This window comes from Streptomyces sp. NPDC017202 (assembly GCF_044331705.1).
In the GTDB taxonomy this organism is placed as follows: domain Bacteria; phylum Actinomycetota; class Actinomycetes; order Streptomycetales; family Streptomycetaceae; genus Streptomyces.
This window is the reverse complement of record NZ_JBIRNP010000015.1, coordinates 1-56,602: the sequence shown is the minus strand read 5'-3', so window position 1 is coordinate 56,602 and position 56,602 is coordinate 1. Positions and strand designations below refer to the sequence as shown.

The 56,602-nt window shown below is 71.9% G+C and carries 51 protein-coding genes and 1 riboswitch (1 of these 52 cut by a window edge); of the genes, 10 read left to right on the top strand and 41 right to left on the bottom strand.

The features are described from left to right. On the bottom strand, nucleotides 1-1,094 hold the 5' portion of the coding sequence (locus tag ACH4N1_RS25385) for a gamma-aminobutyraldehyde dehydrogenase (RefSeq protein WP_398100351.1). Its footprint begins 355 nt before the window's first position; the window shows 1,094 of its 1,449 coding nt (coding positions 1-1,094); it begins with the start codon at nucleotides 1,092-1,094; its stop codon lies off the left edge, out of view. Between the two features lie 172 nt (nucleotides 1,095-1,266). Here ACH4N1_RS25385 and ACH4N1_RS25380 point away from each other — a divergent pair, with 172 nt between their 5' ends. The 6 genes from ACH4N1_RS25380 to ACH4N1_RS25355 all read left to right on the top strand — a co-directional run bounded on the left by ACH4N1_RS25380 (nucleotide 1,267) and on the right by ACH4N1_RS25355 (nucleotide 7,308). Continuing rightward, entirely contained in the window at nucleotides 1,267-1,782 is a 516-nt protein-coding gene (locus ACH4N1_RS25380) for an Lrp/AsnC family transcriptional regulator (protein WP_398100349.1), read from the top strand. Between the two features lie 19 nt (nucleotides 1,783-1,801). Continuing rightward, a complete protein-coding gene (locus tag ACH4N1_RS25375; RefSeq protein ID WP_382787242.1) occupies nucleotides 1,802-3,166 on the top strand; it encodes an aspartate aminotransferase family protein in 1,365 nt (454 codons plus the stop codon). A gap of 225 nt (nucleotides 3,167-3,391) precedes the next feature. Beyond that, complete coding sequence (locus ACH4N1_RS25370) at nucleotides 3,392-4,132, top strand: ABC transporter ATP-binding protein (RefSeq protein ID WP_398100346.1); 741 nt, start codon at nucleotides 3,392-3,394, stop codon at nucleotides 4,130-4,132. Then, nucleotides 4,114-5,526, top strand: a complete 1,413-nt coding sequence (locus ACH4N1_RS25365) for a hypothetical protein (protein ID WP_398100344.1) — start codon at nucleotides 4,114-4,116, stop codon at nucleotides 5,524-5,526. Before ACH4N1_RS25370 ends, ACH4N1_RS25365 begins: the two co-directional genes overlap by 19 nt. Nucleotides 5,527-5,678: 152 nt before the next feature. Further along, nucleotides 5,679-6,098, top strand: coding sequence for a VOC family protein (locus ACH4N1_RS25360; protein WP_398100342.1), 420 nt, complete (start codon nucleotides 5,679-5,681; stop codon nucleotides 6,096-6,098). A 472-nt stretch (nucleotides 6,099-6,570) separates the two neighbouring features. Continuing rightward, a complete protein-coding gene (locus ACH4N1_RS25355; RefSeq protein ID WP_398100340.1) occupies nucleotides 6,571-7,308 on the top strand; it encodes an LAETG motif-containing sortase-dependent surface protein in 738 nt (245 codons plus the stop codon). A gap of 67 nt (nucleotides 7,309-7,375) precedes the next feature. Here ACH4N1_RS25355 and ACH4N1_RS25350 read toward each other — a convergent pair whose 3' ends face one another. The 10 genes from ACH4N1_RS25350 to rpsB all read right to left on the bottom strand — a co-directional run bounded on the left by ACH4N1_RS25350 (nucleotide 7,376) and on the right by rpsB (nucleotide 18,311). Continuing rightward, the gene (locus tag ACH4N1_RS25350; protein ID WP_398100338.1) at nucleotides 7,376-8,182 is read right to left on the bottom strand and encodes a maleylpyruvate isomerase N-terminal domain-containing protein; all 807 of its coding nucleotides are present in this window, start codon (nucleotides 8,180-8,182) and stop codon (nucleotides 7,376-7,378) included. A 25-nt stretch (nucleotides 8,183-8,207) separates the two neighbouring features. Beyond that, entirely contained in the window at nucleotides 8,208-9,224 is a 1,017-nt protein-coding gene (locus ACH4N1_RS25345) for an ABC transporter ATP-binding protein (protein ID WP_398100336.1), read from the bottom strand. Further along, a complete protein-coding gene (locus ACH4N1_RS25340; RefSeq protein ID WP_398100333.1) occupies nucleotides 9,224-10,861 on the bottom strand; it encodes an ABC transporter permease in 1,638 nt (545 codons plus the stop codon). Before ACH4N1_RS25340 ends, ACH4N1_RS25345 begins: the two co-directional genes overlap by 1 nt. 56 nt (nucleotides 10,862-10,917) lie before the next feature. Further along, the gene (locus ACH4N1_RS25335) at nucleotides 10,918-11,979 is read right to left on the bottom strand and encodes a thiamine ABC transporter substrate binding subunit (RefSeq protein ID WP_398100492.1); all 1,062 of its coding nucleotides are present in this window, start codon (nucleotides 11,977-11,979) and stop codon (nucleotides 10,918-10,920) included. A 100-nt stretch (nucleotides 11,980-12,079) separates the two neighbouring features. Then, a riboswitch (TPP riboswitch) is annotated at nucleotides 12,080-12,187 on the bottom strand. Nucleotides 12,188-12,244: 57 nt separating this feature from the next. After that, nucleotides 12,245-13,351: a 23S rRNA (adenine(2503)-C(2))-methyltransferase RlmN gene (gene rlmN / locus ACH4N1_RS25330; protein ID WP_366059829.1), complete on the bottom strand. Its 1,107-nt coding sequence runs from the start codon at nucleotides 13,349-13,351 to the stop codon at nucleotides 12,245-12,247. Nucleotides 13,352-13,458: 107 nt separating this feature from the next. After that, nucleotides 13,459-14,685: a phosphatidate cytidylyltransferase gene (locus ACH4N1_RS25325; RefSeq protein WP_398100331.1), complete on the bottom strand. Its 1,227-nt coding sequence runs from the start codon at nucleotides 14,683-14,685 to the stop codon at nucleotides 13,459-13,461. Further along, nucleotides 14,685-15,242 carry a ribosome recycling factor gene (frr, locus tag ACH4N1_RS25320; protein ID WP_327318142.1) on the bottom strand — a complete coding sequence of 186 codons (558 nt, stop codon included), beginning with the start codon at nucleotides 15,240-15,242 and terminating at the stop codon, nucleotides 14,685-14,687. Before frr ends, ACH4N1_RS25325 begins: the two co-directional genes overlap by 1 nt. A 196-nt stretch (nucleotides 15,243-15,438) precedes the next feature. Beyond that, on the bottom strand, nucleotides 15,439-16,197 hold the full coding sequence (gene pyrH, locus ACH4N1_RS25315) for a UMP kinase (RefSeq protein WP_366059831.1): 759 nt from the start codon (nucleotides 16,195-16,197) through the stop codon (nucleotides 15,439-15,441). A 186-nt stretch (nucleotides 16,198-16,383) separates the two neighbouring features. Next, entirely contained in the window at nucleotides 16,384-17,220 is an 837-nt protein-coding gene (gene tsf / locus ACH4N1_RS25310; protein ID WP_398100328.1) for a translation elongation factor Ts, read from the bottom strand. Nucleotides 17,221-17,375: 155 nt separating this feature from the next. Further along, on the bottom strand, nucleotides 17,376-18,311 hold the full coding sequence (rpsB, locus tag ACH4N1_RS25305) for a 30S ribosomal protein S2 (RefSeq protein ID WP_398100326.1): 936 nt from the start codon (nucleotides 18,309-18,311) through the stop codon (nucleotides 17,376-17,378). A 281-nt stretch (nucleotides 18,312-18,592) separates the two neighbouring features. Between rpsB and ACH4N1_RS25300 the strand changes: the two genes are divergently transcribed. Beyond that, a complete protein-coding gene (locus ACH4N1_RS25300) occupies nucleotides 18,593-19,309 on the top strand; it encodes a murein hydrolase activator EnvC family protein (protein WP_398100324.1) in 717 nt (238 codons plus the stop codon). A 209-nt stretch (nucleotides 19,310-19,518) separates the two neighbouring features. On the opposite strand, the gene ACH4N1_RS25295 is transcribed toward ACH4N1_RS25300, so the two are convergent. From ACH4N1_RS25295 to ACH4N1_RS25210, 18 genes are all read right to left on the bottom strand, one after another. Beyond that, the gene (locus ACH4N1_RS25295; protein ID WP_382788379.1) at nucleotides 19,519-20,073 is read right to left on the bottom strand and encodes a TetR/AcrR family transcriptional regulator; all 555 of its coding nucleotides are present in this window, start codon (nucleotides 20,071-20,073) and stop codon (nucleotides 19,519-19,521) included. 143 nt (nucleotides 20,074-20,216) lie between these two features. Next, complete coding sequence (whiG, locus tag ACH4N1_RS25290; protein ID WP_398100322.1) at nucleotides 20,217-21,059, bottom strand: RNA polymerase sigma factor WhiG; 843 nt, start codon at nucleotides 21,057-21,059, stop codon at nucleotides 20,217-20,219. A gap of 287 nt (nucleotides 21,060-21,346) precedes the next feature. Then, nucleotides 21,347-22,507, bottom strand: a complete 1,161-nt coding sequence (gene dprA, locus ACH4N1_RS25285; protein WP_398100320.1) for a DNA-processing protein DprA — start codon at nucleotides 22,505-22,507, stop codon at nucleotides 21,347-21,349. Continuing rightward, complete coding sequence (locus ACH4N1_RS25280) at nucleotides 22,504-24,129, bottom strand: YifB family Mg chelatase-like AAA ATPase (protein ID WP_398100318.1); 1,626 nt, start codon at nucleotides 24,127-24,129, stop codon at nucleotides 22,504-22,506. The genes dprA and ACH4N1_RS25280 overlap by 4 nt, the downstream gene beginning before the upstream one ends. A gap of 1 nt (nucleotide 24,130) precedes the next feature. Continuing rightward, the gene (locus tag ACH4N1_RS25275; protein WP_398100316.1) at nucleotides 24,131-24,532 is read right to left on the bottom strand and encodes a YraN family protein; all 402 of its coding nucleotides are present in this window, start codon (nucleotides 24,530-24,532) and stop codon (nucleotides 24,131-24,133) included. 110 nt (nucleotides 24,533-24,642) lie between these two features. Then, nucleotides 24,643-24,951 carry a DUF2469 domain-containing protein gene (locus ACH4N1_RS25270; protein WP_003965949.1) on the bottom strand — a complete coding sequence of 103 codons (309 nt, stop codon included), beginning with the start codon at nucleotides 24,949-24,951 and terminating at the stop codon, nucleotides 24,643-24,645. A 56-nt stretch (nucleotides 24,952-25,007) separates the two neighbouring features. Then, nucleotides 25,008-25,541, bottom strand: coding sequence for an NUDIX hydrolase (locus tag ACH4N1_RS25265; RefSeq protein WP_398100314.1), 534 nt, complete (start codon nucleotides 25,539-25,541; stop codon nucleotides 25,008-25,010). Beyond that, nucleotides 25,531-26,313, bottom strand: coding sequence for a signal peptidase I (gene lepB, locus ACH4N1_RS25260; protein WP_398100312.1), 783 nt, complete (start codon nucleotides 26,311-26,313; stop codon nucleotides 25,531-25,533). The genes ACH4N1_RS25265 and lepB (ACH4N1_RS25260) overlap by 11 nt, the downstream gene beginning before the upstream one ends. Before the next feature lie 246 nt (nucleotides 26,314-26,559). After that, entirely contained in the window at nucleotides 26,560-27,540 is a 981-nt protein-coding gene (lepB, locus tag ACH4N1_RS25255) for a signal peptidase I (RefSeq protein ID WP_398100310.1), read from the bottom strand. Then, entirely contained in the window at nucleotides 27,428-28,522 is a 1,095-nt protein-coding gene (gene lepB / locus ACH4N1_RS25250) for a signal peptidase I (RefSeq protein WP_398100308.1), read from the bottom strand. The genes lepB (ACH4N1_RS25255) and lepB (ACH4N1_RS25250) overlap by 113 nt, the downstream gene beginning before the upstream one ends. After that, complete coding sequence (gene lepB, locus ACH4N1_RS25245) at nucleotides 28,515-29,249, bottom strand: signal peptidase I (protein ID WP_398100306.1); 735 nt, start codon at nucleotides 29,247-29,249, stop codon at nucleotides 28,515-28,517. Before lepB (ACH4N1_RS25245) ends, lepB (ACH4N1_RS25250) begins: the two co-directional genes overlap by 8 nt. Nucleotides 29,250-29,294: 45 nt before the next feature. Further along, a complete protein-coding gene (gene rplS / locus ACH4N1_RS25240; RefSeq protein ID WP_010353847.1) occupies nucleotides 29,295-29,645 on the bottom strand; it encodes a 50S ribosomal protein L19 in 351 nt (116 codons plus the stop codon). A 134-nt stretch (nucleotides 29,646-29,779) separates the two neighbouring features. Further along, nucleotides 29,780-30,613: a tRNA (guanosine(37)-N1)-methyltransferase TrmD gene (gene trmD / locus ACH4N1_RS25235; RefSeq protein WP_398100303.1), complete on the bottom strand. Its 834-nt coding sequence runs from the start codon at nucleotides 30,611-30,613 to the stop codon at nucleotides 29,780-29,782. Continuing rightward, nucleotides 30,613-31,218 carry a ribosome maturation factor RimM gene (gene rimM, locus ACH4N1_RS25230; protein ID WP_398100301.1) on the bottom strand — a complete coding sequence of 202 codons (606 nt, stop codon included), beginning with the start codon at nucleotides 31,216-31,218 and terminating at the stop codon, nucleotides 30,613-30,615. The genes trmD and rimM overlap by 1 nt, the downstream gene beginning before the upstream one ends. Nucleotides 31,219-31,363: 145 nt before the next feature. Further along, entirely contained in the window at nucleotides 31,364-31,603 is a 240-nt protein-coding gene (locus ACH4N1_RS25225) for an RNA-binding protein (RefSeq protein WP_005479813.1), read from the bottom strand. A 5-nt stretch (nucleotides 31,604-31,608) separates the two neighbouring features. Continuing rightward, entirely contained in the window at nucleotides 31,609-32,028 is a 420-nt protein-coding gene (gene rpsP, locus ACH4N1_RS25220) for a 30S ribosomal protein S16 (protein WP_363092124.1), read from the bottom strand. A gap of 318 nt (nucleotides 32,029-32,346) precedes the next feature. Next, nucleotides 32,347-32,943: a hypothetical protein gene (locus ACH4N1_RS25215; RefSeq protein WP_366059846.1), complete on the bottom strand. Its 597-nt coding sequence runs from the start codon at nucleotides 32,941-32,943 to the stop codon at nucleotides 32,347-32,349. A 259-nt stretch (nucleotides 32,944-33,202) separates the two neighbouring features. Continuing rightward, entirely contained in the window at nucleotides 33,203-34,618 is a 1,416-nt protein-coding gene (locus ACH4N1_RS25210; protein ID WP_398100299.1) for a His/Gly/Thr/Pro-type tRNA ligase C-terminal domain-containing protein, read from the bottom strand. A gap of 200 nt (nucleotides 34,619-34,818) precedes the next feature. Here ACH4N1_RS25210 and ACH4N1_RS25205 point away from each other — a divergent pair, with 200 nt between their 5' ends. Continuing rightward, nucleotides 34,819-35,685: an SAM-dependent methyltransferase gene (locus ACH4N1_RS25205; protein ID WP_398100297.1), complete on the top strand. Its 867-nt coding sequence runs from the start codon at nucleotides 34,819-34,821 to the stop codon at nucleotides 35,683-35,685. Nucleotides 35,686-35,737: 52 nt separating this feature from the next. Here ACH4N1_RS25205 and ftsH read toward each other — a convergent pair whose 3' ends face one another. The 6 genes from ftsH to ACH4N1_RS25175 form a co-directional block, all read right to left on the bottom strand. Continuing rightward, the gene (ftsH, locus tag ACH4N1_RS25200; protein WP_398100295.1) at nucleotides 35,738-37,678 is read right to left on the bottom strand and encodes an ATP-dependent zinc metalloprotease FtsH; all 1,941 of its coding nucleotides are present in this window, start codon (nucleotides 37,676-37,678) and stop codon (nucleotides 35,738-35,740) included. A 134-nt stretch (nucleotides 37,679-37,812) separates the two neighbouring features. Further along, a complete protein-coding gene (gene ffh, locus ACH4N1_RS25195) occupies nucleotides 37,813-39,354 on the bottom strand; it encodes a signal recognition particle protein (protein WP_398100293.1) in 1,542 nt (513 codons plus the stop codon). A gap of 234 nt (nucleotides 39,355-39,588) precedes the next feature. Further along, entirely contained in the window at nucleotides 39,589-42,096 is a 2,508-nt protein-coding gene (locus ACH4N1_RS25190) for a [protein-PII] uridylyltransferase (protein WP_398100291.1), read from the bottom strand. Nucleotides 42,097-42,122: 26 nt separating this feature from the next. Next, complete coding sequence (locus ACH4N1_RS25185) at nucleotides 42,123-42,461, bottom strand: P-II family nitrogen regulator (protein WP_289940149.1); 339 nt, start codon at nucleotides 42,459-42,461, stop codon at nucleotides 42,123-42,125. Continuing rightward, nucleotides 42,458-43,798, bottom strand: coding sequence for an ammonium transporter (locus ACH4N1_RS25180; protein WP_398100288.1), 1,341 nt, complete (start codon nucleotides 43,796-43,798; stop codon nucleotides 42,458-42,460). Before ACH4N1_RS25180 ends, ACH4N1_RS25185 begins: the two co-directional genes overlap by 4 nt. Nucleotides 43,799-44,123: 325 nt before the next feature. Then, entirely contained in the window at nucleotides 44,124-45,617 is a 1,494-nt protein-coding gene (locus ACH4N1_RS25175) for a hypothetical protein (RefSeq protein WP_398100286.1), read from the bottom strand. Nucleotides 45,618-46,065: 448 nt separating this feature from the next. On the opposite strand from ACH4N1_RS25175, the gene ACH4N1_RS25170 reads away from it, so the two are divergent. Continuing rightward, nucleotides 46,066-46,722: a bifunctional DNA primase/polymerase gene (locus ACH4N1_RS25170; RefSeq protein ID WP_398100284.1), complete on the top strand. Its 657-nt coding sequence runs from the start codon at nucleotides 46,066-46,068 to the stop codon at nucleotides 46,720-46,722. A gap of 143 nt (nucleotides 46,723-46,865) precedes the next feature. Here ACH4N1_RS25170 and ftsY read toward each other — a convergent pair whose 3' ends face one another. The 6 genes from ftsY to ACH4N1_RS25140 all read right to left on the bottom strand — a co-directional run bounded on the left by ftsY (nucleotide 46,866) and on the right by ACH4N1_RS25140 (nucleotide 55,032). Next, nucleotides 46,866-48,065 (bottom strand): signal recognition particle-docking protein FtsY, encoded by a 1,200-nt coding sequence (gene ftsY / locus ACH4N1_RS25165; RefSeq protein WP_398100282.1) that lies wholly within the window; start codon nucleotides 48,063-48,065, stop codon nucleotides 46,866-46,868. 65 nt (nucleotides 48,066-48,130) lie between these two features. Then, the gene (locus ACH4N1_RS25160; RefSeq protein WP_398100280.1) at nucleotides 48,131-48,376 is read right to left on the bottom strand and encodes a hypothetical protein; all 246 of its coding nucleotides are present in this window, start codon (nucleotides 48,374-48,376) and stop codon (nucleotides 48,131-48,133) included. Between the two features lie 95 nt (nucleotides 48,377-48,471). Then, a complete protein-coding gene (locus ACH4N1_RS25155) occupies nucleotides 48,472-49,890 on the bottom strand; it encodes a sugar porter family MFS transporter (protein WP_398100278.1) in 1,419 nt (472 codons plus the stop codon). Nucleotides 49,891-50,144: 254 nt separating this feature from the next. Then, nucleotides 50,145-53,945 (bottom strand): AAA family ATPase, encoded by a 3,801-nt coding sequence (locus ACH4N1_RS25150; protein ID WP_398100276.1) that lies wholly within the window; start codon nucleotides 53,943-53,945, stop codon nucleotides 50,145-50,147. Nucleotides 53,946-54,169: 224 nt separating this feature from the next. Further along, complete coding sequence (locus tag ACH4N1_RS25145; RefSeq protein WP_073491170.1) at nucleotides 54,170-54,373, bottom strand: hypothetical protein; 204 nt, start codon at nucleotides 54,371-54,373, stop codon at nucleotides 54,170-54,172. 377 nt (nucleotides 54,374-54,750) lie between these two features. Next, the gene (locus ACH4N1_RS25140; RefSeq protein ID WP_398100274.1) at nucleotides 54,751-55,032 is read right to left on the bottom strand and encodes an acylphosphatase; all 282 of its coding nucleotides are present in this window, start codon (nucleotides 55,030-55,032) and stop codon (nucleotides 54,751-54,753) included. 223 nt (nucleotides 55,033-55,255) lie between these two features. On the opposite strand from ACH4N1_RS25140, the gene ACH4N1_RS25135 reads away from it, so the two are divergent. Then, on the top strand, nucleotides 55,256-56,437 hold the full coding sequence (locus tag ACH4N1_RS25135; protein ID WP_398100272.1) for a CAP domain-containing protein: 1,182 nt from the start codon (nucleotides 55,256-55,258) through the stop codon (nucleotides 56,435-56,437). Nucleotides 56,438-56,602: the final 165 nt, after the last annotated feature.

Below are 56,602 nucleotides of genomic sequence, written 5' to 3'. Positions count from 1 at the left end.
AAGTAGCCCTTGTCGCCGACCCGGTGGCCGCCCGCCTCGACCTTGGCATGGGCGGGGAGGCGCTCGATGAAGCCGGTGACCTGCTGGAGCTGGTGGGGGTTGTTCAGCGGGCCGAAGAGCACGTCCTCGTCGTCCGGCTGCCCGGTCTTCGTCTCGGCGGCGGCCTTGGCCAGCGCCGCCACGAACTCGTCGTGGATGGCCTCCTGGACCAGGACGCGGGTGGCCGCCGTACAGTCCTGGCCGGCGTTGAAGAAGCCCGCCACGGAGATGTCCTCGACGGCCTTGGCGATGTCGGTGTCCTCGAACACGACGACCGGCGCCTTGCCGCCCAGCTCCAGGTGGACGCGCTTGAGGTCCCTGGACGCGGACTCGGCGACGGACATGCCGGCACGCACCGAGCCGGTGATGGACGCCATCGCCGGGACCGGGTGCTCCACCATCAGACGGCCGGTGTCGCGGTCGCCGGTGACGACGTTGAAGACGCCCTCGGGCAGGATCGAGCCGACGATCTCGGCGATCAGGACGGTGGAGGCCGGGGTGGTGTCCGACGGCTTGAGGACGACCGTGTTGCCCGCCGCGATCGCCGGGGCGAACTTCCACACGGCCATCATCATCGGGTAGTTCCACGGCGCGACCTGCGCGCAGACGCCGACCGGCTCGCGGCGGACGATCGAGGTCATGCCGTCCATGTACTCGCCGGCCGAGCGCCCCTCGAGCATCCGGGCCGCGCCCGCGAAGAAGCGGATCTGGTCGACCATCGGCGGGATCTCCTCGGACCGCGTGAGGCCGATCGGCTTGCCGGTGTTCTCCACCTCGGCGGCGATCAGCTCCTCGGCGCGCTCCTCGAACGCGTCCGCGATCTTCAGCAGGGCCTTCTGGCGCTCGGCGGGGGTGGTGTCGCGCCACGCCGGGAAGGCGGCCGCGGCGGCCTCCATGGCCGCGTCCACGTCCGCCGGACCGGACAGCGGTGCCGTCGCGTACGCCTCGCCCGTCACGGGGTTGACCACCTCGGTGGTCCGTCCGTCGGCGGCGTCCCGGAACTCACCGGCGATGTAATTCCGTAGGGTGCGCAGCCCACGCAGCTCCGTGCTCACTGCCGGCCTCCTGATGTCAGGGTCGAACTGTCCAATGACTGAGACACCCACCCTAATCGGCGCGCCGACGTTTTCAACACCCCCGATCGCGCCACCGCTGCGAAATCCGCAAGTCTCAGTCGCGTAAACAACGAATTTCATCGCCCTTGCCTTGCGCAACTGTCGATACGTCGTGCAGAGTGACCTCGTGGCCAGTCGAAGCGCAGAGCACCGGGACTCCCGCGAGTCCAAGAACGGCACCCCGCACCTGGATGCCGTCAGCCTCGGCATCATCGAGCAGCTCCAGGAGGACGGCCGCCGGCCGTACGCCGCGATCGGCAAGGCCGTCGGCCTGTCGGAGGCGGCCGTGCGCCAGCGCGTCCAGAAGCTGCTCGACCAGGGCGTGATGCAGATCGTCGCCGTCACGGACCCGCTCACCGTGGGATTCCGCAGGCAGGCGATGGTCGGGATCAACGTCGAGGGGGACACCGAGGCGATCGCCGACGCGCTGACCGACATGGCGGAGGTCGAGTACGTGGTGATGACCGCGGGCTCGTTCGACGTCCTCGCCGAGATCGTCTGCGAGGACGACGACCACCTGCTCGACGTCATCAACAAACGCATCCGTGCGCTGCCCGGCGTGCGCTCCACCGAGAGCTTCGTCTACCTGAAGCTCAAGAAGCAGACCTACATGTGGGGAACCCGATAACCGTGAGGACCCGATAACCGTGAGCACCAAGGACCTCAGCCGCACCGCGTACGACCACCTGTGGATGCACTTCACCCGCATGTCCTCGTACGAGAACGCTCCCGTCCCGACGATCGTCCGGGGCGAGGGCACCCACATCTACGACGACAAGGGCAAGCGCTACCTCGACGGTCTCGCGGGCCTGTTCGTGGTGCAGGCCGGTCACGGCCGCACGGAACTGGCCGAGACCGCCTTCAAGCAGGCGCAGGAGCTGGCGTTCTTCCCGGTGTGGTCCTACGCCCACCCCAAGGCCGTGGAGCTGGCGGAACGCCTCGCCCACCACGCGCCCGGCGACCTGAACAAGGTCTTCTTCACCACCGGCGGCGGCGAGGCGGTCGAGACCGCCTGGAAGCTCGCCAAGCAGTACTTCAAGCTGACCGGCAAGCCCACCAAGTACAAGGTCATCTCGCGCGCGGTCGCCTACCACGGCACCCCGCAGGGCGCCCTGTCCATCACCGGCCTGCCGGCCCTCAAGGCCCCCTTCGAGCCGCTCGTCCCGGGCGCGCACAAGGTCCCGAACACCAACATCTACCGCGCCCCGATCTTCGGCGACGACCCCGAGGCCTTCGGCCGCTGGGCCGCCGACCAGATCGAGCAGCAGATCCTCTTCGAGGGCCCGGACACCGTCGCCGCGGTCTTCCTGGAGCCGGTCCAGAACGCCGGCGGCTGCTTCCCGCCCCCGCCCGGCTACTTCCAGCGGGTCCGCGAGATCTGCGACCAGTACGACGTGCTGCTCGTGTCGGACGAGGTCATCTGCGCCTTCGGCCGCCTCGGCACGATGTTCGCCTGCGACAAGTTCGGCTACGTACCGGACATGATCACCTGCGCCAAGGGCATGACCTCGGGCTACTCCCCGATCGGCGCCTGCATCGTCTCCGACCGCCTGGCCGAGCCGTTCTACAAGGGCGACAACACCTTCCTGCACGGATACACCTTCGGCGGCCACCCGGTATCCGCGGCCGTGGGCCTCGCCAACCTCGACCTGTTCGAGCGCGAGAACCTCAACCAGCACGTCCTCGACAACGAGGGCGCCTTCCGCGCCACCCTGGAGAAGCTGCACGACCTGCCGATCGTCGGCGACGTCCGCGGCAACGGCTTCTTCTACGGCATCGAGCTGGTCAAGGACAAGGCGACGAAGGAGTCCTTCACCGACGAGGAGACCGAGCGCGTCCTGTACGGCTTCCTGTCCAAGGCGCTCTTCGACAACGGCCTGTACTGCCGTGCCGACGACCGCGGCGACCCGGTCGTCCAGCTCGCCCCGCCGCTGATCTCCGACCAGGAGACCTTCGACGAGATCGAGCAGATCCTGCGCGCCACGCTGACGGAGGCGTGGACGAAGCTCTGACGGCCTTCGCGGATCCCCGGCCGAGCCGGGGGGATCTTCCTCTCAGGTGATCAACACCGGCCCCGGTGCCGTCCGTTCGAGTGAGAAACGGTGGCCCGGGGCCGTGTGCTGTCCGGATGCCCGACCCGGGCTGCCTAGCGTGCCAGTGACCGATCGGCCCTGCCTTCGTTCCCCCGGACGGGGGAACGGCACGGGAACTACGGATCTGAACGAAGGTGTACGCCCATGGAGGCCCCGCCGGACAACGACGTGCTGTGGGCACACGCCCTGCACTACACGCACCCCGACGGCTCCCCCGCGCTGGGCGGCGTGTCGCTCGGCGTGCGGGAGGGCGAGATCCTCGCCGTGACCGGCCCGCGCGGCAGCGGCAAGACCGCCCTGCTGCACTGCCTGTCCGGGCTGGCCCGCGGCCAGCGCGGCGAGGTGTGGTTCAACAGCGTCCCCGTGCACACCATGGGCCCGATGGCCCGCGAACGGCTCCGCCGCGACCGCTTCGGCTGGATCGACCCGGCGCCGGCGCTCGTCCCGGAGCTGAACGTCTGGGAGAACGCGGCCCTCCCCCTGATGCTGCGCGGCACCAGCCGCCGCCGGGCCAAAATCGCCGCCCTGGAGTGGCTGGAACGCCTGGACGTCGGCGACAAGTACCGCCTGCGGCCCCACGAACTGACCCAGGCGGAACGCCAGCGCGTGTGCATCACCCGCGCCCTCGCCCCGGCCCCGTCCGTCCTCTTCGCGGACGAACCGACGGCACCCCTGCACCGGGCGGACCGCGGCCACGTGCTGCGCACGCTGACCACGGCGGCCCGCTCGCACGGCATCACCGTCGTCCTGGCCACGCACGACGCCGAGACCGCGGCCCTCGCCGACCGCACGGTCCCGCTCCTGGACGGACGCCGGGTGCGCACCGTCCACCTGCCGCCGGTCACCGAGTCGGAAGGCCGGGCGACGTGCTCGCTCTCCGCCTGACCCGCAGCGCCCGTCCGGCCGTCCAACTGCGCCGTCTGCTCGTCGCGACGGCCTCGGCCGGCACCGGCTTCCTCCTGCTGTGCACCCTCGGCCACGCCCTGAGCCACCCCGGCGCCCCGGCGGGCGCGGCGCTCCGGCTGGCCTGGTGCGCGGTCCCGCTGGCCGCCACCGTCCACTTCGCCCTCGCGGTCGCCCGCACCGACCCGGGCACCCGGCCCCGCCCCGGCCTGGCGGCGATCGGCCTCGGACCCGCCCGCCTGATGGCGATCGCGGCGGCCACGACGGCCCTGTCCACCGCGCTCGGCTCGATGCTGGCCCTGCTCGTCTTCCTCCACCTCCGCGGCGACCTCACGGGCATGCCCTTCGACGGAGCGGCGGCATCGTTCCTGGCGGCGGACGTCCCGCTCCCCCTGCCCGCCGCCCTCACCCTCGTGGCCCTGACCCCCGCGGCGGCCTCACTGGCGGTGGCCCTGACGCTCCGCCCCCGGGACAACCGGCCGGCCGGAACCGCCCGGGGCGCGAACCTGGCCCTCCGCCGCTTCACCACCCCCGCGGGCGCCCAGGAGACGTTCGGCGCGTACGGCAGGTTCGGCGCGAGGCTGGCCCGCCAAGCCGTGACCGCGCCGGCCCCGGACGGTGACGGCGACCCCCGGCACCCCGGTCGCACCGTGACCGCGCCGACCCCGGACGGCGGCACCCGGCGCACCGTGGCCACGGCCGCCCCGGACGGGGACGGCGAGGCCGGGGAGACCCCACCCCATGCCCCCGGCCACCCCCCGCACGACGCCCCGCGCCCCGACCCCACCGGCCTCCCCTGGGGCGCGGCCCTCCTCGCCGCCGGCCTCGCCGTCGAGGCGTACGCCGGCCGCACCCCCGGCCACCAGCTCACCCTCCCCGGCGGCCCCACCGGCCCCGCCGCGGTCCTGCTCGGCTGGACGCTCACCGCGATCGGCCTCGCCGTGGCCGGCCCCAGCCTCACCCACCTCTGCGGCCGCGTCCTCCAGTCGGCCCGCCCCGGCGCCCTGCGTCTCCTCGCCGGCCGCGGCCTGATGGAGGAGGCGTCCCGCATCGGCGCCCCCCTGGGGGTCCTGTGCGCGGTCGCCTCCGGCGCGTACACCATGGCCGCGCTGCACGACCCCGCCGACCCGTCCTTCGGCCCGCTCACCACCCTCGGCGCGGCCCTGGTCGTCGGCTGCGCCCTCGCCACGCTCCTGACGGCCGCCGTCGAGGCCCGCCAGGCCCGCGCCGGCACGACGGCCGCCCTGCTCCGCCTCGGCGCCCCGTCCACCGTGCTGCGCAGCGCGGCGGCGCTCCGGGCCGGCGCCCTCGCCGCGCTGTTCGTCCCGCTCACGCTGGCCGTCGCGGCCCTCGCCGCCCTCCCGCTGACCTCCTGAGGCCCGGTGCGGAGCGTCCGGGAATCCGCGCGGAAAAAAATCTTCGGCCACCGATGACTTCCGCACGGCCTCCGGGTCCTACCCACCGGAAGGACACGCACGACACCGCACGCGAGCAGCACGAGCGGCACGACCCGATGGGAGACACCCCGATGAGCACCCCCGCCTACCAGCAGATGGTCTTCGTCAACCTGCCCGTGAACGACCTGGACGCCTCCAAGAAGTTCTTCACGGACCTGGGCTATTCGATCAACCCGCAGTTCAGCGACGAGAAAGCGGCCTCCGTGGTGATCAGCGACACCATCGTGGCGATGCTGCTCACCAAGCCGTTCTACTCGACCTTCACCAAGAAGGAGATCGCGGACGCCACCAGGACCAGCCAGGTCATGATCGCGCTGAGCGCCGAGAGCCGCGAGAAGGTGGACGAACTGGTCGACCGCGCCCTGGCGGTGGGCGGCTCGCCGGCCAACGAGACGCAGGACCTCGGCTTCATGTACGGACGTTCCTTCGACGACCTCGACGGCCACACCTGGGAGGTCGTCTGGATGGACCCGTCGGCGGTCCAGGGCTGACCCGCCCCGACGGGGCACGCCCGGCACGGGCGGGTGCACCCGGCACCCGCCCAGCCGTACGACGGCACACACGACCGTACGATCGAGTCCCCCGCCGAGTTCGGCGAGGTGGTCCGCACCCGGGGCGCCCCGGTCTTCCCGCCGGCACCCGGCCTCCCCTCCCCCGACGGCCCGCCGCACCGCCGGCGTCGTGTTCCTGCCGGCCCGGCCGCCGCTGCGGAAGCCGGCCAAGGAGCGGTCGGCGAAGGGCCGTACCGCCCTGGTCGACCGGACCGAGTGGGCTCCCGACGCGCTGAAACATCTCGGCGGTCGATGATCGGGCAAAGCCAAGGGGCCGGAACCATCGACGCATTGACACTTCTTATGGAACGCTTATAGACCTGTGGGACCCCCGGGGAGGCCGTCGCCGCCGCATCGAGGGCGACATCTCCCCCTCCGCTCCCCGCAGTTGCACATCACGTAAAGGACAAACGTGTCCCCATCCCGCCGTACCGCCGCCCGTTCGGTGCGCGTGTCCGCTCTCGTCGGCGCCTCGGCCGCCCTTGTCCTCGGCGCCTCCGGCTCCGCGCTGGCCACCGGCTCCCCCGGCATCGACCAGTTCTCCGCGACCGCGTCCTGCGACGGACCGAAGGGCGTCATCACCGTCACCGACACGGACCCGACGGGCACCACGGCCGTCGTCAAGGTCTTCCTCCAGAACAACAACGCCGACCTGAAGAAGATCGGCGAACAGACGGTCGAGGGTTCGAAGAAGGGCGTCACCGTCACCTTCGCCGAGGCCTGGGAGCCGGGCGCCGAGTACCGGGTCCGCGTCGCGGCCGCCCGGGGCGGGAAGACCCTGCTCGACGCCGACATCGCGCCCAACCTGACCACCCCGGCCAAGGCCTGCCAGGCGGACGCCGCGCCCACCGCCCCGGCCACCCCCACCACGCCGTCGACCCCCTCGGCCCCGTCGACGCCCCCCTCCGACACCGCCTCACCCCCGGCGAAGTCGGCAACTCCCGTCCCGTCGGCCTCCAGGAGCGACAGCAGCACGCCCGCCGACACCGCGAGCAACGCCCCGTCGCCCGCCGCCCAGGAGGCCAACCTCGCCGAGACCGGAGCCAGTTCCCGCACCGGCCTGATCGTCGGCATCGCGGCCGTCCTGGTCCTCGTCGGCGGCGGCGCGGTCTTCCTCGGCATGCGCCGCAAGGGAACCGGCAACCGCTGACCGCCCGAGTGGCCCGCTCCGCCCCGCTCCGCTCCGACGACCGGGACGGAGCGGGCCACTCGCCGGTTCAGCCGAAGGTCGTCTTCTCCAGCCAGAACTCCAGCAGTTCACGGTCGCCGAGGACCTCCAGCCCCGGTGCGTCCAGGGGCAGTCGGCGGTAGAAGGCGAGCAGGACCGAGGTGAGCGGGCCGCGCAGCGTCACGGACGCCTTCCCGTGTCCCCGCCGCCAGACGATCCCGCCTTCGGCCAGCTCCACCCACCACTCGGCGTCCAGCCCCGTCGGCGCGTCGGTGGCGTGCAGATGGATGCTGCGGCCCCGGTGTTCCGCGGCGCACAGCTCGGCGTACGCCCGGTGCGGCAGGTTCCGCTGCACCCACTCCACGAGGTACAGCCGCTCGTCCAGCGCGTCGGCGGCGACCTCCGGCGCCACCTCGTAGGGCAGCCCGGCGGTGAGCGCGGCGTCGGCGCGGTGCACGGTGATCTCGTGGGTCATCCGGCGGGCCCAGAACCGGGTGTCGCCCTCCCCCGCCCAGCCCCACACCCTGGTGTCGGGCCCGGCCTCCCGCAGCGCGGCGACGACGCCCGCACCGCTCTCCGCGAGCCAGGCGTCCAGCGCGGCCGGGTCGACCCGGGCCCGCGGACCGCCGTGTGCGGGGATCTGCTCGTCCCTGATGTTCTCCTGCGCCCGGGTCCGCACCAGCAGCTCCACCCAGCGCAGGGCCCCGCCCGTGTGCCGGACGAGCTGCTCCAAGGACCAGTCGGGGCAGGTCGGCACGGTGGCCGACAGATCGGCACCGGAGGTCACGATGGACCTCAACTTCCCCACCTGGTGGGCGATTTCATCGCAGTACCGGTCATGCGCGAGAAGGCTCATGCACCACACCGTACGGGCGGGACGATCAGTCGAGCACGACGATTTCGGTCGCGTCGAACTCCACCCCGACCGTGTCCCCGGTCTCCGGCGCCAGCCGCAGCGCGCAGGCGGCCTCCAGACGCGGGGCGTCCCACGGCTGGAGGTGGACGGCGACGTGGGTGCCCTTGAAGGTGCGGGCGGTGACCGTGCAGGGCAGGCCCTGCCCGGCGGCGACCAGCCGCACCCCGGCCGGCCGCACCAGCAGCGTGCGGGTGCCCTGCGGGGAGCCGGCCGGCACCGGCACCTTGCCCCACGGCGTGTCCGCGGCCTCCCCGGTGACGCCCGCCTCCACCACGTTGTCGAAGCCGAGGAAGCGGGCCACGAACGCGTCCGCCGGCCGCTGCCACACCTGAAGTGGCGTGCCGGACTGGGCGATCCGCCCGTCCCGCATCACCACGACCCGGTCGGCCAGCGCGAACGCCTCGCCCTGGTCGTGGGTGACCGCGAGCACCGTGGTGCCCAACCGGCCGAAGATTTGCCGCAGTTCGACGACCAACCGCTCCCGCAGCGACCGGTCGAGCTGTCCGAGCGGCTCGTCCAGCATCAGCAGCCGCGGGCTGGGCGCGAGCGCGCGGGCCAGCGCCACCCGCTGCTGCTCACCGCCGGAGAGCGCGGCGACGGCCCGCCCGGCCGCGTCCGGCAGCCCGACCAGATCGAGCAACTCCCCCACCCGTTCACGCTGTCGTCCCCGGTCGGCGCCGCGCATGCGCAGCCCGAAGGCCACGTTGCCGCCGACGTCCCGCTGCGGGAACAGCTGGTGGTCCTGGAACATCAGCCCCAGTCCACGCCGGTGCGCGGGCACACCCGTCTGGTCCCGTCCGTCCAGCACCACCCGTCCGGTGTCCAGTGGTTGCAGCCCGGCCACCGCCCGCAGCAGCGTCGACTTGCCGCTGCCGCTGGGCCCGAGCACACACACCACCTCGTGCTCGACGACGGTGAGATCGACGGCGTCCAGCACCGCCCGGTCCCCGAACCGCACGGTCACGCCTTCGAGCTTCAGCATCAGAACTCCCCGGTACGGTCGATGGAGGTGCCGCCGGTCGATTCTGTTCGAGACGGGGGGAGGATCCGCTCCAGCACCAGCAGGGCGATCGCGCACACCAGCATCAGAATCGTCGAAAGGGCCATGGCCTGGCCGTAGTTCAGCTCGCCGGCCCGCCCCAGCAGCCGTGCCACGGCGACCGGCAGGGTCGGGTTGTCGGGCCGCGCGATGAACACCGTCGCGCCGAACTCCCCCAGCGACACGGCGAAGGCGAACCCGGACGCGACCAGCAGCGCCCGGCGCACCATCGGCAGGTCCACCTCCCGCCACACCCGCCACGGTGACGCCCCGAGGACGGCCGCGGCCTCCCGCAGCCGCTCGTCCACGGCCCGCAGCACCGGCAGCATGGTCCGCACGACGAAGGGCACGCCGACCAGCGCCTGCGCGAGCGGTACCAGGATCCAGGTGGCCCGCAGGTCCAGCGGGGGTTCGTCGAGCGCGATCAGGAACCCGAAGCCGACGGTCACCGCGGAGACCCCCAGCGGCAGCATCAGCAGCGCGTCGAACCCGCGGACCAGGCGCCCGGCGTCCCGCCGGGTCAGGGCCGCCGCCGCCAGAGCGCCGATCGTCACCGCGATCGCGGTGGCGGCGAGGGCGTACTCCAGCGAGTTCCCGACCGCCTCGATCGGCGGCACCAGGAACACATTGCCGTCGTCACTGGTCAGCGCCCGGTAGTAGGCGAAGTCGGGAGCGTCGAGGGAGCGCTGCACCAGCACGGCCGGCGGCAGCACGAGCAGCAGCGCGACCGTGCCGAGCACCCCGGCGAGCAGCGCCCACTGCCCCACCCCGCGCGGTCGCCGTGCCGTCCCCGCCGCGTCCACGAGCCGCAGCGCGCCCTCCCGCCGTCGTACGGTCCAGGCGTGCACGGCGAGGACGGCGCCGACGGCGCCGAACTGGACGATCGTGAGGACGGCGGCCGTCGACAGGTCGAAGATCTCCGAGGTCTGCCGGTAGATCTCGACCTCCAGCGTGGAGAACGTCGGCCCGCCGAGGATCTGCACCACACCGAAGGAGGTGAAGGTGAAGAGGAACACCATGAGCGCGGCGGCGGCCACGGCCGGCGCGAGGGCCGGCAGGGTGACCTGCCGCCAGGCCCGCAGCGGCGAGGCGCCCAGCACGCGCGCGGCCTCCTCCTGCCGCGGGTCGAGCTGCGCCCACAGCCCGCCGACCGTCCGTACGACCACGGCGTAGTTGAAGAAGACGTGGGCCAGCAGGATCGCCCACACGGTGGTGTCCAGCCGTACGCCCCACAGGTCGTCGAGGAGACCGCCGCGCCCGACCAGCGCCAGGAACGCCGTGCCGACGACGACGGTCGGCAGGACGAACGGGACGGTCACGACGGCCCGCAGGACCTGCTTGCCGGGGAAGGAGAACCGGGCGAAGACGTAGGCGGCGGGCAGCGCGATCAGCAGGGTCAGCGCGGTGGAGGCGAGCGCCTGCCAGGTGGTGAACCACAGGACGTGCCGGATGTCCGGCTGCCCGAGCACGTCGAACAGGCGCCCGAAGTGCCAGCCGCCGGCGGAGTGCAGTCCCCGCGCGGTGATCGCGGCGACCGGGTAGGCGAAGAACAGCCCGAAGAACGCGACGGGCAGGGCCATGAGCCCGAGCCGCGCCGCGCTCCCGGTGCGCCGGCGGCGGACGGCCGCTCGCCGCCCTACTTCAGTACGAGCGAGGTCCACGACTTGACCCACTGGTCGCGGTCCGCGGCGATCTTCGCCGGGTCCATCGTCTCGGGATCCTCGGCGGCCGGGCCGTACTCGGTGAACTCGGCGGGCACGGCCGCGCCCTTCGCCACCGGGTAGACGAACATGTTGAGCGGCATGTCCTCCTGGAACTCCTTCGAGATCAGGAAGTCGATCAGCGCCTTGCCGCCCTGGCCGTTCTTCGCGTTGCTCAGCAGTCCGGCGAACTCGATCTGCCGGAAGCAGGTGCCGGTCGCGACACCGGTCGGCGCGGTCGTCGGCTTCGGGTCGCCGTAGATCACCTCGGCGGGCGGCGAGGAGGCGTAGGAGACGACGAGCGGCCGGTCCGCCCCGGCCTTCCTGCCGCCGGCCGACCCGGAGAACTCCTCGTTGTAGGCCTGCTCCCAGCCGTCGACGACCTTCACGCCGTTGGCCTTGAGCTTCTTCCAGTAGTCCGGCCAGCCCTCGTCGCCGTACTTCGCCGCGGTGCCCAGCAGGAAACCGAGGCCCGGGGAGGAGGTGGAGGCGTTCTCGGTGACGAGGAGGTTCTTGTACGCCGGCTTCGCCAGGTCGTCGAAGCCGGCGGGCGGCGCCAGCTTGTGGTCGGCGAAGTACTTCTTGTCGTAGTTGACACAGATGTCGCCGTGGTCGACGGGCGTGACCCGGTGCTTGCCGGCGTCCAACTGGTACCGGCCGTCGACCTGGTCGAGCCCCTGCGCCTCGTACGACTGGAAGAGGCCGTTGTCGAGCGCGCGGGAGAGCAGGGTGTTGTCGACGCCGAAGAAGACGTCGCCCTGGGGGTTGTCCTTGGTGAGGATCGCCTTGTTGACGGCCTGCCCGGCGTCGCCGTCCTTGAGGACCTTCACCCGGTAGCCGGACTGCTTCTCGAAGTCGGCGAGCACGCTCTTGGAGACGGCCCACGAGTCGTGGCTGACGAGGGTGACGGTCTTGCTCCCGCTCTGCGCGGATCCGCCGTCGTCCGACGATCCGCAGGCGGACAGCATGACGAGGCCGAGGCCGACGGCCGCGGCCATGAGCGTCCTGGTGTGCACTGGTATTCCTCCTGGAGGTGACCAGGAAGAGACGCGGCCCTGCCCGGGGGCCCGCGAGGGGTTCCCGGGCAGGGCGCAACAGCTCGAGTGATGACCGAACTTCCTACCCAGAATGACCTGGGCGAGGTTCAGAGGGTCTGCGGCCCGGTTGCCGCACTCTCAGCGCTGTGGCGCTCCCCTGTCGGAATATGAAGATGTCTGGTTCGTCGTACTGTCCGAAAACAGGACAGTGCTGACGTCGGCCAGACTACCGCTCGGTGGCGGCGAGCTGACCACACGCCCCGTCGATCTCCTGACCACGGGTGTCCCGGACGGTGACGGGTACCCCGTGCGCCGCGATGGCCTCGACGAACGCCTTCTCGTCCTCGGGCCGGGAGGCGGTCCACTTGGAGCCCGGCGTCGGGTTCAGCGGGATCAGGTTGACGTGCACGGGCCGGCCCTTGAGCATGCGCCCGAGCCGGTCGCCCCGCCAGGCCTGGTCGTTGATGTCGCGGATCAGCGCGTACTCGATGGACAGCCGGCGTCCGGACTTCTCGGCGTACTCGAACCCGGCGTCGAGCACCTCGCGCACCTTCCACCGCGTGTTCACGGGGACGAGGGTGTCGCGCAGCTCGTCGTCGGGGGCGTGCAGCGAGATCGCGAGCCGGCACTTGAAGCCCTCGTCGGAGAACCGGTTGATGGCCGGCACCAGCCCGACCGTCGACACGGTGATCCCGCGCTGCGAGAGCCCCAGCCCGTCGGGCGCGGGGTCGGTGAGCGCACGGATCGCGCCGACGACCCGCTTGTAGTTGGCGAGCGGCTCGCCCATGCCCATGAACACGATGTTGGACAGCCGGGCCGGCCCTCCGGGGACCTCCCCGTCGCGCAGCGCCCGCATCCCGTCCACGATCTGGTGGACGATCTCGGCGGTGGACAGGTTCCGGTCCAGCCCGGCCTGCCCGGTCGCGCAGAAGGGGCAGTTCATCCCGCAGCCGGCCTGCGAACTGATGCACATGGTGACCCGGTCCGGGTACCGCATCAGCACCGACTCCACGAGCGTGCCGTCGAACAGCCGCCACAGCGTCTTGCGGGTGGTCCCCTGGTCCGTGGACAGATGCCGTACGACCGTCATCAGCTCGGGCAGCAGCGCCTCGCGCAGCTTCTCGCGGGCGCCGGCGGGGATGTCGGTCCACTCGGCCGGATCGTGCGCGAACCGCGCGAAGTAGTGCTGGGACAGCTGTTTCGCACGGAACGGCTTCTCACCGATCCCCGCCACCGCCTCCTTCCGCTCGGCGGGCGAGAGGTCGGCAAGATGCCGCGGCGGCTTCTTGGCTCCGCGGGGGGCGACGAAAGTGAGTTCTCCGGGTGCAGGCATAACCCTTCCAGTGTGGCAGATCCACTCGGGTGCCCCGGTCGGCTCATGCGAGGAGCCCCCGTCCTCGGGGGACGGGGGCTCGTCGCGGGTGCGGGGCGGGAGACCGTTCAGCCGGAGCCCACGAACAGCACCAGCAGCAGCCACACCACCGGTGCGGTGGGCAGCAGGGAGTCCAGGCGGTCCATGATGCCGCCGTGGCCGGGGAGCAGCGTGCCCATGTCCTTGATGCCGAGGTCCCGCTTGATCATGGACTCGCCGAGGTCACCGAGCGTCGCGCTGGCCGCGACCGCCAGGCCGAGCAGCAGACCCTGCCACCAGGCGCCGTCCTCGATCAGGAACTGCATGCACAACGCGCCCACGACCATCGCGAAGGACACCGCGCCGAGCAGGCCCTCGCGGGTCTTGCCGGGGCTGATGCGCGGAGCGAGCTTGCGCTTGCCGAAGCGCCAGCCGACGGCGTACGCCCCGGTGTCGCTGACGACGGTCAGGAGCAGGAACGTCAGGACGCGGCGCGCTCCGTCGTCCGCGGTGAGCATCATGGAGACGAACGTGGCCAGGAACGGGACGTAGAAGGCCGCGAAGACACCGGCCGTGACGTCCCTGAGGTAGCCCTCCGGCGGTTCCGTCATCCGCCAGACCAGGACCGCCAGCGCGGTCAGGGCCATGGCGACCCAGGCGCCCTCGGCGCCCCGGACGTACCCGGCGACGACCATGGCGGCGCCGCCGACCGCGAGCGGCACCAGCGGCGCCTTGATGCCCTTGCGCTCCTGGAGCCGGCTGGTCAGTTCCCACAGGCCGACGACGACGGCGACCGCGACCACGCCGACGAACACGGCCTTGACCACGAACAGCGACGCGACGATCACCGCACCGAGTCCGACACCGACGCCTATGGCCGCAGTCAGGTCACGGCCCGCGCTCTTCTTCTGCGGGACGGGTGCCGGCTGCGGTGCGTCGGGCATGGGCTCCGGATTCTGCGGCACCGCCGCAGGGGGCAGCACCGACGGGGTCTCGTCACGGAACGTCCCCACGGGGGACGTCTCGTCGCGGAACGTCCCGCCGTGGGACGTCCCGTCGCGGAACGTCTCGTCTCGGAACAAGGGGCCGCCCAGCCGAGCGGCCCCCCGGTCGTCATCCTGGTTTCCGCCATGAGCGGGTACGTCGGGGACGATGGGCATGGGGCGAGTCTGCTGCGCCTCAGGCGCATCGTACGCGGGACCCGCCGCGGCAGCCCCCTGGACAGGTCCGTGCGGGACGGCCCCGTGATCGTTGGGCCCCCAGTACCCGGCCTGTGAACCGGCACGTGGCGGAGCGCCCCAGGAAGAGTCGTTCATCAGACCTCGAGCAGCTCCGCTTCCTTGTGCTTCAGGAGCTCGTCCACCTGCGCGACGTACTTCGCGGTGGTGTCGTCGAGTTCCTTCTCCGCACGGCGGCCCTCGTCCTCCCCGACCTCGCCGTCCTTGACGAGCTTGTCGATGGCGTCCTTGGCCTTGCGGCGCACGGCGCGGATGGACACCTTGGCGTCCTCGCCCTTGCCCTTGGCGACCTTGATGTAGTCGCGGCGGCGCTCCTCGGTCAGCTCGGGGAACACCACCCGGATGATGTTGCCGTCGTTGCTCGGGTTGACGCCGAGGTCCGAGTCGCGGATCGCCTGCTCGATGTTGCGCAGCGCGCTCTTGTCGAACGGGGTCACGACCGCCATGCGCGGCTCCGGCACGGAGAACGAAGCCAGCTGGTTGATCGGCGTCGGCGCGCCGTAGTAGTCGGCCACGATCTTGTTGAACATCGCCGGGTGCGCACGGCCGGTGCGGATCGCGGCGAAGTCCTCCTTGGCGACCACGACGGCCTTCTCCATCTTCTCCTCGGCCTCGAGGAGGGTCTCTTCGATCACCACTTGCTCCTGCGTGTCTTGAGTAGGCCCGGCTGCGGTTCCTTGCGGAGGCGGCGGCCGGCTGCGTCGCGTCTTCTTCCTGCACGGTTTCCGACCGGCAGGACATTGTCCATCCCCCGGTCGGGGTCCGTCGCCCGGTCAGGCTCTGTCGTACGAACCGGGGTTCCTACGGGTCGGACCCGGGAGTTCCCCCCGGTCAGGCCCGGCTGCCTTGCTCACTCACCAGCGTGCCGATCTTCTCACCCTTGACGGCCCGTGCGATATTGCCCTCCGCCAGAAGCTCGAAGACGAGGATCGGGAGCTTGTTGTCGCGGCACAGCGTGATGGCGGTGGCGTCGGCGACCTTCAGATCGCGGGTGATGACCTCGCCGTAGCCGAGGGCGTCGAACTTGACGGCCTCCGGGTTGGTCTTAGGGTCGGAGTCGTAGACGCCGTCCACGCCGTTCTTGCCCATGAGGAGGGCCTCGGCGTCGATCTCCAGGGCGCGCTGGGCGGCGGTGGTGTCGGTGGAGAAGTACGGCATGCCCATACCGGCGCCGAAGATGACCACGCGGCCCTTCTCCAGGTGGCGCACGGCGCGCAGCGGGATGTACGGCTCGGCGACCTGGCCCATGGTGATGGCGGTCTGGACGCGGCTGTCGATGCCCTCCTTCTCCAGGAAGTCCTGGAGGGCGAGGCAGTTCATGACCGTGCCGAGCATGCCCATGTAGTCCGAGCGGGCCCGGTCCATGCCGCGCACCTGGAGCTCGGCGCCGCGGAAGAAGTTGCCGCCGCCGATGACCACCGCGATCTCCGCCCCGTCGCGCACGACGGCCGCGATCTCGCGGGCGATCTTGTGCACCACGTCGGGGTCGACACCCAGGCTGCCGCCACCGGCGAAAGCCTCTCCGGACAGCTTCAGCAGAAACCGGCCGCTCACTTTGCCGTCGTCGCTCTTCTGGGCCTTGGTGGTCATGGGAGATCCCGCCTCTTTCACGTGGTGCACATACGAAGAAGGCCACTGCCGGTGGGGTGTTCGCAACCCGTGCGCGGCAATGGCCTCCTCGTCAGATCTGCTGTCGTCCGCCACACGCCAGGTGACGGCGTCCACGGACGACTGCTGCCGACCCTACCGGGGCCGGGCGTCCGTCGCGGTACGGACTCAGATGCCGACCTTGATGCGCGCGAAGCGCTTCAGGGTGACACCGGCCTCGTCCAGGACCTTCTGCACGGACTTCTTGTTGTCCAGGGCGTACGGCTGGCCGAGGACCGTGGCGTCCTTGAAGAAGCCGTTGAGGCGACCCTCGACGATCTTGGCGATCGCGGCCTCGGGCTTGCCCTCGGCGCGGGTGGTCTCCTCGGCGATACGGCGCTCCGACTCGACGACCTCGGCCGGCACGTCCTCCTTGGAGAGGTACTTCGGCGCGAAGGCGGCGATGTGCTGGGCGATGCCCTTGGCGACCTCGGCGTTGGGCTTGTCCAGCTCGACGAGGACACCGATCTGCGGGGGCAGGTCGGGCATCGTGCGGTGCATGTAGACCGAGACGTAGCCGTCCGCGAACTGCGCGAAGCGGTCCAGGACGATCTTCTCGCCCAGGTTGGCGTTGGCCTCGTCCACGAACGCCTGGACGGTCTTGCCGGGCTCGATCTCGGAGGCGAGCAGCGCCTCGATGTCGGCCGGGGAGGTCTTGGCGACGTGCTCGGCGATCGCGTGGGCGACGGCCTGGAACTTCTCGCCCTTGGCGACGAAGTCCGTCTCGCACTTCAGCTCGACCAGGACGCCGGAGGAGTTGTCGTCGGCGACGATGGAGACCACGGCGCCGTTCTCGGCGGAGCGGCCCTCGCGCTTGGCGACGCCCTTCTGGCCCTTGATGCGGAGCGCCTCGACGGCCTTGTCGACGTTGCCCTCGGCCTCGTCCAGCGCCTTCTTGCAGTCCATCATGCCGGCGCCGGTGAGCTCGCGGAGCTTCTTGACGTCGGCGGCGGTGTAGTTCGCCATGAGTCTGTGAGTCTTTCTCGAAGTCTGGAAGATCGGAGATCTACGGGGTCTGCGGCCCACACGGAACCGTGGGACCGCGACCCACCGCTGACCTACGGGTGAACGGCGGGAGCGGACGTGATGTCACCGCTCCCGCCGTCGCACGTCCCGACGGGTCAGGCCTGCTCGCCCTCGGCGGCCGGGGCCTCGGTGGCCGGGGCCTCGGTGGCCGGAGCCTCCGCAGCCGGGGCCTCCTCGGCGGCGGGCGCCTCGGCAGCGGCCTCGGCCGGCTTCTCGGCGGCCTCGTCCGTGTTCTCGGCGGTCTCGGCGTCCGCCTTCTTCTCGCCCTCGAGCAGGTCGCGCTCCCACTCGGCCAGCGGCTCGCCGGCGGCCTTCTCGCCCTTGCCCTCGGTGGCGACACCGGAGCGGGAGATGAGGCCCTCGGCCACGGCGTCGGCGATCACGCGGGTGAGCAGGGTGACGGAGCGGATCGCGTCGTCGTTGCCCGGGATCTTGTAGTCGACCTCGTCGGGGTCGCAGTTGGTGTCGAGGATGGCGACGACCGGGATGTTGAGCTTCCGGGCCTCACCGACCGCGATGTGCTCCTTCTTGGTGTCCACGATCCAGACGGCGCTGGGAACCTTGGACATCTCGCGGATACCACCGAGGGTCTTCTCGAGCTTGGCCTTCTCACGCGAGAGGACCAGGAGCTCCTTCTTCGTCAGACCCGACGCGGCGACGTCCTCGAAGTCGATCTGCTCGAGCTCCTTGAGGCGCTGCAGACGCTTGTAGACGGTCGAGAAGTTGGTGAGCATGCCGCCCAGCCAGCGCTGGTTGACGTAGGGCATGCCGACGCGGGTGGCCTGCTCGGCGATGGCCTCCTGCGCCTGCTTCTTCGTGCCGACGAACATGACCGTGCCGCCGTGGGCGACGGTCTCCTTGACGAACTCGTAGGCGCGGTCGATGTACGACAGCGACTGGAGCAGGTCGATGATGTAGATGCCGTTGCGCTCGGTGAAGATGAAGCGCTTCATCTTCGGGTTCCAGCGACGGGTCTGGTGACCGAAGTGGACGCCGCTCTCCAGCAGCTCCCGCATCGTGACGACGGCCATGGCCGTTCTCCTCGTTTTTCTCGGTTGTGCCGCGGGGACCGGACGGCTCCCGCGCCTGACGCCCGCGATGCGCCGAGCCACGAAGGACCGAGGGGCGCAGATACCGGAATCCGACCACTGCCGGGACCCCGGTACCGGGGCGTGCGAAGTCGACCCGGTGACCCGGATCGCCAGAAGAAGTGTACGGGACCCGCGGGGTACCGGGTGACGCCGCTGTCCACAACCGGGGAGCGGTCCACAGGTCCGGACGCCGTCGGCCCGCGGGCGGGGACCCTACTCCCATGCACGTCAAGCGACTCCTGCCCCTGCTGCCGGTCCTCCTGCTCACCGCGACGGCCTCGGCCGCCGGCGCCGCGCCCGAGCCGGTCCGGGCTCGGGTTCGGGTCCCGGCTTCGACTTCGGCTCCGCCTACGGCTCCTGCTCCGAACCTGAGCCCGGACCCGAACCCGAACCCGAGCCCGGACCAGCCTCCGGCACCAACCTCGGACCCGCCTCCGGTACAGACCCCGGCCCCGCCCCCGGGCTCGGAGCCGGTCCCTGTTCCGGCGATCGCCCGGTCCTGGCCGGTGGGCGCCCGCCCCGTGGTGGTACGCGGCTGGGACCCTCCGGCCACCCCGTACGCCCGCGGCCACCGCGGTGTGGACCTGGCGGCCCCCGTCGGCGCCCCGGTCCGGGCGGTGGCGGCGGGCCGGGTGGTGTTCGCGGGCCAGGTGGCGGGCAGGGGCGTGGTCTCGCTGGAACTGACGGGCACGGGCACCCCGCCCCTGCGTACGACCTACACGCCGGTGCGCCCCTCGGTCTCCGAGGGCGACGAGATCACCCCGGCCCAGCCGGTCGGCACCCTCGCCGCCACACCCTCCCACTGCGACACCCCGTGCCTGCACTGGGGCCTGCGCAGGGACAAGGCCTACCTGAACCCGCTGTCCCTGCTCCCGGCGTGGCTGAGCGCGAGGGCCCCGGCGCGGCTGCTGCCCGTCCTGGGCGTACCGCTGCCGTAGCCCGGTGATCCGCGGCGACCGTGCCGTCCGGGGCGGCCTCCGGCCACCGGGAGGGACGGCACTCCGCGGTCGCCGGGCCGCACTGCTCATCCCGCCACCGACGGCGGGCACCAAGCACCAAGCACCAGACGCTGAGCACCAGCACCAGCACCAGCACCAGCACCAGCACCAGCACCAGCACCAGCACCGAGTGAACCCGCGGCGCGGGTCTACCCCCGAACCCCTCGCGCCACCATCCCCACCGCCGCCTCCGTCACCACGGAGGCCTCCTCCACGCCCAGCTCGAGCCTGCGCACGGCCGCGTCCACGACGCCCTGGACCAACATGGCCGCCAACCGCGGTTCCGCGTGCCCCAGCTCCGCCAGCGCTTCGACGATCATCGCCACGAGGCCCCCGTGCGCGGCCCGGATCTTCTCCCGCGCCCCCGCGTCCAGCTCGCTCGCCGAGATCGCCACGACGGCCCGGTGCCTCCGGTCCCCGACCAGCGCCAGCTGCCGGCGCACGTACGCCTCGACCTTGGCCTCCGGCCCTTCCGCGGCGGCCATCGCCGACTCGACCTCGGCCGCCCAGACGGGGAAGTCGACCTCGCACAGCTCCTCGACCACGGCAGCCCGCGACCGGAAGTACTCGTACACGGAGGAGCGCGCGAGCCCCGTCCGCTCGGCGAGAGCGGGGAAGGTCAGCGCCTCCGTACCGCCCTCGGACAACAGCGAACGGGCCGCGTCCAGCAGGGCGGCTCGCTGCATCGACCGGTGCTCGGCCACGGAGGCCGCTCGAATCCTTGGCACGTCGACCACTCTACGGACGCCGCACCCGCATGGGGAGTGGCTCCACCCGCACGACCCCGCGGCCCGCGCGGCAGCCTTGGGGCCACCGCCCCTCGCCGCGCCGCATCGGTCCGGCCGGGTCAACGGCCGAAACTGGCCAGTTTCGCGCGCAGCTGGAGCACGGATTTGGTGTGGATCTGGCTGACCCTGCTCTCGGTGACCCCCAGCACGTTGCCGATCTCGGCGAGGGTCAGCCCTTCGTAGTAGTACAGCGTCACGACCGTCTTCTCCCGCTCGGGCAGGGTGTTGATGGCCCGCGCCAGGAACCGCCGCAGCTCACGGTCCTCGGCCACCTCCACGGGGTTGTCCGCGGCGGTGTCCTCCAGGGTGTCCATGAAGCTGAGGCCGTCCCCGCCCTCGCCGCCGACGTGCAGCAGCTCCTCCAGGGCCACCACGTTGGCCAGCGACAACTGGCTGAACACGGAGTGCAGGTCGTCCACCGCGATGCCCAGCTCGGCGGCCACCTCGACCTCCGACGGAGTCCGTCTGAGCCGCGCCTCCAGGGTGGCGTAGGCCCGCTCCACGTTTCGTGCCTTCTGCCGCACCGACCGGGGGATCCAGTCCAGTGCGCGCAGTTCGTCGATCATCGCGCCCCGGATCCGGGTGATCGCGTACGTCTCGAACTTGATCTCCCGTTCGATGTCGAACTTCTCGATCGCGTCGATCAGCCCGAACACTCCCGAGGACACGAAGTCGGCCTGCTCCACATTGGGCGGCAGGCCCACGCTCACCCTGCCCGCCACGTACTTCACGAGCGGCGAGTAGTGCAGGATCAGCTGCTCCCGCAGCCGCTCGTCCCCCGTCGCCTTGTACGACCGCCACAGCTCGTCGAGTGTCGAGGGAGCGGGCGGCCGCACGCTGCCACCGTCACGGGCGGCTGGGGGGATCGCCGCCCGGTCGGACCCGGAGGTGTGCTGGGGCATTCGTCGCCTTGTGTCGTTCTGCCGTGATGTGCGTGCGGGAGTGTCTGGGTGAGCCGTCGGTCTGGTGTCGAGGGGTGCCGAGTGGCCGGTCTGTGCCGGAATCCTCGTGAGCGTAGCGTGACTGGGATGTCGCGGTGTGCGAACAGCATGCCCCGCGCTGTACGCAGATACGTTCCGCTGGGCGACCCGGCGGGGCGCGGCGGTCGCCCTGGGTGACCGGCGGACCGTGTCAACTGCGGTCAATCTCAAGGGCTTCGGCGTTCCCTCGGACGGCCGAACCCCCTCGGTCAACACGAGCGTCGCCCCGCTCGGACGGTGACCATCGCCTGGCGTGTCAACTTCCAGTCGTCGCCGTGTCGTTCGACGTAACCGAGTGCCCTGAGTTCGTACAGTCTCGCGATCGCGTCGTCCTGGGTGGTGCCGCCCTCCCGGGCGATCTCGTCGACCGCCGCCGCCCGTCCGCCGGGAAGCGCGGCCAGGACGCGCCGGGCGTCCGGCTCCAGGAGGTCGTGGGGCAGCACCGGGCCGCGCCGCTCCGGGGCCAGTTCTCCGATGCCGCCGACCAGTTCGACGACCTCCGCGGCGTCGGTGACCAGCACGGCCTCCGCGCGCAGGAGTTCGTGCACCCCCGCCGAGAGTCCGCTGGTGGCGGGGCCGGGGACGCCCATGGTGTGCCGGCCCAGCCGCTGTGCCGCCCGCGCGGTGACGAGGGAGCCGCTGCGGTGGGCCGCCTCGACCACCACCGTGCCGCCGGTGAGCGCGGCGATGACCCGGTTGCGCAGGATGAACCTGCTCTGCGTGGGATGGTCGCCCGGTGGCAGCTCACCCACGACCAGTCCCTGTTCCGCGATCCTGTCGATCAATCCGGTGTGTCCGCGCGGATAGGGCCGGTCGACCCCGCAGGCGAGCACGGCGACGGTGGCACCGCCCGCGGCGAGCGCGCCCCGGTGCGCGGCGCCGTCGACGCCGTAGGCGCCGCCGGATACCACCACCCAGCCGCGCTCGGCGAGTCCGGCGGCGAGGGTGGCCGCCATGTGCGCGCCGTACTCGGTGCAGGCGCGGGCGCCGACGACCGCGACCGACCTGAGCGCCCACATCCGCAGGCTGGGCCGGCCGCGGACCCACAGGCCCAGCGGCCGGGCGTCCCCGAGATCGTCCAGCGGGCCGGGCCACTCGGTGTCCCCCGGGCACACGAACCGCACCCCGGTCTCCCGGGCGACGGCCAGGTCCCGTTCCGGCTCGGCCCGGGCCGCCCGCGCCAGGAGCCCGGCCCATCGCTGCCCGGTCACCCCGGGCAGGGCCTCCCGGCCGGCGCGCAGCCGCCGTACCACCTCCCCGGCACCGCGCTCGCGCACCCAGCCGCCGCCGACCTCGTCGCCAGGTTCGAGGACCCGGGTGAGGAAGGCCCGCGCGAGCCGCTCCCCGCCCGGCCCGTCGGTGCCGGTCACGTGAGTGCTCCGAGCGCCATCGGCACGCCGCGCGGGACCCCCGTGCGCAGTTGCAGGGCCAGGGCTACGTCCCCCGCGTCGGGCCGGTCGTGTCCGACCAGGTCGGCGACGGTCCAGGCGACGCGCAGGACGCGGTCCAGCCCGCGGGCGGTGAGCACTCCCCGCTCCAGGCTCCGCTCGGCCTCGTCCATCGCGCCGGTCGCGGGATGCCACCGGCTGCGCAGCTCCCGTCCCGGCACCTCGCTGTTGGTCCGCCAGGGAGTGCCCGCCAGCCGGGCTCCCGCGCGCTCGCGTGCGGCCCGGACCCGGTCGGCGACGGTAGCCGTGGAGTCGCCGCCGGGGCCGCGGTGGGCCAGCTCGGCCCTGCTGACCGGGTCGACCTCCACCCGCAGGTCCACCCGGTCGAGCAGTGGCCCGGAGAGCCGGGCCTGGTAGCGGCGGATCGCCGAGGGCGGGCATTCGCACAGGGTGTCGCGCTGGGAGAACCGGCCGCACGGGCACGGATTCGCCGCCAGCACCATGAGGAACCGTGCGGGAAACCGCACCACGCCGGCGCTGCGCGCGATCACGACGTGACCGGCTTCCAGGGGCTGCCGCAGCGCGTCGAGGGCGTGGGTGCTGAACTCCGGGGTCTCGTCCAGGAAGAGGATGCCGCGGTGGGCCATCGACACGGCTCCGGGCCGGGCTACGTGGGGGCCGCCTCCCACGAGCGCCTGCATGGTGGCCGAGTGGTGCGGGGCGCAGTACGGGGGAACGTCGATCAGCGGTTTGCCCGGCGGCAGCAGTCCGGCGACCGAGTGGACGGCCGTGACCTCCAGGGACTCCTCCCGGTCGAGCCGGGGCAGCACGGCCGGCATGCGCTCCGCGAGCATGGTCTTGCCGGCGCCCGGCGGGCCTTCCAGGAACAGGTGGTGCCCGCCCGCCGCGGAGACCTCGACGGCCGTGCGCGCCGAGCGCTGTCCCACGACGTCCGCGAGGTCGTGCCCCGGGTCGTGCGGGGCGGTGCCGAGGCCGTGCGCCCCGGTGGCCGTGCCGGTGCCGGGCATCCGCAGGCCGGCCATGAGCGGGTCGGGCCGGCCCGACTCGTCCGGTTCCTCGTCGGGCACCGGTTCGTCGGCGAGGACGGCGATCAGCTGGCGCAGGCTGCGCACGCCGAGCACGGAGACGCCCGGGACCAGTGAGGCCTCGGCGGCGGCGCACTCGGGTACGACCACCTGTTCGTAGCCGGCGTCCGCCGCCGCCAGCACCGCGGGAAGGATCCCGCGGACCGGGCGGACCCGTCCGTCGAGACCCAGCTCGCCGATCATCACGATGTCGGCGAGCACCCGCGGGTCGATCCGTTCGGCCGCGCCGAGCACGGCGCTGGCGATGGCGAGGTCGAAGCCGCTGCCGGCCTTGGGCACGGAGGCGGGGCTGAGGCCGACGGTGAGCTTCTTCTGCGGCCATTCGCCGCCCGAGTTCACCACCGCCGCCCGGACCCGGTCCCGGCTCTCGCTCAGGCTCTTGTCGGGCAGCCCCACCAGGGTGAACGCCGCCACTCCGGGTTCCAGGTCGGCCTGGACCTCGACGACGACGCCTTCGACGCCCACCAGCGCCACCGAGCAGGTGCGCGCGAACCCCATCTCAGGCCACCCCCCGTGCGTGCTCGACGAGGGCGGCCCCGCGGCGGGGCAGGAGGACGCCGACCAGGTCGATGCGGACGCCGCCCGGCGGGGCTCCTCCGTGCGTCTGGATCCATCGCTCGGCGAGTCCGCGCAGCCGCTCCGCCTTCTCGGGCGTCACCCCGGCCATGGGGTGCTGGAACCCTCCGTCGCGGCGGGTCTTGACCTCGCAGACGACCAGCACGTCGCCGTCCCGCGCGACGATGTCGATCTCACCGGTCCTGCCGCAGCGCCAGTTGCGCTCCAGGACCGTCATCCCGGCCTCCGCCAGCCGCCGTGCGGCCAGGTCCTCGCCGTACCTGCCGAGTGCGCCTCGTGCCAGATCCGTCTTCATGTCGGCACCACCTCCGGCGCCAACGTTCACGCATCAGCGGGAGCCGGAAGGATCTTGGTGCACAACTCGGCGGCTGTGGACAACTCCGTCACTCGCGAGAACGGCGGTCATCCGTCCGGCAGCTCCCGCGGGAGCGACGGTCATCCGCCCGGAAGCTCCAGGTCGCTCTTGTTCAGCTCCTCGATGTTCACGTCCTTGAACGTGAGCACCCGCACCTGCTTCACGAACCGGGCCGGCCGGTACATGTCCCACACCCAGGCGTCCGCCATCGACACCTCGAAGAACACCTCACCCTGGACCGAGTGCACCTGCATCTCGTAGTCGTTGGTCAGGTAGAAACGCCGCTCGGTCTCGATCACGTATTTGAACAGACCGACGACGTCGCGGTACTCCCGGTAGAGCTTCAGCTCCATCTCGGTCTCGTACTTCTCGAGGTCCTCGGCGCTCATGGCATGTTCCCCTTCAGCCGTGCGATCCCCCCATTGTGCGCCAGTCCCGAGAGCCGCTAGACGATTTCCGTGTCAAGGGTTACGGGCCGGGCCGGGGGACCTTCGTCGAGCAGTTCGCTCAGCAGCCCTGCGAGTCTGGTCGGATACACCGTCTCATGTGCCCGGGCCAGTTCCCGACACGTCCACCAGCGCGCTCCGGAGACGCTCCGCCGCTCCAGTTCGGTGAGGGCCGTCGCCCGGGGCTCCACCCCGGACGCATCGGCCGTACGGGCCAGGTAGTACCACTCGTCCTGGTCCCAACGGCGGCCCGCGAACGGGAAGGAGCACCTCCGCCGCCACAGCACCGGGCCGAGCTCGACGTCGGTGATGCCGGTCTCCTCGGCCAGTTCCCGCAGCGCGGCCTCTTCACGGGTCTCGTCGCCCTCCACGCCGCCGCCGGGCGTGAACCACCAGTCGTCGGCCGGGTCGTCCGGCTCATGGCCGTGGAGCAGCAGGATGCGGTCCGCGGGGTCGAGCAGCACCACCCGGGCAACCCTGCGCAGTCCGCCCTCGTGCGAGTCGACGCCCGTGTCCGTCGCCTCAGCGGGCACCGGCGGGCTCCGGACGGGTGGCGGCGCGGCCCCTGGCGGCGCGCTTGGCGATGGGGCCGTAGGCGCCGCCGCCGAGGACGAGCACCGCGCCGGCCGCGATCAGCCAGCCGATCGTGCGCAGCGGCCCCGGCTCGGAGAGCGTGCCCAACGCCTCGAAGCCGGTGGGGCGCTTGAGCATGCCGTCCGCGGGCCATACGACGGCATCCACGCGGGCCTTGACGGACCCGCGGGACACCGTGCCGCTGGCGGCGTCGGTGAGGTGGGCGGTGGAGTCCAGGGAGCCCTGGCGTTCGTCGCCGAGCAGGAAGAGGCGGCCGTCGGGGACCTTCACGGTCGGGAAGTTCGTGATCTCGGCGAGGCTGCCCTCGGGCAGGTACGGTTCCTCGATCTGCTTGCCGTTGACGGTCAGCTTGCCGTCGGTGCAGCAGGAGACGGTGTCGCCGCCGACCGCGACGACCCGCTTGACGACGGGCGCGTTGCTCGCCCACGTCTTGTCGGTGAAGACGACGACATCCCCGCGGCGCACCTCGTCGCCGTCCACGACCTGGGCGAGGACGCGGTCCCCGGCGGCGATGGTCGGGGACATGGAGCTGGTGGGCACGGTGTACGGCCGGTAGATGAGCGCCGCCCAGCCGAATCCGCCGAGAAACAGCGCGAGGCCCAGCGCGACGGCCACACCGGACAGCACGTGTCCGGTCCGCCCGCCCGCCGGGCCGCTGCTGGTGCCACCGCCGACGTGCGGGGCCGTGCGTGTCGTGCTCTCGCCACCCATGGATCGGCACCCTACCCGGCGGTACGAGGCCGGGTCAGCCCCTCGTCCCCGGCCGGGGCCGGGGCTTGGGAAAGGGTTTGCCGAGCGGATCAGCGGCACCTGGGCAGATCAGGGGCCCGGCCGCCCCGGCGGATCCCGGCCGATCAGCGCGTCCCGGCGGAAGCAGGTGTCGGCCCGAAACAGGTGCCGACCGAAGCAGGTGCGTCCGGATCAGCGCGTCCCGGACCGAAGCGGGGCCCGGCCGGGTCAGCGGGTTCCGGCCGCCCCGGCGCGCCGACGGCGCCAGAGGGCCACCGGTACGACACCGGCCAGCGCGACGCTCTGCGGGGCGACCGTGAGGGCGGTCGAAGCCGCCGAGCCGGCCTGGAGGCCCTGCTGGTCGAAGGTGTCCGGCACCGGCAGCGTGCCCCAGCGGTTGATCGGCCAAGCCTTGACGATGGCACGCCCGACGACCTGGTCGACGGGGACCATGCCGTGGTTCTTGTCGGACTGGTTGTAGCGGGAGTCGCGCGAGTTCTGGCGGTGGTCGCCCATCACCCAGATGAACCCCTTGGGGACCTTCACCGTGAACTGGCCGCCCTGGTCGTCCATGCTGCACGGGGTGTTGCCCGGGTACACGTACGGCTCGTTCAGCGCCTTGCCGTTGACCCTCAGGGGGCCGGTCTTGTTGCAGGAGACGGTGTCTCCGCCGACCCCGATCACCCGCTTGATCAGGTCCTTCTCCTCCACCGACGGCATGAGGCCGATCCAGCTGAGGAAGGTCTGGATCGCGTTCGGCTCGGCGGTGGGCTCGCCCGCGAGCCAGGCGTCCGGGTCGTGGAAGACGACGACCTCGCCGCGCTCGGGCTCGGAGCCGAACCACGGGGTGAGCTTGTCGACCAGGACGCGGTCGCCCTCCTGGAGGGTGTTCTGCATCGAGTCGGAGGGGATCGAGAACGCCTGCACGAGGAACGTCTTGATCAGCAGCGCGAGGACGAGCGCGATGCCGATCAGGATCGGCAGTTCCTTCCAGAACGAGCGCGGCTTCTTCGCCCTGGGGGCCCCGTCACCGGAACCCTGCCCCGTCACGGGGGGCTGCCCGTCCCCGGGCCCGCCGTCCCCGGCCGCCGGGAAGTCATTCCCGGAGGTCACGGCGCCGTCCGCGGCCGGGCCGGCCTCGTCCACGGGGTGTCCGCGGTGCTCCTCGCCGTCGTGCCCGGACCGTGCGCCAACCGCCACATCCCCCACGCCAACTCCTCACTCTGTGCCGCTGCCTGCCCCACATACGGCGCAGGCCCACTACTCCCATAACGAGCGGGAGTTCCGCAGGGCTCGGGAGTCGGATCGTTCCGTTCGGATCGTCGGGGGCAACCCTATGCGACCCGTCGGACTGCGCGGCCGCCCCGGACGCCGAGTCGGTCACGGAGGAAAAGGTTTGCGGTTCCTTGAGGGAGTTCCAGTGGCCCAGCGGCCAGGCGATCACCATGGCGCGCCCCACCACTCCGTCCTCCGACACCGTGCCGCCGTAGTCCGTGTCCTGGTGGGACCGGGAGTCCGCGGAGTTCTCCCGGTGGTCGCCCATCACCCACAGGCGTCCCTCGGGGACGGTGATGTCGAAGGGCGTGAGCGAGGGGGCGTTGGCGGGGTGGAGGTAGTCCGCCTCGTTCAGGGGAACGCCGTTGACGGTGACCCGCCCCTGCGCGTCACAGCACTGGACGTGGTCGCCGCCCACGCCGACGACCCGCTTGATGAGGTCCTTCTCGTCGTCGGACGGCAGCAGACCGATGAAGGTGAGCCCTTCCTTGATCTGCTTGACGACGACGGGGTCGTCCTTCTTCGTGGTGGTCTGCTCGTCCTGCAGCCAGCCGCCGGGGTCCTTGAAGACCACGACGTCCCCGCGCTGCGGCTTGGAGCCGAACCACGGGGTGAACTTGTCGACGAGGACCCGGTCGCCGATCTGGATCGTCTGCTCCATGGAGCCGGACGGAATCACGAAGGCCTGCACCAGGAACGTCTTCAGGACGAGCGCGATCAGGACGGCGACCCCGACGAGCAGCGGGATCTCCCGGACGGCGCTGCGCCTGCGCTTGCGCTTGACCTTGCGCTGGAGCTTGCGCCGCTCCGCGCGCGTGCGGCCGCCGGCCGGTCCGGCGGCGCGCCGGACACCGGTGGGCAGGAGGTTGTCCGCGGCGCTGTCGGACGCGCCGCGGGGCTTGCCGCGGTTACCCATGCGCGCCCGCCGGGTCCGGCTCGGTGCTCGCCTCCGGCACGCGCGCGTAGCCGCTCGGGCGGTGCAGACGGGTGAGGTGGGCGAAGGGCCAGGCGATCCAGTCGGCACGGCCGATCACGACGTCCACGGGGACCATGCCGCCGCCCGGCGAGCCGAGGTGGTCGCGGGAGTCGCGGGAGTCGCTGCGGTGGTCGCCGAGGACGAACAGGGTGCCCTCGGGCACGACCACGTCGAAGGGCACCGTGGACGGACTGTCGCCCGGATACAGGAACGTCGACTCGTCGACCGGCCGGCCGTTCACCTGGATCCTCCCCTCCTTGTCGCAGCAGACCACGTGGTCTGCCCCCACACCCACAACGCGCTTGATGTAGTCGGCGTCCCCGAAGTATCCGGTGCCGTCGAACACGACGACGTCCCCGCGCCGCGGCTCGGCCCCGAAACGGTACGCCAACCTATTTACGAGAACGCGGTCGCCGATCCTCAATCCGTTCTCCATGGATCCGCTGGGAATCTGGAACGGTTTCACCACGAAGAGGTTGAGGAGCAGCAGGAACAACAGGCAGATCAGCAACGTGAGACTGATCCGGCCGCCCGGCAGCCATTCCGTGATCCGTGCCACGAACGCGAAACGCGACCGGTCCTCCGGTCCCTCCGGGTCCGGGATCGCTCCGGGATCGGAAGGGCGGGAGGAGCGGTCGCGCTCCGTCGGCTGAGCTTCGGTGTCCATCGGAGCCAGATGCTATCCGGCCCCGTCATGAACTCCTGAAGGCGCTCAGTTGTCGCGCTTCTCCTTGATCTTCGCGGCCTTGCCGCGCAGCTCACGGAGGTAGTAGAGCTTGGCGCGACGCACGTCACCGCGGGTGACCAGCTCGATCTTCTCGACGATCGGGGTGTGCACCGGGAAGGTGCGCTCGACGCCGACGGAGAAGGAGACCTTGCGGACCGTGAAGGTCTCGCGGACACCGGCGCCCTGGCGGCGGATGACTACGCCCTTGAACTGCTGCACACGGGAGCGGTTGCCCTCGATGACGCGGACGTGGACGTTGACGGTGTCACCCGGGCGGAAGGCCGGGACGTCGCTGCGCAGCGACGCGGAGTCGACGGTGTCGAGCAGGTGAGACATTTCGTCTGCTTTCCTCGTTGATGCCACAGGTCATCAACGGAAACTAGGAGTTCTGAAGGGGAGTGGTGCGCGTCGGGGCGGGCGTCGTGTCCCCCCGTGGCAGGGGCGCACGCCGGACTGCGCACAACAGCGACCTATTGTTCCACGCCGTCGGTCCTGCGCCAAAATCGGCCGTACGGCTCACCCTCGGGGTCGGGTGACCAGCCCAGGATGGAGAGCATCTCGCGGTCCTTCTTGTCGAAGGCCCGGGGATCGCAGCGTTCGATCAGGTCGGGCCGGTTGGCCGTCGTGCGCCGCAGGGCCTCGTCGCGGCGCCAGCGTGCGATCTTTCCGTGGTGGCCGCTGAGCAGCACCTCGGGGATCTCCCGGCCGCGCCAGGCGGGCGGCTTGGTGTAGACGGGGCCCTCCAGGAGGGAGGCCATGGCGCCGGGCGCGAAGGAGTCGTCGCGGTGGGACTCGGCGTTGCCCAGCACGCCGGGGAGCAGCCTGGCCACGGCCTCCGTGACGACCAGCACGGCGGCCTCGCCGCCGGCCAGGACGTAGTCGCCGATGGAGACCTCGTAGACGGGGATCCGGGTGGCGTACTCGTCGACGACGCGCCGGTCGATGCCTTCGTAGCGGGCCGGGGTGAAGATCAGCCAGGGCCGCTCGGAGAGTTCGACGGCGAGTTCCTGGGTGAAGGGCCGGCCGCTCGGGGTGGGGACGACGAGCGCGGGGGCGTGCGCGCCCCGCTCGTAGCCGTCGGCGAGGACGGTGTCGAGGGCGTCGCCCCACGGCTCGGTCTTCATGACCATGCCGGGGCCGCCGCCGTAGGGGGTGTCGTCGACGGTGTTGTGGCGGTCGTACGTCCACTGCCGCAGGTCGTGCACCCGGACGTTCAGCTGTCCACGCGCGCGTGCCTTGCCGACCAGGGAGACGTTCAGCGGGTCGAGGTACTCGGGGAAGATCGTGACGACGTCGAGGCGCATCAGGAGCCGTCCCCGGTCCCGTCGGCGTCCTCTCGCGCCTCCTCGTCCCGTGCGGAGGCGGTCTCGTCCTCGTCGCGCGCGGAGGCGATCTCGGCGCGGTCGTCGATCAGGCCGGGCGGCGGGTCGATGACCGCCCGCTGCTCCTCCAGGTCGATCTCGACGACGATCGCCTCGACGAAGGGGATCATCACCTCGCTCCCGTCGGCCCGCTCCACGATGAAGAGGTCCTGGGAGGGCAGGTGCGAGATCTCCGTGATGCGGCCGACCTCGACGCCGTCCTTCGTCACCACATCCAGGTCCATGAGCTGGTGGTCGTAGTACTCGTCCTCCTCCTCGGGGAGCTCCCGGGGGTCCACCTCGGCGATCAGGAGGACGTTGCGCAGGGCCTCGGCCGCCGTGCGGTCGGTGACCCCCTCGAAGCGCAGGAGGAGACGGCCGCTGTGCACCCGGCCTGTCTCGATCGTGAGCGGACCCTTGGCGGCGGGGTCCGTCGCCAGTACGGCGCCGGGGGCGAGCCGCAGTTCCGGCTCGTCGGTGCGGACCTCCACGGTGACCTCGCCCTTGATGCCGTGGGCGCGGCCGATCCGTGCGACTACGAGCTGCACTGTCGAAGATCTCCTGTCGTACCTGTCGTACCTGTCATGCCTGTCATGCCTGTCATGCCTGGCGTTCGTGTGCGCCCGCCGTAACGACTGCGGGCCGGGGACGGCCCAGTGGCCTTCCCCGGCCCGAGCCGGTGCTGCTGATGCGTCAGCGGACGTGGTCGACGTCGACGAGGTCGACGCGGACACCGCGGCCGCCGATGGCGCCCACGACGGTGCGCAGGGCGCGTGCGGTGCGGCCGTTGCGGCCGATCACCTTGCCGAGGTCGTCCGGGTGGACCCGGACCTCGAGCACTCGCCCGCGGCGCAGGTCGCGCGAGGCGACCTGCACGTCGTCAGGGTTGTCGACGATGCCCTTCACGAGGTGCTCAAGCGCCTCTTCGAGCATGCTGCTCAGGCCTCGGTAGACTCGGACTCAGCCGCGGCCTCGTCCTTCTTCTCAGCCTTCTTCTTCTGGGTGATGGCCTCACCCTTGCCCGTGTCCTCGCCACCGAGGGCCTCGAACGACGGACGCGCCTTCTTCGGCTCGGCGACGAGCAGCGGAGCCGGGGCGGGCTCGCCCTTGAACTTCTGCCAGTCGCCGGTCTTCTTCAGGATGGCGAGCACGGGCTCGGTCGGCTGCGCGCCGACACCCAGCCAGTAGGCCACGCGGTCGGCGTCGACCTCGATGACCGACGGGTGGTACGTCGGGTGGTACTTGCCGATCTCCTCGATCGCACGACCGTCACGACGGGTACGGGAGTCGGCGACGACGATGCGGTAGTGAGGCGCACGGATCTTGCCCAGACGCTTCAGCTTGATCTTGACTGCCACGGGAGTGAGTTCTCCTGGATTGACGTGTTTGGGCACGGCGAGATTGCCGCGTGGGGTTGCGGTACCCGAGTGCCCGATGGACGCGTCAGCCGGAGGAGAGAGGGGTCCTGTGCGGCTGTCGAGTACAGCTGACCATTCTGCCACACCCTGCGGGCCCTCCTGAGCCGCGGGTGCGCCGGGGCATGCCGCGGGAGCACCCGGCGCCGCGACGGCCGTACGTCGGGTGCGCGCCGCGCCGCGGGGAGCCGTCGGGTGACGGCTCCCCGCGGCGCCTGTCGAACCGGCAGCCACGAGATGCCGGTGCGTCCGCGCCCGCGGTCACGCCGCGCCCATGACCTCCGGGATGCGGAACGGCTTGCCGCAGCCTCCGCACACGATCGGGGCCTGGGCCAGGACCGACGGAACGACCCGGACGTTGCGTCCGCAGTCGCAGACGGCCTTGACGCGGACGCCGCCGCCGGAGGAGCCGTGCCGGGCGGCCGGGCCGCGGAAGGCACGGGTCGTCTCGGCGGTGGTGGCGACCACATGGGCCTTGAGGGCCCGCTGAAGGCGCTCGATGGTCGGGCGGTAGCGCCGCTTGGCCTCGGGGTTGAGGACCACCAGCGAGAAGCCGCTGCTGGGATGCGGTTCCTCGGGATGGTCCAGGCCCAGTTCCTCGGCGATCGCGAGGAACCGGCGGTTGTGGTAGCGGCCGGCGCGGGAGGTGTCGCGGACTCCGCGGGCGGCGGCGATGCCATGGACTGCCTCATGAAGCAGTCGCTCGAAGGAGAGTTCGTGACCGCAGGCGGACGACGACTCCCCGATCAGTGACTCTGGCGCGGCAAGGTCCGGCAGCTCGGGGTGGTACCGCTGAATGTCGGCCCACGCCTGTGCCAGCTCTGCGGCGAGAACAGGTGGTGTCTGTGTCGTGCTCACGTAATGACAACGAGCGGGGGTGCCGCTGTGTTCCGATTCCGGGGCATCCCAAATAATTTGCACGTACCCGTCAGTTTCCACTCATGCGTCCTGACGAGGGCGGGTGCGCTGATCTGCGGAGAAGCCTCACAGCTCCTACCAAGCCGGTGCGTAGCCCCACGTACGCCCCGCGCCTCGTGTCATGTCCAGGGCCGGGGAGGGAGTGTCCGGCCGAGGCGCAAGAGACGTTTCGGTCGCCCTCGGAACGGAGGGCGTCGACTCAGCAGGCGCGCGCGACGACGGCGACGTTACCGGGCGCGTCCTCGGCCTCGGGCACCGACCCGTCCTCGGGGACCAGACACCGTACGGTCGCCGCGTGCTCCGCCAGCGCGTTCTCACCGTCCGCGCCGAGGGTGGCCCAGGGAATGCGGGCCCAGCCGCCGGCGGTGGTCACCTCGACGGCCTCGCCGAGCGTGGACACGCCCGTCGTGCGCGACGCGCGGCGCTCGCGGGCCTGGCCGGGCAACAGGGCCTGGTCCTCCTCCAGAACGGCGGGCAGCCGGCCGGCCAGTGCGTCCAGGGCGACCTGCTCCTTGCCCCCGGGGATGCGCCGGACCAGCATCGCCGTGCCGTTCTCCAGGTCGCGCGGGCCGATCTCGACGCGGACGGGGACGCCCTTCAGCGCCCCGTCGACCGCGCGCCGCCCGAACGGGGTGTCGGTGCGGTCGTGGACGCGGACGCGGATCCCGGCCGCTCCGAGACGGTCGCCGGCCTCGCGGGCCTTGGCCGGAACCGCCTCGTCGCCCTTGATCGCGAGGACGACGGCCTGGACCGGGGCCGGCCGGGGCGGGACGCGCAGCCCGTGGTCGTCGCCGTGCATCGTCACCAGGCCGCCGATCATGCGGGTCGTCGAGCCCCAGAAGGTCTGCCGGACCAGTTTCCGCCTGCCGTCCTTCGACAGGAACGAGGTGGTGAAGGCCTTGGCGAAGTTCTGGCCCAGCTCGTGGCTGGTGGCCATCTGGAGGGCTTTGCCGTCGCCCGTCATGCCTTCGAGCGTCAGGGTGTCGATCGCGTCGGCGAACCGCTCCCCGGCGGTCCTGCGGCCGGGCACCACGTCCATGGCCAGGACGTTCACCATGAAGTCCTCGTAGACCCGGCGGTGGACGCGCGCGGCGAAGTCCCGGGCCTCCTCGTACGTGGCGTGCGCGGTGTGGCCCTCCTGCCACAGGAATTCCGTGGTGCGCAGGAACAGGCGGGGCCGCAGCTCCCAACGCACCACGTCGGCCCACTGGTTGATGAGAAGCGGCAGGTCGCGGTAGCCCTGCACCCACTTCGCGAAGTACTCGTTGGCGATCATCTCGGAGGTGGGCCGGACGACCGCGGGCTCCTCCAGCTCCTTGCCGCCGCCGTGGGTCACCACGGCCGGCCCGGGCGCGAAGCCCTCGACGTGGTCGGTCTCGCGCGCGAGGGAGGACCGCGGGATCAGCAGCGGGACGTACGCGTTCCGGGTGCCCGTCTCCTTGATCCGGGCGTCCGTCTCCGCCTGCATCCGCTCCCACGGCCCGTACCCGTACGGCCGGATCACCATGGTGCCGCGCACCGGTGCGTTGTCAGCCAGTTCCGCCTTGGCGATCAGGTCCTGGTACCGGCGGGGGAAGTCGTCCGCCCTCGGGGTGAGGACGGGCGCCTCTGCCATGGCGCGACGGTACGGGTCCGCGTTGCCGGAATGTGAAATCTCGCCACACGCGCGGGCGGCGCGCAAGCGGGCCCCCGCAACCTCTGGACGCCGGGTCGAGTGGGGAGTTACCTGGCATACGGGAGGGAGTGCGGGCGCACTGACGGGGGCCACCTGAACGGGTACTGCGGCAAACTCTCGGCGGATTGGGGCGCTTATCCATGACACCTACGCTCGTGCGGGAGCACCTGCCTCATGCGGGGCCCGCGCTCCGCGTCGACCGCGGTGCACGCGCGCGTGACTGGTCCGAGATCCAGGAGCGGATGCTGGTTCCGCTCTACGAGGCCGTCTACGAGCGACTGGGAGTGGGGTCCGGCACCCGTCTCCTGGGCCTCGGCTGCGGTTCCGGGCTGGCCCTGCTGATGGCGGCCTCCAGAGGCGCGGTCCTCACCGGCGTCGAGGCCCGGGCCCCGGAGCGGCTGGCCCTCGCCCGGCAGCGCCTGACTCCGGAGGCGGGCGGCACGCGCGCGGGGGGCGGCACGCGCCTCGTGGAGGGCTCCCCCGGCGACGCGGCCGACACGGCCGACGCGGAGAAGCCCGCGTACAACCTGGTGACCGCCTTCGAGCCCATCGGATGCCTCGCGGGCGACTCGGAGGGGCTCGGCGAGCTCCTCGCGGCCGCCACCCCGCTGGCGGAGCGCGGAGCACCCGTGGTGCTGGTGGGCTGGGGTCCGCCGGAGCGCTGCGCGACCTCGTCCGTGGTGCGGGTCGCCACCCGGCTGGCCGATCCGCTGCGGGCGGCGGGGAGTTGGCGCCCGGCGCTGCGCGACGACCTGGAGGAGGTCGCCCAGCGGGCCGGCCTCCGGCCCGACGGCTCCGGCCGGGTGGCCTGCCCGTTCGGGTACGCGGGCGTGGACAGCGCCCTCAAGGGCCTGTTGTCCACGGGCCTGTTCGACGCGGCGATCTCCGCGACGGACCGGGCGCAGGTGGACAAGGAGGTGACCGAGGCGCTCCACCCCTACCGGCGGGCGGACGGCACGGTGTGGATGCCGAACGTCTTCCGGTACCTGATCGCCCGGATCCCCTGAGACCCCGGCCCTCCTGCGCCCCCGGCTCCGCCGGACCCTCGTGCCGCGGGTGCTACGTCTCGGTGTCCTTGGTCAGCCTGGTGATGCCCGCGATGCGGTACGCGTCCGCCTCGTCCAGCGTCTCGTTCTCCAGCAGCGCCCGGGCGAGGGCGTCCAACTGGCCGCGGTGGTCGCGGAGTTTGCGGCAGGCCTCCTCGTAGCACTCGTCGACCACGCGCCGCATCTCGTCGTCGATGGCGTCGAGGGTCTGCGGTGCGGCGGAGAGCCCGTAGGCCTGCTGGGCGTCGCCGGGCAGGGCCGACATGCGGCCGACGCGCTCGCTCATGCCCCAGCGGCCGACCATGCCGCGCACGATGCCGGTGACCTGTTCCAGGTCGTTCTCGGAACCGGTCGTGATCATGTCGTAGACGACGTGCTCGGCCGCCATGCCGCCGAGCGCGCCGATGACCCGGCCGCGCAGGTACTCCTCCGTGTACGCGTACCGGTCGGCGTCCGGCGTCGACAGGGTCACGCCGAGGGCGCGGCCGCGCGGCACGATGGTGATCTTGCGGACCGGGTCGGCACCGGGCTGGAGCATCCCCAGCAGGGCGTGCCCGCTCTCGTGGTACGCCGTCCTGCGCCGCTCCTCCTCGGGCATCACCAGGGAGCGTTCCGCGCCGAGCTGCACCTTCTCCAGCGCCTCCGACAGGTCGCTCCGGGTCACCTGGTCCTGCCCCCGCTTGACGGCGAGGAGTGCCGCCTCGTTGGCGAGGTTGGCCAGTTCGGCGCCGGTCATGCCCGGGGTCGTACGGGCCACCTGGGCGAGGTCCACGTCCCGGGCGAGCGGGATCTCCCGGGTGTGGATCGCGAGGATCGCCTCACGGCCGCCGCGGTCGGGGGGCGAGACGTTGACGATCCGGTCGAAGCGGCCCGGCCGGGTGAGGGCCGGGTCCAGGACGTCGGCGCGGTTGGTGGCGGCGAGGACGATCACGCCCTCGGAGCCGGAGAAGCCGTCCATCTCGGTCAGGATCTGGTTGAGGGTCTGCTCGCGCTCGTCGTGACCGCCCATGGCCGAGCCGCCGCCGCGGGCCCGGCCGATGGTGTCGATCTCGTCGATGAAGATGATCGACGGGGCCACCTTGCGGGCCTCCGCGAACAGCTCCCGCACCCGGGAGGCTCCGACGCCCACGATCATCTCGATGAACTCGGACGCCGACGCGGAGAAGAACGGCACCCCCGCCTCCCCTGCGACCGCCCGCGCGAGCAGCGTCTTGCCGGTGCCGGGCGGGCCGGCGAGCAGCACGCCGCGGGGCATCTTGGCGCCCATCCTGCGGTAGGCGTCGGGGTTCTTCAGGAAGTCGACGACATCGCTCAGCTCGCCCGCGACCTCGTCGATGCCGGCCACGTCGTCGAAGGTCGTCCGTTCCTGCCCCGGCTCCAGCTCGACCGGCCGGGGCGGCGCCTTGCGGCCCAGCATGCCGCCCGCCCCGCCGAAGCCCGAGCGCATCCGCCGGGCGATGAACACCCACACGGCGACGAGCAGCACCATCGGGGCGAGCGCGATCAGCAGATTGGCGAGAAGGCTGCGCTGGCGGACGACCGGCTCTGCGGTGACGGTGACGTCGTTCTCGGTCAGGTTCTCCCAGAGCCGGTCGTCCGCGAAGGTCGGCCGCTCGGTGCGGAACTTGGTGTACGTGCCGTCACCCTGCGGTTTGTCCCGCTCCTTCCGGAGCTGCCCCTGGATCGCGTCGCCCTTGGCGTAGATCTTGCTGACGTTGCCGGCGTCGACCTGCTTGCTGAACTCGGTGTAGGAGATCGTCGGCTCGTCGCCCTTGTTGTAGAGCGACAGCACGAGCAGCGCGATCAGGAAGACGACCAGTGCGGCGAGGATCAGGCTCCACCAGCCGCCGCGCAGCCGTCGTCCGCCCGACGGCGGCTTCGGCGGCTCCTCCGGGGCGCCCTCGGTGCGCCAGGGCTTGTCGGGCGACTTCCGTGGCGGCGCAGGGTTGCTCATATCGGGACGTTACGACACACCGCAGCCGTCAGCACCCGCGGGGAACGCGAAGGGGGCACCCGTCTCGGCACGAGAGGGCGTGCGAAGGGGGCGCCCCCTTGGGAGGGGGCGCCCCCGACGCCGTACGGCCGTGATCAGCCCATGAACTTCTTGAACTCGTCGGGGAGCTCGAAGTCCTGCCCGGCCTGCTGGCCCGGCAGGCCGAGGGCGCCGCCCTGGGCCCCGGCGGCCCGGCGGGCGGCCTCCTCCTGCTCCTGCTGCTTGCGCTTCATCGGGTTGCCGGAACGCTGCTTGCCCTTGGCCTTCTTGGGCTGCTTCCGGGCGCGGCCGGGGCCGCCGCCCATGCCCGGCATTCCCGGCATCCCGCCGCCCTGGGCCATGCGGGACATCATCTTGCGGGCCTCGAAGAACCGCTCGACCAGGCCCTTCACGGCGCTGACCTCGACACCGGAGCCCTTGGCGATACGGGCGCGGCGCGAGCCGTTGATGATCGTCGGGTCCTGGCGCTCGCCCGGGGTCATGGACTTGATGATCGCGGCCGTCCGGTCGACGTCGCGCTCGTCGATGTTCTGGATCTGGTCCTTGATCTGGCCCATGCCCGGCAGCATGCCGAGCAGCTTGGAGATCGACCCCATCTTCCTGACCTGTTCCATCTGGGACAGGAAGTCGTCCAGGGTGAAGTCCTGGCCCTTCTTGGACGCCAGCTTGGAGGCCATCTTCTCGGCCTCTTCCTGGCTGAACGTCTTCTCCGCCTGCTCGATCAGGGTGAGCAGGTCACCCATGTCGAGGATGCGGGAGGCCATCCGGTCCGGGTGGAACGCGTCGAAGTCGTCGAGCTTCTCGCCGTTCGACGCGAACATGATCGGCTTGCCGGTGATCTGCCGGATCGACAGGGCGGCACCACCGCGGGCGTCGCCGTCGAGCTTGGAGAGCACCACGCCGTCGAAGCCGACGCCGTCGCGGAAGGCCTCGGCGGTGTTGACGGCGTCCTGGCCGATCATCGCGTCGACGACGAAGAGGATCTCGTCGGGCGAGACGGCGTCGCGGATGTCCGCGGCCTGCTGCATCAGCTCGGCGTCGATACCGAGCCGGCCGGCGGTGTCCACGATCACGATGTCGTGGACCTTGGACTTCGCGAAGTCGATGGAGTCCTTGGCGACCTGGACCGGGTCACCGACGCCGTTGCCCGGCTGCGGCGCGTAGACGGCCACGCCGGCCCGCTCGGCGACGACGCTGAGCTGGTTGACGGCGTTGGGGCGCTGGAGGTCGGCGGCGACGAGCAGCGGCGAGTGGCCCTGCCCCTTCAGCCAGTGGCCGAGCTTGCCCGCGAGGGTGGTCTTGCCCGCACCCTGGAGACCGGCCAGCATGATCACGGTGGGCGGGGTCTTGGCGAAGCGCAGGCGCCGGGTCTCGCCGCCCAGGATGGTGACGAGTTCGTCGTTGACGATCTTCAGTACCTGCTGGGCCGGGTTCAGCGCCCTGGAGACCTCGGCGCCGAGGGCACGCTCCTTGACGTTCTTGATGAACGTCCGCACGACCGGCAGCGCCACGTCGGCCTCGAGGAGGGCGATGCGGATCTCGCGCGCGGTGGCGTCGATGTCCGCCTCGCTCAGACGCCCCTTGCCGCGCAGATTCTTGAAGGTCGCTGAGAGGCGATCGGAGAGAGTATCGAACACGGCGGCGTCGGTCCTCGGAGTCGGGGGCAGTGTGAGCGTCTTCCAGGGTATCCGGCCGCGCAAGACAGTCGTCCCACCCGAGGCGTCCACGCGTCTCCGCCCGCCGCGTCCGGCGGGCGGGGACGGCGTCGCGCGTCGCGGGGACGGCGGGGCGTGCGGGACCGCTCGCGCAGGCGTCGCGGGGCGCCCCCGCCCCGGCGGGGGCACCCCGTCCGGCGCCCGGGGACGCCCGGGTCACCCCCGCAGCATCTCCTCCAGCTTCCGTGCCACGGAGGCCGCCTCGTCGCCGGGGAGCGGGCTGCCGGCGTGACCGGTGACGTAGAACGCGTCCACCGCGTTCGCGCCCAGCGTGCTGACGTGCGCGCTGCGCATCCGCACGCCCGCGTCCTCCAGTGCCCGCCCGATCCGGAACAGCAGGCCCGGCGCGTCCTGCGCGCGCACCTCGATCACGGTGGCCAGGTGGGAGGCCGCCGGGGCGACGGTCACGCGCGGCGGGGGCGCGACCACGCCCCGGCGCCGGGGGTAGGCCGCGTCGCGTTCCGCGAGCCGGCCCGCGATGTCCAGGGAGCCGTCCAGGGCGCGGACCAGATCGGCGCGGAGCCGGGCGGCCTGGGGCAGGGAGCCGTACTCCGCGGCGACCCGCCAGTTCAGCAGCAGGACGGACCCCTCGACGCCGGACGGCAGCTCCAGCGCCCGCAGCTCCGCCGTGCGCACGGTCAGCCGGTGCATGGCGAGCACCCCGGCCACCGCGGGCAGCACGCCCGGCTGGTCGGGTACGGCGATGAGCAGTTCCACGCCGAGCGGCTCGGGATCGCCGGCCGGCTGCTCGGCGGGGTCGGCCGGGGGTTCGGTCTGGGCGCGCAGTGACAGGACGGGGCCGCCGGTGGCGACCGCCTCGATGGCGAGCCGTTCCTGTCCGGCGGTGGCCGCGGCGGCCTCGGGCTCCTCGGGGACGTCCCCGGCGAGCACCGCCGAGACGCGTCTGACCAGGTCGGCCACGAGCGAGCCGCGCCAGGTGGACCAGGCGGCCGGGCCGGTGGCCAGCGCGTCGGCCTCGGTCAGCGCGTGCAGCAGTTCCAGGGTGCCCTGGGAGCCGACGGCCTCGGCGACCGAGCGGACGGTGGCGGGGTCCTCCAGGTCGCGGCGGGTGGCCGTCTCCACGAGCAGCAGGTGGTGGCGTACGAGGGTGGACAGGACGGCCACGTCGGTGCGGTCGAAGCCGATGCGGGCGGCCACGTCCTTGACGATGATCTCGCCGGCCACGGAGTGGTCGCCGGGCCAGCCCTTGCCGATGTCGTGCAGCAGGGCGGCGACCAGCAGCAGGTCGGGGCGGCTGACGCGGCGGGTGAACTCGGAGGCGCGCACGGCGGTCTCGATGAGGTGCCGGTCGACGGTCCAGATGTGCACGGCGTTGCGCTGGGGGCGGCAGCGCACCCGTTCCCAGTCGGGCAGCAGCCGGGTGACCAGCCCCTCGGCCTCCAGTGCCTCCCAGACCTCGACGGTGGGCTGTCCCGAGCCGAGCAGGGTGACGAGTTGTTCGCGGGCCTCGGCGGGCCAGGGCGTGGGAAGGGGGCGCACGGTCGCGGCGAGGCGCCGTACGGCGTGCAGGGAGAGGGGGAGCCCGGCCTGGGCCGCGGCGGCCGCGGCGCGCAGGGGCAGCACGGGGTCGCGTTCGGGGCGCGCGGCACGGGCGAGCACCACCTCGCCGTCCTGCTCGACGACCCCTTCGGCCAGCGGCGACCGCTCGGGCGCGGGCTTGCCGCCGCCCAGCGCCCTCCCGTCGCCCGCCACCGCCCTTCTGAGGAAGTCGCTTCGCTCCCTCGCCAGTTTGCGCAGCCGGGGCCGCATCGAGCGCGATCTGAGCACGCGCCCCACCTCGCGCCAGGTGACGTCGCTGGCGTACGAGATGACGCGCGCGGCCTCGTACACCTGGCGCAGCAGGGTGTCGGCGTCGAGGAGGCCCAGTTCGGCGGCGACCTGGTCCTGTTCCTGGAGGGCCAGCCGGTCGGTGGCGCGGCCGGTCGTCAGGTGCAGGGCGTCGCGGACGTCGAGGAGCCGGCGTCGGGCGTCGTCGAGGCCCTCGCGGGGCGCGTCGGCGAGCCAGGAGGCGGCGACGGCGCGCAGCGCGGTGGCGTCGCGCAGGCCGCCGCGGGCCTCTTTCAGGTCGGGCTCCAGCAGGTACTGCAGCTCGCCCTGGCGTTCGGCGCGCTCGGCGCACAGCTCCTGGAGTTCGGGCAGCCGCTTGGGCGCCTGGTTGCGCCAGTCGGCCAGTACGGCCGTCCGCAGTCCCGCCGTCAGTCCCGGGTCGCCCGCGAGGTGGCGGGCGTCGAGCAGGCCGAGCTGGACCTTGAGGTCCTCGCCGGCGGTCCTGCGGGCCTCGGCCGGGGTGCGGACGGAGTGGTCGAGGGCGAGGCCGAGGTCCCAGACGGGGTACCAGAGGCGGTCGGCGAGGGCGGCGACCGCCTGCGGGTCGGCGCCGTCGTGCAGCAGGAGGAGGTCGAGGTCGCTGCGCGGGGACAGCTCGCCGCGGCCGTAGCCGCCGACGGCGACCAGGGAGACGCCCCGCAGTTCCTCGCTGCCTGCGGTGAACAGGCCGGCCAGCCAGTCGTCGGTCAGTTCGGAGAGGGCGCAGCGGCGCGGCGGCCCGGACCGCGCCCCCTCGGTGAGGAGACGCAGCCGGGCCGCCGCATAGCCGCTGGGTCCCGAGTCCTCTGCATCCTTGCGCATGTCCGTACTCGTCACCCAGTGGCTCCTGTTCCGTTCTGCTGTCAGAGCGCGTCCGGGCCGCGCTCGCCGGTGCGGACCCGCACGGCGGTCTCGACCGGGAGGGACCAGACCTTGCCGTCACCGATCTTGCCGGTGCGGGCCGCCTTGACGATGACGTCGATCAGCTGTTCGGCGTCGTCGTCCTCGACCAGCACCTCGATGCGGATCTTGGGGACGAGGTCGACCGTGTACTCGGCACCGCGGTAGACCTCGGTGTGTCCCCGCTGACGACCGTAACCGCTGGCCTCGGTGACCGTGAGGCCGTGGACGCCGAAGGCCTGGAGGGCTTCCTTGATCTCGTCGAGCCGGTGCGGCTTCACGACGGCGGTGATGAGCTTCATGCGTCCACCTTCTTGCTGGCAGTGTCGGCCACCGGGCCCGTGACGTTGGTCCGGGCGGCACCGCCGCCCGCACCGCTGAAGTCGTACGCGGTCTCGGCGTGCTCGGCCTGGTCGATGCCCGCCACCTCGTCGTCCTCGGGGACCCGCATGCCGATCGTCCTGTCGAGCAGGAAGGCGAGGACGGCGGAGACCACCAGCGAGTAGCCGAGGACCGCGAAGACACCGGCGCACTGCTTCCAGAACTGGTCGAGACCGCCGCCGTAGAAGAGGCCCTGGACGTCGGACTGGCCCTTGCCGCTGGCGAAGAAGCCGATCAGCAGGGAGCCGACGACTCCGCCGACCAGGTGAACGCCGACCACGTCGAGCGAGTCGTCGTAGCCGAACTTGTACTTCAGGCCGACGGCCATGGCGCACAGGACACCGGCGATGGCGCCGACGGCGATCGCGCCGAGCGGGGAGACGGCACCGCCGGAGGGCGTGATGGCCACCAGGCCGGCGACGGCGCCGGAGGCGGCGCCCAGCGTGGTGAACGCGCCGTGGCGGATCTTCTCGTAGATCAGCCAGGCCAGCATGGCGGCGGCGGTGGCGACCTGCGTGTTGACGAACATCAGCGCGCCGACGCCGTCGTCGTTGCCGAGCCACGAGCCGGCGTTGAAGCCGAACCAGCCGAACCACAGCAGACCGGCGCCGAGCATGACCAGCGGGAGGCTGTGCGGGCGCATCGGGTCCTTCTTGAAGCCGATGCGCTTGCCGATGACCAGGATCACGCCGAGGGCCGCGGCACCGGCGTTGATGTGCACGGCCGTGCCACCGGCGAAGTCGATCACGCCGAGTTCGAAGGCCCAGCCGCCGGCGCCCCACACCCAGTGGGCGACCGGGAAGTACACGATCGTGACCCACAGGGTGATGAACAGTGCCCAGGCGGAGAACTTCACGCGGTCCGCGAGCGCTCCGCTTATCAGGGCGGGCGTGATGATGGCGAACATCAGCTGGAAGACCAGGAAGACGAAGACCGGGATGGTGTAGCCGTCCCACAGCTCCGTCAGGCCGATGTCGCTGAGGCCGACCCAGTCGGAGTTCCAGCCGATGACCGAGCCGGAGTCGGTGCCGAAGGCGAGGGAGAAGCCGTAGAGCACCCACAGGACGGTGACGATCCCCAAGCTGATGAAGCTCATCATCAGCATGTTCAGGGTGCTCTTGACGCGGACCATGCCTCCGTAGAAGAAGGCCAGGCCCGGGGTCATGAGCATCACCAGGGCGGAACAGATGAGCATGAAGCCTGTGTTCGCGGACGACAGTGTGGGTGCGTCCGCCGCAAGCGTGATGGCTGGTGCCATCGGCGTCTCCTCGTCGTTGGTACGGCCCCGTGCGGGCGAAGCCAGAGCGGGATTGAGGGGTGGGCCGGTTATGCGCCATGAGATTGACGCAGCGCCGTTTCGGTGGACGCCCCTCGTTGTTTCGCCGCCGTGACGAAGGCACCTTGCGCGTTACGCCTCGATGAACTGACTGATGCTCCCCGAGTGGATCGTTATCGTGGCGCAACCTTCTTCGGAGCAACGCGAACCGGCCGCGGTCGGCCTTCCGACGACCTGGCACGGGGGAGCCGAGTCGGGCGGTTCGGGAAGGCCGGCCGCGGCCGGGGTCCAGGGGTTTCGCCGGGTCTCAGACCGCCTCCGCGGTCTCCGGAAGCTCCACGGCGAGCCGGTCGGTGAGATCGACGACCTCGGTGAGGTCCCCGAAGTCGCGGACGGCCGTGTCGACGGTCTTTCGGATACGAGTGTTGACCCGCTCGGAGCGCACTTTTTTCGCCGCCTCCATGGCCTGCTCGGCGAGCACGGCGCTCTGCTCGGGCTCCCGGCGCAGCAGGTGCACGGTGGCCATGCCGATGAGGTTGAGCGCGTAGGACCGCTGGTGCTCGGCGTCCTTGGCGAAGAGGTCCACGGCCTTCTGCATCAGCGGCTCGGCCAGCGAGGCGTACGCGGGGCTGCGGCCGGCCACGTAGGCCAGGTCGCGGTAGGAGTGGGAGTTCTCGCCGTACAGCTCGGCCTCGGAGAAGAAGCGGATCCAGTCGGGGTCGGGCTCGTCCCAGTCGTCGGCGTCGGCGAAGGTGTCCTCGGCCATCCTGACGGCCCGCTTGCACCGGCCGGGCTGGCCCATGTTGGCGTATGCGCGGGCCTCCATCGCATACAGCATCGACTGGGTGCGCGGGCTCGCGCAGTCCCGGCTGCCGTACTGCGCGAGGTGGATCAGTTCCAGGGCGTCCTCGGGCCGGCCGAGGTGGATCATCTGCCGGCTCATGCTGGACAGCACGTACGAGCCGAGGGGCCGGTCGCCGGCCTCCTTGGCGGCGTGCAGCGCGAGGACGAAGTACTTCTGCGCGGTGGGCTGGAGCCCCACGTCGTACGACATCCACCCGGCCAGTTCGGCCAGTTCGGCGGCGACCTTGAAGAGTTTCCTGCCGGTGGCCTCGGGCTGCGGTTCCTGGAGGAGTTCCGTCACCTCGTGGAGCTGGCCGACGACCGCTTTGCGGCGCAGTCCGCCGCCGCACTGGGCGTCCCACTGGCGGAACATGGCGGTGGTGGACTCCAGCAGCTCCAGTTCGGGCCGGGAGAGCCGGCCACGGGCGCGGCTGGTCGGGAGGGAGTCGGTGTCCTCGTACGCGGCGGGCGGGGAGGGGACGAGCCAGCGCTGCATGGGCTCGATGAGGGTGGGGCCCGCGGACAGGGTCAGCGAGGATCCGAGGAAGCCGCGCCGCGCCAGCATCAGGTCGCTGCGCGAGAACTCGCTGAGCAGGGCCACCGTCTGCGGGCCGGTCCAGGGCAGGTCGACGCCGGTCGCGGAGGGTGCCTGGCGCGCGGTGCGCAGGCCGAGGTCCTCGACGGAGACGACGCAGCCGAACCGCTCGGAGAACAGGTCGGACAGGATGCGGGGGATCGGCTCGCGGGGGTTCTCGCCGTCCAGCCAGCGGCGCACGCGTGACGTGTCGGTGGAGATGTGGTTGGCGCCCAACTGGCGTGCCCTGCGGTTGACTTGGCGGGCGAGTTCGCCCTTCGACCAGCCGCTGCGCACGAACCAGGAAGCGAGCAGGCCGTTCGGGCGCTTGTCCGCGTGCACGGCGCTCCCCGCGCCCGTCCCGCCTTCGCCGTTGCCGCTCACTGGAACGCCCCCATCCCTGAGACCACTTGTCGCTACTGATGCGCCAAGCCTTATCAGAATGCCGGTAAATACGGCCCGCCGTCCGGCGGTTCCCACCCTTCGAACAGGAAGCCGACTTGCCTCCGGCATACCCACATGAGCGTGCGCCCACGGGCCTCGCACACTCAAAGTAGTCCTACGATCACGCCCTCAGCCACGGCGGTCCCGGAAACGCCACCATTCGCCACCCCTACGAATGAACTCACGGTGGCGTGCAGGCGATTCACTTGACAGAGGACGGTCGGGGCGGGTGGAACGGTGCACTCAGGGGCGCGCGCCACCCGCCACACCACCCCGGACGCTTCCAGGCGCTGTCTGGAACGGGCAGCAGCGGGAAGGCGTCAGCACACAGAGTCACGTCGTGCGTCCTCTGCGTAACCATCGACGCGTCGGACCCGTTGGAGGGGGCATGGGCTTCACGATCGGCGGCATCCGCGAGATCCGCTCCGGCACACGCAGGCGCGGTCGCTCGTCCGAGTGCACCGCGGTCGCCGAGTTCACCGGACTGTGGGGCTGGGACGTGGTGCCGGGCGCGCGCGCCGCGGCCGGCGCCTGTTCCTGCGGCCGCGGTGACTGCCGCCGGCCCGGCGCGCACCCCCTGGCCTTCGCGCCCCGGGTGCCGGCCGGCGCCACCCTCGACGACGTGACGAGAACCTGGGCGGACTTCCCCGGCGCCGCCGTGATGCTGCCGGTCGGCCGTGCCTTCGACGTGATCGAGGTGGCCGAGCCCGCCGGGCTTCGCGCACTGGTGCGCCTGGAGCGCATGGGCCTCCCGCTCGGACCGGTGACCGCCACCCCCGAGGGCCGCGCCCAGTTCCTGGTCGCCCCCGGCGCCGCCGCCGACCTGTCCGGCCTGCTCTACCGCATGGGCTGGGACGACCCGGCCTCCCTCGACCTGCGCGGCCTCGGTCCCGGTACGTACATCACGGCGCCGCCCTCCGACCGCGGCGGCCTCGGCCCGGTGCGCTGGCTGCGCCCGCCGGCGCTGGACTCGGCGACCAGGCCCCCGGCGGCCCGGCTGCTGCTCGGCACGCTGGCGTACGTGGCACACCGCTCACGCGCCTGAGGCCTCTCGTTCGGATCACGCCGGGCTCGCGGGCCCCGGCTCGGGGCCGGACTCACGGCGTACACAGCGAAGCGCCCGTCCCCCGACTGCACCTCGGGGGGCGGGCGCTTCTTCGTCACCGGTGACCGCGTCGGGGTCCCCGGTCACTCGCCGATGAGAGCGTCGACGAACGCCTCCGGCTCGAACGGCGCCAGGTCGTCCGCGCCCTCGCCGAGCCCGATGAGCTTGACCGGCACGCCCAGCTCGCGCTGGACGGCGATCACGATGCCGCCCTTGGCCGTGCCGTCGAGCTTGGTCAGCACGATGCCGGTGATGTCGACGACCTCGGCGAACACCCGGGCCTGCACGAGGCCGTTCTGCCCGGTGGTGGCGTCGAGGACGAGGAGCACCTCGTCGAGCGGGGCGTGCTTCTCCACGACTCGCTTGACCTTGCCCAGCTCGTCCATGAGGCCGGTCTTGGTGTGCAGTCGGCCGGCGGTGTCGATGAGGACCACGTCGACCCCCATCTCCTTGCCCTCCTTGACCGCGTCGAAGGCGACAGAGGCGGGGTCACCGGCCTCGGGACCGCGCACGGTGTGGGCGCCGACACGCTCGCCCCAGGTCTGGAGCTGGTCGGCGGCGGCGGCGCGGAAGGTGTCGGCGGCGCCCAGGACGACCGTACGGCCGTCGGCGACGAGCACGCGCGCGAGCTTGCCGGTGGTGGTGGTCTTGCCGGTGCCGTTGACGCCGACGACCATCACGATGCCGGGCTTGCGGCCCTCTGGCTCGGTCTTCACCGTGCGCTCGACCTCGGTGCCGACCAGCTTGAGCAGCTCGTCGCGCAGCAGGCCGCGCAGTTCGTCGGGCGTGCGGGTGCCGAGCACCTTCACGCGCTCGCGCAGCCGTTCGACCAGCTCCTGGGTGGGCATGACGCCGACGTCGGCGGTGAGGAGGGTGTCCTCGATCTCCTCCCAGGTGTCCTCGTCGAGGTGCTCGCGCGAGAGCAGCGTGAGCAGGCCCTGACCGAGGGCGTTCTGGGAGCGGGAGAGGCGGGCGCGGAGGCGGACCAGCCGCCCCGCGGTGGGCTCCGGGATCTCGATCCGGGGAGCCTCGACAACGGGAGGCTCCTCGACGGTGGTGGGTGCGCCGCCGCCGAGGTCCACCTCCTCGATCGTGCGGCGTGGTTCTTCGCGCGGCGTCTCGGCCTCGTCGCCGACGTGCGGCTCGGCCGGAGGCGCGGTGATGTCGGGCGCGGCCGGGGGCGGCGGCGGCAGCGGCTTCTTCCGCCGGCTGCCGACGATGAGCCCGCCGAGCGCGACGAGCACGACCACGGCGATGACTACAGCAAGGATGACGGTTTCCATAACAACGCCAGTATGCGTGACCCCCTCGTCCGGGGCGGGTGACGGCCCGCCCGTTCCTCAGCCGATCAGCCCGCTCTCGTCGGCGCGGCTCGCGCCCGGAACCGCGGGCGCGGACGGCGCTCCTCGACCTCGGCGGGCGTGTCCTGGGCGCAGCGGCGCGCGGCGAGCCGGCACAGGTCGTCGGGGTCGAGCCGGAGGGCGGTCCGGCCCGCCGGCGGTCTCGTCCCGCGTCCGTCGGCGGGCGGCACGACCTGGAGGAGGGCCGCCGCGGCCTGCGGCTGTTCCGCGTGAGGCGTGCCGCCCCGGCTCATCGGGTGAGCCGGGGCGGCACGCCTCACGGGTGTCGAGGAGAAGGGCAGCGGGGACTTGGCCCGTCTCCTCGGGTCCAGGGGCCTCGGTACGAGGCTCAGCCCATCTCCTCCAGCGACTTGCCCTTGGTCTCCTTGACGTAGCGCAGGACGAAGGGGATGGAGAGCGCGGCGAAGACGGTGTAGATCACGTAGGTCGCGGAGAGGTTCCAGTCGGCCAGGGAGGGGAAGCTCGCGGTGATGGCCCAGTTGGCGATCCACTGGGCGGCGGCGGCCACGCCGAGCGCGGCGGCGCGGAGCTTGTTCGGGAACATCTCGCCGAGGAAGACCCACACCACCACGCCCCACGACAGGGCGAAGAAGAGGACGAAGACGTGGGCGGCGATCAGGGCGACCCAGCCCTGGGTGGCGGGCAGCTTGCCGTCGACCAGGTCGAAGGAGAACGCCCAGGCCTCCAGGGCCAGGCCGATCACCATGCCGACGGAGCCGATGAGGGCGAGCGGCCTGCGGCCGACGCGGTCCACGAAGATCATCGCGATCACGGTGCCGAGGATGTTGATGATCGACGTGGTGAAGGAGTAGAAGAACGAGTCCGTCGGGTCGACGCCGACCGACTGCCACAGCGTCGAGGAGTAGTAGAACGCGACGTTGATGCCGACGAACTGCTGGAAGACCGACAGGCCGATGCCGATCCAGACGATCGGCTTGAAGAAGAAGGAGCCGCCGAGCAGGTCCTTGAAGCTGGACTTGTGCTCGCTGTGCATGGCGTGCTCGATCTCGGCGATCCGGGCGTCGAAGTCGACGTCCTCGCCCTCGACCTCCCTGAGGATCTCGCGGGCCCGGTCGCGCTTGCCCACGGAGATCAAGAAGCGCGGGGACTCGGGGATCGCGAAGGAGAGCAGGCCGTACAGGACGGCCGGGACCACCATGACGCCGAGCATGACCTGCCAGGCCTCCAGGCCCATGATCTGCCCGCGCTGGTCGCCGCCGGCGGCGTTGAGCAGACCCCAGTTGACCAGCTGCGACACGGCGATGCCGATGACGATCGCGGCCTGCTGGAAGGAGCCGAGGCGGCCGCGGTAGGCGGGCGGGGCGACCTCGGCGATGTAGGCCGGGCCGATGACCGAGGCCATGCCGATGGCGAAGCCGCCCACGACCCGCCAGAAGGCGAGGTCCCAGAGCGAGAAGGGCAGCGCCGAGCCGACGGCGCTGATCGTGAACAGCGTGGCGGAGATCTGCATGCAGCGGATGCGGCCGATGCGGTCGGCCATCCGGCCGGCGGTCGCGGCGCCGATGGCACAGCCAATCAGGGCGATCGCGATGACCTGGGCCAGGGCCGCGGAACCGACGTCGTAGCGGCCCCGGATCGCCTCCACGGCACCGTTGATGACCGAACTGTCGTAGCCGAAGAGGAAGCCGCCCATCGCGGCCGCCGCGGCGATGAAGATGACGTGCCCGAGATGATCGGGGTGAGCCGTCCTGGCTCCTGGCTGAGGTGCCTGCGCTGTGCTGGTCACGTGTTCTCCTCGGGCCGCCCGGCAGCGCTGCCGGGCGTGGGGGGCGAGCCGTTTCAGGTGAGGGTTCCCGTGGCATGCGAAACAACACCACTCATACCTGAAGGCAAAAGCAACGTTGCAGAGACTATGCCTTCAAGTTTCGAAGTCAATAGTTCGACTGCTGTGAGCTTTTCCCCATGTGAGCCAAGGGTTGTGTTTACTTCTTGAAGTCTTGAAAAGACGCTGGTCACACTAGATGTAGGCCGCACGATGTTTCAGCGAAGGCGCTGGGAGATGACCTTCGACACACCGTCGCCCTGCATGGACACGCCGTAGAGGGCGTCGGCGACCTCCATCGTGCGCTTCTGGTGCGTGATCACGATCAGCTGCGAGGACTCCTGGAGCTCCTGCATGATCCGGATCAGCCGCTGGAGGTTGGTGTCGTCGAGGGCCGCCTCGACCTCGTCCATGACGTAGAAGGGGCTGGGCCGGGCCTTGAAGATCGACACGAGCATCGCGACCGCGGTCAGCGACCGCTCGCCGCCCGAGAGCAGGCTGAGCCGCTTGACCTTCTTGCCGGGCGGCCGGGCCTCGACGTCCACCCCCGTGGTGAGCATGTTGTCGGGGTCGGTCAGGATCAGCCGTCCCTCACCACCCGGGAACAGGCGGCTGAACACGCCCTCGAACTCACGGGCGGTGTCGCGGAACGCCTCGGTGAAGACCTGTTCGACGCGCTCGTCGACCTCCTTCACCACCTGAAGAAGGTCGGCGCGCGTCTTCTTCAGGTCCTCCAGCTGCTCGCTGAGGAACTGGTGGCGCTCCTCCAGCGCGGCGAACTCCTCCAGCGCGAGCGGATTCACCTTGCCGAGCTGCTGGTACGCGCGTTCAGCCGCCCTCAGCCGCTTCTCCTGCTCCGCCCTGACGAAGGGCCGGGGCTGGTTGCGCGGGTCCTCGGGGTCCTCCGGCAGCACCTCGCCCTCGGCGGGCGGCGAGGGCGGCACCGGCTGGTGCGGACCGTACTCGGAGACCAGTCCCGCCGGCTCGACGCCCAGCTCCTCCAGCGCCTTCGTCTCCAGCTGCTCGATGCGCAGCCGCTTCTCGGCGCCGAGGACCTCTCCCCGGTGGACCGAGTCCGTCAGCTTGTCGAGTTCCGCCTTGAGGTCGCGCCCGGTGGTCCGCGCGGCGGCCAGCTCCTGCTCCCGGCGCGCCTTGGCGGCGTCGGCGGCGACCCGCTCCCGCTCGGCCCGGCCGAGCGACACCTCGACGTGCGCGAGCAACTGCCGCGCACCGGCGGCGACGGCCCCCGCGACGGCGGCCTCGTGCCGCAGCCGGGCCCGGCGCCGCTCGGCACGCGCACGTGCCTCACGTTCCGCCCGCGCGGCCCGGTCCAGCGAGTCCGCCCGCCCGGCGAGCCCCTTGACCCGCTCCTCGTGCGTGCGGACCTGGAGGCGTGCCTCCATCTCGGTCTGCCGCGCGTTCGCCCCGTCGGCGGCGAGCCGGTCCCGTACGGAGGTGTCGGGCTCCTCCTCCACCGGCATCTCCTCGGCGACGGCCAGCCGCTCGGCCAGTTCCTCGGCCTCCGTCACGGCCCGGTCGAGCGCGTCCTGCGCACGGGCGGCCGCGGCGGCGGACCGCTCGGCCTCCCCCGCGGCACCGCGCGCCTGCCCGGCGAGGCGCCCGAGCTGCTGGGCGACGGCCGACTTCTCCCGGTCGGCGGCCCGCCGCCGCTCCCCCAGCTCCTCGACCGACGCGGCGCACTCCCGGCGCCGCTCCCCCGCCGCCCGCTGGGCCTCGGCCAGCTCCTCGCACCGCACCGCCAGCTCCTCCAGCTCGGCGGCGGCCTCGTCGACGGAGGCCTGCACCTCCAGCAGACTGGGCGCCCCGGCGGACCCGCCCTGCGCGAAGTGCGCGCCGAGCAGATCCCCCTCGGCAGTGACGGCGGTCAGTTCGGGCCGCGCGTGGACGAGTTCCTCGGCGTCCTCCAGCGTCCCGACGACGACCACGCCCCGCAGCAGCCGCCGTACGGCGGGCATCAGTTCGGCGGGGGCACGGACCAGGTCCGCGGCGAGGGGCCGGCCGGCCGCGGCGGGCCCCACGGCCCCGGCGCGGGCGGTCCCGCCGTCGGCGGCCGGCGGCACGGCTGCGGAGGCGCCCCCGCCGGTGTCGGCGTCCGTGGCTCCGGCCGGGGCCGGCGTGCCGGCGGCGGGTCCGGTGCCGGGGTGCTCCGCCGGGCCGGCACCGGTACCCGGCGCCCCCGGCCCTTCGTCCCGGCCCGACGACGGCCCCGTACCCACCGGTCCCCCGGCGGCGCCGCGCTCCGGATCCGCGGTGCCGGGCCCCGCGGAGGGCTCCTGCGGTGCGCCCGCCAGCAGGAGTGCCGCCCGGCCCGCGTCCTGTTTGCGCAGGAGGCGGAGGGCCTCGGCGGCGGCGGACGGGGTGGTGACGGCGACGGCGTCCGCGGCGGCGCCGAGGGCCGCGGCGAGCGGGACCTCGTGTCCGGGGGCGACGGTGAGGAGTTCCGCGGCGGGGCCGAGCAGGCCGGTGAGGCGGTCCTTCGCGTCGAGGAGCGCGCCCGTGCCGTCCTTGCGGCGCAGGCCCATGGCGAGGGTGTCGTGGCGGGCCTGGGTGGCGGCGCGCCTGCGTTCGGCCGCGGTGACCGCCTCGCGGGCGGCGGTCGAGGCGGTCTCGGCCTCGGCGAGCCGCCGCTTGGCCTCGTCGTGCCGCTCGCCCAGTTCCTGATCACCCGCGTCCAGCCCGTCGACCTCCGCCTTCAGGGCCTCGTACTCCTCCTGCGCCGTGACCGCCCGTTCCTGCGCCTCGTCACGGGCGGCGGCCAGGCGGTCGATCTCGGCCTGGGCGGAGGCGGCGCGGGAACGGGCGGCGTTGACCTGGCCGTGCAGCCGGGCGAGTCCCTCGCGCCGGTCGGCGATCGCGCGGGCGACGTCCTTCAGCCGCCGTTCCTCGACCGCCAGCTCCCGCTCCAGGTCGGCGCGGTGGGAGACGGTGTCGTCGAGGGCGTACCGGGCCGCTTCGAGGGCGGCCTCCAGTTCCGCCTCCTGCTCGCGGACGCGTTCGGCCTCGCGCTCCAGGTCCTCGGGGTCGCGGCCGCGCCGCTCGTCGACCGGTGCGGAGGTGGCGCTCTGCACGCGGGCGTCGGCCAACGAGACCGTGCCGCGGACGCGTTCGGCGAGCTGGGACAGCTCGTACCAGGTCTGCTGGGCCCGCTGGAGCCGGGGCGCGAGCCGCCTGACCTCGTCCTCCAGCAGGGCCTCGCGCCGGAGGGCCTCGCGCAGCTCCCGCTCGGCGGCGTCCTTGCGTTCCTTGAGGGCGGCCTCGTCGGCGATCTCCGCGGTGAGCGCCTCACGCAGCCCTACGAGGTCGTCGGCGAGGAGGCGCAGGCGGGCGTCGCGCAGGTCGGCCTGGATGACGGCGGCGCGGCGGGCGACGGCGGCCTGCCGGCCCAGCGGCTTGAGCTGTCTGCGCAGTTCGTCCGTCAGATCCTGCACGCGCGCGAGGTTGGCCCGCATCGCGTCCAGCTTGCGGAGCGCCTTCTCCTTGCGTTTGCGGTGCTTGAGGACGCCGGCGGCCTCCTCGATGAACGCGCGGCGCCCCATGGGGTCGGCGTGCAGCACGGAGTCGAGCTGGCCCTGGCCGACGATGACGTGCATCTCGCGGCCGATCCCGGAGTCGGACAGCAGGTCCTGGATGTCGAGGAGCCGGCAGGTGTCGCCGTTGATCTGGTATTCGCTGCCGCCGTTGCGGAACATGATCCGCGTGATGGTGACCTCGGCGTACTCGATGGGCAGGGCCCCGTCGGAGTTGTCGATGGTGAGGGACACCTCGGCGCGGCCCAGCGGGGGGCGGCCGGTGGTGCCGGCGAAGATGACGTCCTCCATCTTGCCGCCGCGCAGCGACTTGGCGCCCTGCTCGCCCATGACCCAGCTGAGCGCGTCCACGACGTTGGACTTGCCCGAGCCGTTGGGTCCCACGACACAGGTGATGCCCGGTTCGAACCGGAGTGTGGTCGCGGAAGCGAACGACTTGAACCCTCGGAGGGTCAGGGCCTTGAGGTGCACGCCGCTGGACTTTACCGCCCGGTGATGTCTCACTCCATGAACCCGCGGTTTCACCCGGGAGGGCGCAGGGCAGACCAGACGTGAAAAGCGGTGAAAGGACGCACGGGGAAAGAAAGAAGGGACGCCGAAGCGTCCCTTGCAGACTCTCTTGCAGACTTGGCGGTCCGAGGCGGTTTCATGAGCCGCCCGACCACTGCGTTTGCTGTTGTGGAGCAGTGCAGCGATCAGGTGAGCGCAGGCTCCGCCTGGTGTGCGTCGATGCTCTCCATGAACCTGTCGTGAGACGCGGCAGCCGTCAGAGCGTCGTTCTCGGCCTGGATCCGTCCGAGCTCGTTTTCCAGGTCCTGGACGCGCTGCTGGAGCCGTCGCATCTCGGCGAGGAGTCGCGGGTCGGAGCCGCCGACGTAACCGAGAAGCGCCTTTGCCATGATGGATGGTCCTCCACAATGAGTGACCGACCGAAGCGGTGTGGGTCGTGAGGGATTCGCACCCGCGGTGTTGACCGGATCTTGCTGGTGTTGCCGTTCATCCATGCCAAACAGCTAGGTGCGGGGGGTGCTTTCAGCGTCTCACCAAAAAGTTTGACGGTCAACACGATCACGCCCCGTATCGGCGGGCAACCCTTGCGTGCGCGGCGCGGAACGGCGGCGCGACGACTCCTCGGGACCCGCAGGGCGTGGCGATCATCCTTGCGTGCGAAGCCTGTCGACGCAAGCGATTCTCGGCACCACCTGCCTCTTTCTGTCGGGCGCGGCCGCCGGAGGCACTCCCCTCCGTGTCGGCGGGGCGGTTTCGCGCGCGATCGTCAGCGGATCGCGAAGCCGTCGTAGCCGCCGCGGGGTGTGTCCCATATCTCTGTGACTCCGTCCACGCGGCCGGGCGTGTCGTCGCCCTGGAGCCAGTCGAGCAGTCCTTCGCAGCCCTTGCGGGGGCCCTCGGCGACCACCTGGACGCGTCCGTCGGCCAAATTGAGAGCAAAACCACTCAGGCCGCCGATCTCCAGCGCCTTCGCCCGCGTGAACCAGCGGAAACCCACGCCCTGGACGTGTCCGCGCACCCAGGCGACCAGCCGTACATCCTCGCTCATGGAGGCAACCTAACCAGGCGATGTCACTGGGGACACTTCCTCCCCCAGCGGCATGCGGTACCGTCCCCACCCAATGAATCTCATATGAAACTCACTCGATCGAGTGAGTCAGGTTGACCATGAGGAGTCATGCGCCCCAGCGGCGCCGGTCGACCACGGGGGCCCGCGGACACCAGGAGACCGGGGACTCCGCCCGGACCAGTTGGACGAGGAAGGCCAGAACATGGGACGCCACCGACGCTCCGCCGCCGGCCGCGCCACGGCGCCCGGCCACACCGACGGCTCCCACCCGGAGGGTCGCTCGCGGCGGGACGTGTACGGCGGCGACCACCCCACCCCCACCCTGGGCATCGCGCCCTACCTGAACCCGGAGGCGTACGCCGAGACGGTCGCCCGGAGCCAGGAGTACCTGTTCGCCCCGGAGGACGACCGCGCGGCCGCCGGGGACACCGCGGTCTTCGCTTCGGACGGGTTCACGTCGGACGACTTCCCGGCCGACGGCTTCACGGCCGACGGCTTCACGCCGGGCCGCGGCTCGGCACACGGTGCCGGTGGTCGCGGCGGTGCGGGCCGCCGCCGCAAGCGGAAGGCCGTGACGCCGGTCAAGACCGGCCTGCTCGGGATGTCCGCGGCGGTCGCCCTCGGCACGGTCGCGGTGGCCACGGGTGTGGTGCCCGGCCTCGACAGCTACCGACTGGGCGGGGGCGGTGGCGCGGGCGACCGGGTCCAGGCCGCCGACTCGCCCACCAACTCAGCCTCCGAGCAGGGCGGCACCTCCGGCTCCGCGGAGACCGACCGCGACAGTACGTCGACCAGCCGCGACGCCGGCCGCGACGTCTCACCCTCGGCCTCCGCCCCGGCCTCGGCCACGCCTTCCCCGTCGGCCTCGAAGGCGTCGCCGAGCGCATCGGCGACCACCGAGAAGCCCAGCGCCCCGACGCCGACGAAGAAGCCGGAGAAGACACCTTCCAAGGCGGCCACGAAGGCCCCGGCGAAGTCGTCCTCGTCACCGGTGACGGTCTCGGCGGAGATCCAGGCCGCGGCCGAGGTGCTGAAGCTCGTCAACGAGGAACGGGCCAAGGTCGGCTGCAGCGCCGTCTCCGCGAACAGTTCGCTGGCCGACCTCGCCCAGAGGTTCAGCCAGGACATGGCGGCGCGCGGCTTCTTCGACCACACCGACCCGGACGGCGCCACCCCGTGGGACCGCGCCGGGAAGGCCGGCATATCCGACCTCGGCGGCGAGAACATAGCCCGCGGCCAGGCCGACGCGGCGGCGGTGATGGAGGCCTGGATGAACAGCCCCGGCCACCGCGCCAACATACTCAACTGCGACTTCAAGACCCTGGGCGTCGGCGTGCACCTCGGCCCCGGCGGCCCTTGGTGGACGCAGGACTTCGGCTACTGAGACGCGCCGGGACCAGCCCGGTCGTGGGCCGACGAAGACCGGGCGGCCGGAACCCGGGCCGAGCCCGTCGCGGCTAGGGTCTTTCGTTTGGATCAGGCCGGATCAGGGAGCGGGGCCTGGTGCCGTTCATCGCAAGGCGGAGGAGGGCGCCATGGCGGAGCCATG

Bases quoted from the DNA above. Each gene is read 5' to 3' on its own strand.
- ACH4N1_RS25370 (WP_398100346.1), top strand. From the start codon at position 3,392: ATGGAGGCCCCGCCGGACAACGACGTGCTGTGGGCACACGCCCTGCAC.
- ACH4N1_RS25350 (WP_398100338.1), bottom strand. From the start codon at position 8,182: ATGAGCCTTCTCGCGCATGACCGGTACTGCGATGAAATCGCCCACCAG.
- lepB (WP_398100306.1), bottom strand. From the start codon at position 29,249: ATGGACACCGAAGCTCAGCCGACGGAGCGCGACCGCTCCTCCCGCCCT.
- ACH4N1_RS25325 (WP_398100331.1), bottom strand. From the start codon at position 14,685: ATGAACGACTCTTCCTGGGGCGCTCCGCCACGTGCCGGTTCACAGGCC.
- ACH4N1_RS25210 (WP_398100299.1), bottom strand. From the start codon at position 34,618: ATGGCAGAGGCGCCCGTCCTCACCCCGAGGGCGGACGACTTCCCCCGC.
- tsf (WP_398100328.1), bottom strand. From the start codon at position 17,220: ATGGCGAACTACACCGCCGCCGACGTCAAGAAGCTCCGCGAGCTCACC.
- ACH4N1_RS25145 (WP_073491170.1), bottom strand. From the start codon at position 54,373: ATGGCAAAGGCGCTTCTCGGTTACGTCGGCGGCTCCGACCCGCGACTC.
- ACH4N1_RS25345 (WP_398100336.1), bottom strand. From the start codon at position 9,224: ATGCTGAAGCTCGAAGGCGTGACCGTGCGGTTCGGGGACCGGGCGGTG.
- ACH4N1_RS25185 (WP_289940149.1), bottom strand. From the start codon at position 42,461: ATGAAGCTCATCACCGCCGTCGTGAAGCCGCACCGGCTCGACGAGATC.
- ACH4N1_RS25135 (WP_398100272.1), top strand. From the start codon at position 55,256: ATGGGACGCCACCGACGCTCCGCCGCCGGCCGCGCCACGGCGCCCGGC.
- ftsH (WP_398100295.1), bottom strand. From the start codon at position 37,678: ATGAGCAACCCTGCGCCGCCACGGAAGTCGCCCGACAAGCCCTGGCGC.
- ftsY (WP_398100282.1), bottom strand. From the start codon at position 48,065: ATGGAAACCGTCATCCTTGCTGTAGTCATCGCCGTGGTCGTGCTCGTC.
- trmD (WP_398100303.1), bottom strand. From the start codon at position 30,613: ATGCGCCTCGACGTCGTCACGATCTTCCCCGAGTACCTCGACCCGCTG.
- pyrH (WP_366059831.1), bottom strand. From the start codon at position 16,197: ATGACCACCAAGGCCCAGAAGAGCGACGACGGCAAAGTGAGCGGCCGG.
- ACH4N1_RS25280 (WP_398100318.1), bottom strand. From the start codon at position 24,129: ATGGGGTTCGCGCGCACCTGCTCGGTGGCGCTGGTGGGCGTCGAAGGC.
- lepB (WP_398100308.1), bottom strand. From the start codon at position 28,522: ATGGGTAACCGCGGCAAGCCCCGCGGCGCGTCCGACAGCGCCGCGGAC.
- ACH4N1_RS25140 (WP_398100274.1), bottom strand. From the start codon at position 55,032: ATGAGCGAGGATGTACGGCTGGTCGCCTGGGTGCGCGGACACGTCCAG.
- ACH4N1_RS25300 (WP_398100324.1), top strand. From the start codon at position 18,593: ATGCACGTCAAGCGACTCCTGCCCCTGCTGCCGGTCCTCCTGCTCACC.
- ACH4N1_RS25335 (WP_398100492.1), bottom strand. From the start codon at position 11,979: ATGGCCGCGGCCGTCGGCCTCGGCCTCGTCATGCTGTCCGCCTGCGGA.
- ACH4N1_RS25270 (WP_003965949.1), bottom strand. From the start codon at position 24,951: ATGAGCGCCGAGGACCTCGAGAAGTACGAGACCGAGATGGAGCTGAAG.
- ACH4N1_RS25160 (WP_398100280.1), bottom strand. From the start codon at position 48,376: ATGAGCCGGGGCGGCACGCCTCACGCGGAACAGCCGCAGGCCGCGGCG.
- whiG (WP_398100322.1), bottom strand. From the start codon at position 21,059: ATGCCCCAGCACACCTCCGGGTCCGACCGGGCGGCGATCCCCCCAGCC.
- rlmN (WP_366059829.1), bottom strand. From the start codon at position 13,351: ATGCCTGCACCCGGAGAACTCACTTTCGTCGCCCCCCGCGGAGCCAAG.
- rpsB (WP_398100326.1), bottom strand. From the start codon at position 18,311: ATGGCCGTCGTCACGATGCGGGAGCTGCTGGAGAGCGGCGTCCACTTC.
- ACH4N1_RS25225 (WP_005479813.1), bottom strand. From the start codon at position 31,603: ATGCTCGAAGAGGCGCTTGAGCACCTCGTGAAGGGCATCGTCGACAAC.
- ACH4N1_RS25170 (WP_398100284.1), top strand. From the start codon at position 46,066: ATGGGCTTCACGATCGGCGGCATCCGCGAGATCCGCTCCGGCACACGC.
- ACH4N1_RS25340 (WP_398100333.1), bottom strand. From the start codon at position 10,861: ATGGCCCTGCCCGTCGCGTTCTTCGGGCTGTTCTTCGCCTACCCGGTC.
- rplS (WP_010353847.1), bottom strand. From the start codon at position 29,645: ATGTCTCACCTGCTCGACACCGTCGACTCCGCGTCGCTGCGCAGCGAC.
- ACH4N1_RS25180 (WP_398100288.1), bottom strand. From the start codon at position 43,798: ATGGCACCAGCCATCACGCTTGCGGCGGACGCACCCACACTGTCGTCC.
- ACH4N1_RS25205 (WP_398100297.1), top strand. From the start codon at position 34,819: ATGACACCTACGCTCGTGCGGGAGCACCTGCCTCATGCGGGGCCCGCG.
- lepB (WP_398100312.1), bottom strand. From the start codon at position 26,313: ATGGGTGGCGAGAGCACGACACGCACGGCCCCGCACGTCGGCGGTGGC.
- ACH4N1_RS25360 (WP_398100342.1), top strand. From the start codon at position 5,679: ATGAGCACCCCCGCCTACCAGCAGATGGTCTTCGTCAACCTGCCCGTG.